Genomic DNA, 57,671 nt, shown 5'->3' with positions numbered 1-57,671 from the left:
GCGAGGGGCGCATGATCAACTCGGGCTCGCTGAACGGCCTGAGCAAGCGCAACGCGATCGCGCGCGCGATCGAGCAGCTCGAGGCGGGCGGCGCGGGGCGCGCGGCGAAGAACTACCGCCTGCGCGACTGGCTGATCTCGCGCCAGCGGTTCTGGGGCACGCCCATCCCCATGGTGCACACGTCCGACGGACGCATCGTGCCCGTGCCCGACGACCGGCTGCCGGTCGAGCTGCCCTCGATCACGGGCCTCGACCTCACGCCGAAGGGCACGTCGCCCCTCGGCGGCGCGTCGGAGTGGGTCGCGACGACAGACCCCGAGACCGGCGAGCCCGCGCTGCGCGACCCCGACACGATGGACACCTTCGTGGACAGCTCGTGGTACTTCCTGCGCTTCCTGTCGCCGGGCAGCGCCGCGGAGGCGTTCTCGCCCGCGGAGGCCGACAAGTGGGGTCCCGTGGACTTCTACATCGGCGGCGTGGAGCACGCGATCCTGCACCTGCTGTACGCGCGCTTCATCACGAAGGCGCTGTTCGACATGGGCCTCGTCGAGTTCACCGAGCCGTTCTCCAGCCTCATCAACCAGGGCATGGTCATCCTCAACGGCGCGAAGATGTCGAAGAGCAAGGGCAACCTGGTGCTGTTCCAGGAGGAGCTCGAGCAGCACGGCGCCGACGCGCTGCGCGTCGCGCTCGCCTTCGCGGGGCCCGTCGAGGACGACAAGGACTGGGCCGACGTGTCGACGACCGGCGCCGCCAAGTTCCTCGCCCGCGCGCTGCGCGTCGCCTCCGAGGTCACGAGCGCCCCCGACGCCGTGTGGGCCGAGGGCGACGTCGCGCTGCGGCGCGTGACGCACCGGCTGTGGGCCGACGTGCACGGGCTCGTCGAGCAGACGAAGTTCAACGTCGTCGTCGCCCGCCTGATGGAGCTCGTCAACGCGATCCGCAAGACGATCGACACGGGCCCCGGCGCCGGCGACCCCGCCGTGCGCGAGGCCGCCGAGGCCGTCGCGATGGTGCTCGACCTGTTCGCCCCGCACACGGCGGAGGAGATGTGGGCGAAGCTCGGGTACGCGCCGTTCGTCGGCCTCGTCTCGTGGCGTCAGCCCGACGCGACGCTGCTCGTGGAGGAGAGCGTGACCGCGGTCGTGCAGGTCAACGGCAAGGTGCGCGGCACGCTGCAGGTGCCCGCGAAGATCTCCAGCGAGGAGCTCGAGGCCGTCGCCCGCGCCGACGAGAAGGTGCGCCGTTCGCTCGGCGACCGCGAGATCACCCGCGTCGTCGTCCGCGCCCCCAAGGTCGTCAGCTTCACCGTCGCCTAGCGGCCCCGTGCTCGCGGCATCCCCTCGTCTTTTTCTCGCGAGGGTGCCAGTTGTTCTCGCGAGGGTGCCAGTTGTTCCCGCGAGGGTGCTCTCGAAAGCACCCTCGGCGAGATAATTAGCACCCTTGCGCCGGTGTTCGGGTGTGTTCGCCGCCTCGTCCCCAGTGTGTGACCCGGCGGATCTGTCCACCGATCGCTCGGTTCGCGCTCCGCGGCACGGGCGCGGGTGCGAGGCTGCCCGTGTGGACCCCGTCGACCCGCCGCCCGCGCCGCGACCGCGCCGCACCGTCGGCCTGGGCGCGGCGATCGTGCTCGTGCTCGCCGCCGCTGCCGCCACGGTCGCGATCGGCGTCGTGCGCACGGCATCCGCGCCGGCCGAGGAGGTCGTCGCGGTCGAGATCCGCGCCACGGCGGCGCCCGTGTACGTGCACGTGCACGGGCAGGTCGTGAGTCCCGGCCTCTACCGGCTCGACGAGGGTGCGCGCGTGGTCGACGTCGTCGCGGCGGCGGGCGGCATGACGGATGCCGCGGACGCGGCCGCCGTGAACCTGGCGCGGGCACTGAGCGACGGCGAGCAGCTGTACGTGCCGGCCGTCGGCGAGGTGCCACCGCCATCGGCCGCGGCTGCGGGGGAGGCCGACGGTCGCGTGAACCTCAACACGGCCGACGCGGCGGCGCTCGACACGCTTCCACGCGTCGGCCCCGCGATCGCGGCCCGGATCATCCAGTGGCGTGACGAGAACGGGCCGTTCACGAGCGTGGAGGATCTGCTCGCGGTCTCGGGCATCGGCGAGAAGATGCTCGAGGGCCTGCGCGACCTGGTGGTGCTGTGAGAGCGGGTATGAAGTCTGTGGCGATGAGTGCGACGCTCTTGACCATGAGGAGGAAGATGAGCGCGACCGGGTTCGACCAGGACCCGCTGGACCGGCTGATTCGTGCGGGTCTCGCGACTCCTCCCCGTCGAGCAACGCGCCGCACGGACTTCTTTCCGAGCATCGATGTGGACGTGGAGCTCGGCGCCATGCTGGAGGCTGACCGGCGTCGTCTCGACGGCTGACGGCACTACCCGGTACATCGCCTCATCCGCCGAGCTGGCGTATGCGGTCTTGAGCGGCGTGGAACCCAGCCGCTTCTGATCTCTGCGGGCGCTGCCAGTGGAGGCGATCACGGAGTTGACACGCCTCCGCGCGTCCTGCAATATGGATGTGGCATCCAAGTGATGTGTGCCGACAGGACGATACTGATGCTGGGGGGCATGGTGTTCGGGAAGTTCGCGGTCGGTATCTTCGTCTCGCCGCCGACATCGGTCGTGGCGACAGAACTCGATGCCGGAGTGGTGACGCTTTCTTGCGCGCCCGGTGGCGGGCGTAACTGTGGCCATATCGATTTCACGCACGAAGGACGCGTCTCCCACGGCGACGGAATTCTCTGCTCCTGATGGCGGGCGAGGTTCTTGTGCGTTCGCAGAGTCTTTGCATCGGACGGTTCCCCGCGCTCTGCGCCGCGGTGGTCATCCTTGTGTTCGGGCTCGTGGGTTGTTCTGCGACAGAGAGGGCATCCGTCGATGGGACGATTGCCGACTCGCTGCAGGACCTCTTCGAGCAGTCGCTGAGGGATGATTCGCTCACGGACTTTGAACGGGATGTGCTCACGGGAGCAACCGAGTCGGGGCGCATAAAGCAGAGCGAGTATCTCATGGGAATCGACTTGTATCTTGATTGCATGTCTGATCAGGGATATACAATTTCGACTGCGCAGTTTGTCAGTGGTGCCGTTGAGCTGAAACCTCCGTTGGTTGACGATGTCGATGCGTTGATGCGCGCCGACATGGATTGCATGGCGGCAACGGCCGGGAACGTGATCATGCTGTTCGAGATACAGCAGGGAAATCCGCACCTTTATGCGGACCCTGCGCGCGTCGCGTACGCGTGTCTGGAATCAGCAGGGCTCGCCGGCGGTGATGTCACCGTCGATGCGACGCGAGGCTTCTTGGAACGCGGAATGCGAAGCAACCCGCCCTTCGACGTGCAGGATCCGCAGGTGAAATCCTGCTTCTACGGGGCGGGCATGAACTACGACATCATCGAGGATGAGTGAGGGGCGCGGGGCGACAGCGCGGGCCTGGACGCTCCGGGGCCTCGCCGCTCTCGCCGTGACCGCGGTCTCGTGCGGTGCGTTGCTGGCCCTCAGCCTGTCGCCGGCCGAGCCGTCGAACCTCGCGAAGCCGCCGAGGGCCGAGGCGTACCCCGTGGCATCCACCTCGTATCGCGACCAGAGGACCGTGGCGCTCCAGCCCGTGACCGGCCCGGCGACGACGCTCACGGTGGCGGGCGGCGGTACCGTGACGGAGCTCACGTGTGCCGTGGGTCAGCCGCTGGCGAACGGCAGCGTCGTGATGCGGCTGGACAATGCGCCGGTGGTGGCACTGGCCGCGGTGCAGCCCCTGTTCCGCGACCTGAGCCTCGGCGACGAGGGCGACGACGTCGAGGCGCTCAGGGGTGCGCTCGCGGCGCTGGGGTACCCGTCCGGTTCGGAGGGGCGATTCGATTCGGAGCTGGCCGACGCGGTGCAGCAGTTCCAGACCGACCATGATCTCGACCCGGCGGACGGCAGGTTCCGCGTGTCGACCGTCCTGCGCGTTCCCGGGGAGACGACGGTGCGCGCACGCTGCGACCTGACCATCGGACAGACGGTCGGGCCTGGGGCACCGTTCGGGAGCACGGCGGGCGCCCTGCAGGCGCTGCAGATCGTGGACCCCGGCACCTCGGCGCCGATGCCCGGCGACAGGACCGTGCGCGTCGCTGGCATCGACGCGACGATCTCGGAAGGGGCGGTCCTCGATCCGGAGCAGCTCGCGAAGATCGCCGCGTCGCCGGGGTTCTCGCTCACGTCGCAAGCGGGCCAGGCCTCGGGGCTGACGGGCCTCACGTCGCTCCTGGAGCCGGTCGACGTCGTGGCGGTGCCGCCCGGGGCATTGTTCGACGTGCAGGACGCTGCCGCATGCGTGCCGCGCCGATGCCGAGCGCGAAGCACGCGTCGTGCTGCGGCGCTTCGGCATCGAGAGGCTCGGCGCACGGCCGTTCCGCTCCCTCTCCGGAGGCGAGGCGCAACGGCTCATGCTCGCCAGGGCGCTCGCGACGCGCGCCGACCTGCTCCTCGTGGACGAGCCGACCGCGCAGCTCGACCGCGCCTCCGCGCAGACCGTCAACGCCGTCCTGGCAGGCCTGGCATCCGAGGGCGCCATCGTCGTCATCGCCACGCACGACCACGACACGATGGCCGCGTGCTCTCACACCCTTGATCTTTCGCGCGCATCGAGCGCGGTCGCCGCGGTGAGCCGATGAGGGCCTCCTTCCTCATCCAGGAGGCGGTGCGGAACGCCCTCACCGGCACAGCGCGCGCCGGAGCGATGTTCGCGGTCGCGATCGTCGCGACCGGCGCCGTTCTCGCCGCCGACATCGCGACGATCGGGGGCATCGACGCCCGCGCCCGCGAGTACCGTGCGTCAGCCGCCGCGATCCGCATCCTCGTCGCCGACAGCGCCGTCTCCCCGGCCGCGTGCGATCGCCTCGGCGAGCTCCCGGGCTTCACGGGCGCCGGCGCGGTGACACCGCTCGATCCGGTTCAGCTGCCCGCGCTCGGTGCGCTCAGCATTCCGCACTACGAGGTCACCGACGGCGTGGCCGATCTTCTCGGGATCCCGGTGACGGGGGAGGCCGGAGTGTACCTATCAGATGCCCTCGCGGAGACCTGGGGCGTGGATGCCGGAGCGACGCTCGCCCTCTCGCAGGCCGAGGTCGCGGTTCTGGACACGTTCGCCTACCCCGAGGAAGACGGGCGCGACCCGCGACTGGCGAGCGCCATCGTGACGATCGGCACGCCGGAGACGGCGTCGGAGTGCTGGGCGGAGGTGTGGCCGACCGACCCCTCGCGCGACGCGGTGCTGCGCTCCGCGCTCATCCCGGGCGCCGCCGCGGCGAAGGACGCACGCACGACCTCGGCGAACCCCGCGCGAGGGCCGGGCTTCGACGGACAGAGGGAGTTCGCCGACCGTCCGACCCGGTTCGCCGTCGCCTCCCTCGGGCTCGTGTTCGCCGTCGTCGCCGCCGCGGGCACGCGGAGACGCCGGCTCGAGCTCGCGAGCAACCTCCACGCCGGAGCACGGCATCGTGATCTGGTCGCGATCACGGTCGCCGAGACGGTGTTCTGGGCAGTGCCCGCAGGCCTCCTCGCCATGGCTGCGAGCGGCTGGGCGACGCACCTGCTGCTCGGCCGGGACGAGGGGATCGGGTCCTCGCCCTATGCCGCCACGATCGCGATCGCCGTCGTGAGCGCGATCCTCGGCGCGCTCGTCCCCGTCGTCCCGCTGAGGGAGTCGACGCTCTTTCAGCGGTTCAAGGAGCGCGCGTAGCCCTCGCCGCACTGCTCTCGCCGCACGGGGCTTCTCGCAACGGGGCTTCTCACAACTGGGCTTTTCGCATGGCGCGATCGCTCACGGAGACGGCATCGGGATCGCGGGCGCTCGTCGTCGCCTCCGCACCGCGGCATCCGGCAACGAGCGACCGCCTTCTCGGGCGGCCCGAGGTCGTGGGCCGTCGTGGTCGCGTCATGCAGGAGGAGGCGGCCATGACTGCCCATGACCTCATCGCCTCGTCCACAATGACGTCGACGAGCGATCTGTCCACCGATCGCGGCTGACGGTGACGGCGTGCGCGGTGGCGGTGAGAGCCTGCCAGCGTGACCCGACAGGACGATGCGCCGGCGGCCCGGCAGACCGCCCCGCCGCCCCGCAGGCGCGCACGGCGTCGTGATCTGCGCCTCGCGCCGGTCGTCGGCGTCGCGTGGACGACGGCGTCGGTCGTCACGCTGCATCCCTCCGTCACGGTGCCGATCGCGATCTCGCTCTGGAGCCTCGCGCTCGCGGCGGTGCTCGCCGGCGTGCGATGCCGCGGAGGCTGGCGCACATTCCTCGCGGTCGCCGCGATCTGCGCCGCGGGAGGCGCGGCGGTAGCGACGCACGTGGCGGCGATGCTGCCGGCACGGGCGGTGTTGACCGAGCTGCCGACCGACGGCGGGCGTGCGCTGCAGGTGCGGGCCACGGTGGTCGGCAAGGTCGAGCGGTCGGCGACGGGCTGGCGCACCGATGCCGTTGCGCACGAGGTGCGGATCGGCGACGAGCGCAGGGCCGTCGACGCGCCCGTGCTCCTGCGCCTGGCCGACGCGCCGGAGGGCCTCGACCTGGGCGCCCTCGTCGAGGTGCGGGGAACGACGTCGCCGCCGCGCGCCGGTGAGCGCGCCGTGCTCGTGGTGCACGCGAGCGAGGCGACGGTGCTCGATCCTCCCCGCGGCGTGCTCGCGTCGGCGGCGGCGCTGCGCGACGGGCTGCAGGCGGTCGCGGCGGGATTGCCGGAGCCGGGTGCGGGCCTCATCGCGGGACTGTCCGTGGGCGACACGAGCGGGGTCGGCGAGGGGCTGGATGCCGCGATGAAGGCGTCGTCGCTCTCACACCTCACCGCGGTATCCGGCGCGAACTGCGCTCTCGTCGTGGGCATCGCGTTCGCCGTGGCGGCCTGGTGCGGCGTGCCGCGGGCGGGTCGCGTGATCGCGGGTCTCGCGGCCCTCGGCGGGTTCGTCGTGCTCGTCTCGCCCGAGCCGAGCGTCGTGCGCGCGGGTGCGATGGCGGTCATCGCGATGCTGGGCGTGCTGCTCGGGCGGATCGGCGCCGGCGTCTCGATCCTCGCGACGGCGATCGTCGTGCTGCTCGTGATCGATCCCTGGCTCGCGTCGTCGCTCGGCTTCGCGCTCTCGGCCGCGGCAACGGGGTCGCTGCTGCTCGCGGCCGGCCCGCTCGCCGACGGTCTCGCCCGATGGATGCCGTCGCCCCTCGCCCTGGCCGTCTCCGTGCCGCTCGCGGCACAGCTCGCCTGCGGCCCCCTGCTCGTGCTCATCACGCCGACCATCCCGGTCTACGGCGTCGTCGCGAACCTGCTCGCGGCCCCCGCCGCGCCGGCCGGCACGGTCGTCGGGCTCGCGGCGTGCCTGGCCGCCGGCATCCCCGTCGTCGGCAGCGGCCTGGCCGCGCTCGCGTGGGTGCCCGCCGCGTGGATCGCCGGCACGGCGGAGACGTTCGCCGGCCTTCCCGCGAACGCCCTCCCATGGCTGGAGGGATGGCCCGGGCTCCTCGCCCTGTCCGCGGTCGGCGCCGCGATCGGAGTGCTCGCCGCCGGGCAGCCGGCCTGGGCGCACGTGCCCGCACGGGTCGTCGCCGCTCTCTCGATCGGATGCCTCGTGGGCCTCGGACCGATCGCCGCGCTCGTCGAGCGGGGCCACGTGCCCGCCGGCTGGTCGATCGCGGCGTGCGACGTGGGCCAGGGCGACGCTCTGCTCGTGCGCTCGGGCGGACGCACGGCGCTCATCGACACGGGACCCGACCCCGAGGCGCTGCGGCGCTGCCTGGCGCTCTTCGGCATCCGTGAGGTCGACCTGCTCGTGCTCACGCACTTCGACCTCGACCATCGCGGCGGGCTGGAGGCGGTCGAGGGACGTGTCGACGTCGTGCTGCACGGGCCGCCGGGCTCGGGCGACGACCACGCGACGCTGCGCGCCCTCGCGGCGGGCGGCGCCGAGGTGGTGCCCGCCGCGACGGGCATGAGCGGGCGGCTCGGCGAGGCGCGGTGGCGCGTGCTGTGGCCACGCGCGAACGGGCGGGAGACAGGAAACACCGCGAGCGTCGTGACCGCCTGGGAGGGCGGCGGCCTGCCTGCCGCGATCCTCCTCGGCGACCTCGACGCCGAGGCCCAGCGGGGCGTGCGGCGCGAGCTGCGCGGCGCGTCGTTCGCGGTCGTCAAGGTCGCGCACCACGGCAGCGCCGATCAGGACCACGGCCTCTATGCACAGCTGCACGCCGCCCTGGCGCTCGTCACGGTCGGCGAGAACACCTACGGGCATCCGCGTGCCGAGATCCTCGACGCGCTGCGCGCGGCCGGAACGACGATCGCCCGCACCGACGCCGACGGCGCGGTCGCGGTCAGCGTCGACGACGACGGCGCGCTGCGGGTGTGGAGGCAGCGCGGGGGAGACGCGGAGCCGTCCGTCGGTGCCCCTCGGTAGGCTGGGGGCATGGCCGCACCGCGTCGATCGACTCCCAAGAGCGCGATCCCGCAGGTGTCGTGGCGCGCCCCGCAGCCGGCGCCGATCGTGCTCGTCTCGGGACCGGAGGAGGTCTGCGCGGAGCGCGCGATCGCCGGCGTCCGCGACTTCCTGCGCGCCGAGGACCCGAGCCTGGAGATCTCCGATCTGCGCGCCGACGACTACACGTCGGGCAGCCTGCTCACGATGACCTCGCCGTCGCTGTTCGGCGAGCCGCGCCTCGTGCGCGTCGCGGGCGCCGAGAAGTGCAGCGACGCGTTCCTCGCCGAGGCGCTCGCCTACATCGAGGCGCCGCAGGACGGCGCGACGGTCGTGCTGCGGCACACCGGCGCGAGCGTGCGCGGAAAGAAGCTGCTCGACGCGATCCGCGCAGGCACCGGCGGCGGCGTCGAGATCGCGTGCGCCGCGATCAAGCGCGACTCCGACCGGTTCGACTTCGCCGCGGGGGAGTTCCAGGCGGCGGGCCGGCGCATCGCGCCGGCTGCGCTGCGGGCGCTCGTGGGCGCGTTCGCCGACGACGTCACCGAGCTGGCCGCCGCCTGCCAGCAGCTGATCTCCGACATCCCCGGCGACATCGGTGAGCAGATCGTGGAGCGCTACTACGGCGGGCGCATCGAGACGACCGCGTTCGCCGTGGCCGACACCGCGATCGCGGGACGCTACGGCGAGGCGCTCATCACGCTGCGGCACGCCTTGGCGAGCGGCGCCGACCCGGTTCCGCTCGTCGCCGCGATCGCCTCGAAGCTGCGCACGATGGCGCGCGTCGCGGGCTCCCGCGAGTCCGCGCGCGAGCTGGCCGCCCGTCTCGGCCTGAAGGACTGGCAGGTCGACCGCGCCCGCCGCGACCTCAGCGGATGGAACGAGGCATCCCTCGGTCTCGCGATCCAGGCCGCTGCGCGGGCGGATGCCGAGGTCAAGGGCGGCTCTCGCGACCCCGTCTTCGCCGTCGAACGCCTCGTCACCGTCATCGCCACCCGCGCCCCCTTCGGCGCCTGACCCCCGCGGGCCTCCATCCCCGCGAGGGTGCCGGTTGTCTCACCGAGGGTGCCATCTGTCTCACCGAGGGTGCTCTCGCCGCGAACGCCAAAGCACCCTCGCGAGAACAACTGGCACCCTCGCGAGAACAACTGGCACCCCCGCGGATGGCGGGAAACGGTGATGGCCCGCCCCGAAGGGGCGGGCCATCACCGAAGGTCAGCGGGTGCTCAGAGAGCGGCGACCTGCTTCGCGATCGCCGACTTGCGGTTCGCGGCCTGGTTCTTGTGGATGACGCCCTTGCTCACGGCCTTGTCGAGCTTGCGGGTCGCCTTCTGCAGGCTCTTCTCGGCGGTGGCCTTGTCGCCGGCCGAGATGGCCTCGCGGGTCTGGCGGACGAGCGTCTTGAGCTCGCTCTTCACGGCCTTGTTGCGCTCATGCGCCTTCTCGTTGGTCTTGTTGCGCTTGATCTGCGACTTGATGTTCGCCACGTTCGACGTATCTTTCGTTCGGAGTGTTCGATGGAGGTGCCGGGTGACAAGAGAGGGCTGTCGCACGGCGGTCGTGTGAGGGGAAAGCCCACACGCAAGCCAAAAGTCAATGTTAGCAGGTCTGTTCCGGCATCCGTTCGATCGTCGCGATCGCGAGGGACAGCACGGCGTTGAACACGTCGGGCCGCATCGCCGTGACGAGATGGCTCGTGCGCGGCACGACGATGAGCTCCGCCTGCGGCGCCGTCGCCGTGAACAGCCGCTCATTGACGCGCAGCTGGTCGAACTGCCCGTTCACGAACCACATCGGCACGTCGATGCGCCGCAGCGCGGTGAGCAGGTCGAGCACCGAGAGGCTCCGCAGCGCGACGTCCTGCGCGTCGTAGGCGTAGCCGCCCGCCCCGAAGTCGGCGCGCGTGTGCGGCGGGAGCGTCGCGTCGAGCACGCGATCGGCGATCCACTGGCCGCGGCCGGGCAGCCGGTCGAAGCCGCGCGCGAGGGCGCGATAGGTCGCGAGGCCCGTGCCGCGGGGGACCGCGGTGCACGAGGCCGCGACGAAGCCGTCGATCGGCGGCCCGTCCTCGCCGCCCGCGTAGGCGATCGACAGCAGCCCGCCCATCGAGTGCCCGACCAGCAGCACGCGCCCGTCGGCGGTGGCCGACCGCACGGCCCGGTCGATCGTGGCGAAGGCCTCGTCGAGCGTGAACTCCTCGCCCCGCCGCGTGCCGTGGCCGGGCAGGTCGACCGCGGTCGACGGCACACCCCGCTCGGCGAGGTGCTCGCGTTGCGCGCGCCACATGGTGGCAGAGGTGCGGATGCCGTGAACCATCACCACGTGCACCGTCATGCCGTCAGCCTACGTCGCGACCTCGCGCGCATCGCCCCGAAGAAACCCGCGAAAAGGCTGAGCGCGGCCACACGCCGGCGGCCGCGCTCAGCGCGTGACGGGAAGGGCTCGCTACTCGCCCTCCTCCGGAGCGGGGGAGCGGCGCAGGGCGCCGGCGGATGCCGGACGCTCCTCGTGAGCCGGCGCCGGTGCGGCGCTCGCGGCGCCCGCCCCGAAGCCGCGTCCGACGGCCTGGCCCTGGATGATCGCGGCGAGGTCGAGGCCTGTCGCCGCGCTCACGCTGTCGAACACCGACCGCATCGCCTTGGCGCTGTCACCGCCGACGACGCTGGAGGCGCCGTCCTCGCCGGAGCCGCCGATGATCGAGACGCTGCCGATCGTCGCGTACCCCTTGGCGAACTCGCCCATGATCGACGGCAGCACCTCGAGCACGCGCTGCGACAGGAAGGCCTCCTGGTTCGACGCGATGGCCTTCGCCTCCGCCTCGACGGCGGCGGCACGCGCCTCGCCCTCGGCCCTGATCGCCTCGGCCTCCGCGCTCGCACGCAGGCGGCGCGCCTCTGCCTCCGCCTCGGCCTGGGCGCGCAGGGCGTTGGCCTCACCGGCGGCCTTCGCCTCGGTGGCGGCAGCCTCACCCGCGGCGCGGGCGCGGTCGGCCTGCGCCTGCTGCTCGGCGATGCGGGTGCGTGCCTCGGCCTGCTTGACCTGCTCGATTGCGGCGGCCTCGGCGGCGCGCTCGCGCGTGTAGAGGTCGGCCTGCGCACGCGTCTCGGCCTCGTAGCGCTGGGCGTCGGCGACGCGCTTGACGTCGGCATCCAGCTGGGCCTGCCGGTTCTCGGCCTGCTGCTGCAGAACGGCCTGCTCGGCCTGCGCGCGGGCGAGCTGCTCGGCCTGCTCCGCCTCGGCGCGGGCGCGGCCGACGCCGGCCGCGGCGTTGGCGGTGTTGGTGTCGAGGGCGGTCTGCTCGACGAGGTTCGCCTCGTTGTTGGCGATCATGCGCTGGTTGATCGCGCGGTCGGCGTTGGTCTGCGAGATCTCGGCGGCCTGACGCTTGGCCTGGATCTCGGGCGCGCCGAGCGACTGGATGTAGCCGACGCGGTCGGTGATGCCCTTGATCTGGAAGGAGTCGAGGATGAGGCCCTGCTCGGCCAGCTCCTGCGAGACCTCGGCGGCGATCTGGTCGGAGAACTTCTTGCGCTCGCGCATCAGCTCGACGACCGAGAGCGTTGCGACGATGCCGCGCAGGGCGCCCTCGAGCTGTTCCGTCGTGAACTGCTCGATCGCCTTGTCCTGCGATGCGAAGCGCTCCGCGGCGCGACGCACGAACAGCGGGTCGGAGCCGATCTTGACGATCGCGACGCCGTCGACGTTGAGCGTCACGTTGTCGAGCGACTGCGCCTCGGCGTTGAGGGAGACCTGGCGCGAGCGCAGCGAGATGATCTCGTGACGCTGCGTGATGGGGTTGACGAGCGCCTTGCCGTTGACGATGACCGTGACGGGCGACTCCTCGACCGATGGGTTCACCGAACCGTCGCTCGCGCGGGTGCTGACCTGCACCTTCTGCTTGCGGCCCGAGATGACCAGCGCCTCGTCGGCGCGTGCCACCTTGACCCAGCTGCGGGCGAACAGCAGGCCCACGAGCAGGATGATGATGGCGGCGACGGCCACGATCCCGACGATGACCAGGATGCCGATGGCACCGGCGATCTCCATGAAGGTCCTCCTTCTCTCGGCGTTCTTCCTTTCCACCCTGCCAGATCATTCCGGTGGTGGCACGGACACGGCAGGAATACGACGGCCCCGCCTCCGGAGAGGCGAGGCCGTCGTCCGCCGCGGCTCAGAAGAGCACGCGCACCGGTGCCGGGTCGCTGACCGACCCCGCGTAGAGGGCGGGGTCGCTCGGGACGAACGTCGCCGTGTAGCGGTGCGTGCCGCGCGAGAGGGTGCCCAGCCGGTGGGTGGCCAGCCCGTGGCGCACGGGAACCGTCGCGATCAGCGTGTCGCCCTCGCGGAACTCGACCGCGCCCGAGGGCGCCGTCCGGTCGGCGGTCGCGACCGTCGCGATGAGCGTCGTCGGCAGGATGCGGTTGACGTGCAGCGGCAGCAGGGCGCCGAGCCGCGTCGTCGTCGACACCTGCGCGACGGGCAGCTCGCCCGCCGTCAGCCCCACGACGACCGGGTCGTGGTCGCTCGAGCGGTAGACGTCGGGCGCGTAGAACTCGATGCCGTGCGACCGGAACCGGCTGTACTCCAGCGCCACCGACTCGCCCGAGTTGATGTTCCAGATGTCGGCGCCCGTCGCGCGCTCGAGCGCCGCGCCGTTCAGCAGCACGTGGTCGAGCGAGCCCGACAGGCCCTGGTAGCTGTACGACGGCGTGGCGACGCCGAAGACCTGCTCGGCGTTCGCGTAGCCCGCGTCGTAGAGCACCTGCAGCGGGTCCTCGTGGCCGTAGGAGTTGAAGTCGCCGGCCAGCGCGACCGCCGCGACGTCGCCCCGCACCGCGGCGACCCAGTCGCGCAGCGCCGTCGCCTGGCGCACGCGCGACTCGTTCGACGCGCCCTGGCCGTCGCCCGTGTCGGCGTCGCCGGGCCACGGGCCCGCCGAGCCCTTCGACTTGAAGTGGTTCACGACGAACAGGAACGGCTCGCCGCCCGCGGCGGGCGCGAACACCTGCGCGATGGGCTCGCGCGCGTTGCCGAACGCCTGGCCCGCGCCGCTCTGGTCGCCCAGCGCGCGCGACGCGCCCTGCGGCGTGACGACGGCGGGCTGGTAGATGATCGCGTTGGTGATGACGTCCTGCTCCGCCGGCGAGGGCAGCTCGGCCGACGACGGCACGAACGCCCACTTCTCGGCGCCCGCGGCGGCGTTCAGCGCCGCGACGAGCGTCGCCGTCGCCTCGTCGGTCTCCTCGCCGAGCGCCGCGGAGTTCTCGATCTCCATGAGGCCGACGACGTCGGCATCCAGCGCGCCGATGGCCTCGACGATCTTCGCCTGCTGGCGGGCGAGGTCGTCGGCGTCCCACGCCCCGCGCTGCGCGCAGCCCTCGCGCACCGTCACGCCGTCGCCGAAGCGGTCGGTGTAGGCCACGCACGCGGGATCCTCGTTGCCGAGCGTCGTGAAGTAGTTGAGCACGTTGAACGACGCGATCGACAGGTCGCCGCCGACCTCGTCGGGCGCTGCGGTGCGCGGGTTGCCGAAGACGACGTCGTCGGCGCCCGACCCGTCGGCGAGGAGGGGGCGGGTCGGGTTGAGCTTCCACGTGTCGTTGCGGTAGTCGACGATGAACGGCGCCGTGAACTCGACGCTCGCCCCGACGACGACGGGCTCGGCGAGCGACACGTACGCGGGCACCAGGCCGCTGTTCGCGGCGTTCAGGAAGTTGATCGACGTGCCGTCGTCGAGCGCGACGGCACGGGCCGCGTTGTCGGCGGCGATCGCGGCCGCCTCGGGGCTGCCGGGGCGCGCGAGGTCGGTGGGCTGGCGCAGCGGGGTCGTGCCGGCGGCGAGGCCCACCTCGCCGTACTGGTTCGTGCTGTACGTGTTCGAGACCGTGAAGGCGCCCTGCGGGGCGACGAGCATCGACTCGAAGCGCTCGCGCTCCTCGGCGGTCGCGGGCCAGCCGATGGATGCCGGGACCGGCGCCTCGGCCGCGTCGATCACGCGGGCGGAGCCCGCGGTCGCCGTGATCTGCGTCAGGCCGTAGTACTCGGACACGACGCCCGTGACCTCGACGGTGTCGCCGAGCGCGACGTCGCCCGTGAGCCCGCCCGGCGCGTACACGAAGATCGCGTGCGAGGCCGTGTGCGTCGCGAGGTCGATCTCGCCGCCGGTGCCCGGCGTCTGGACGACGTAGCCGTTCAGTCCGCCGGTGGGGTAGTGCGCCGTGACGACGCCGGTCGTCGTGACGGTCTGGCCGAGGCGCGGCGACGCGTCGCCCGTGCCCTGGATCTCGGCGATCGCGACGAGCTCCGGCTCCTGCGGCTCCTCGGGCTCCTCCGGCCCGCCGGGCTCCTCGGTGCCGGACTGCAGGCCCTGCGGGGTCGGCGCGCCCTTCGCGAAGTCGGCCGCGTTGTCGGCGGTGTTGGTCAGCGTCGCGTCGCGTGCGACGCTCTCGGCGTTGGTCGTCGCGGGCGCCGCGCCGGTGCCCGCGAAGTGCCCCGCGCCTCCCCAGCCGACGAAGTCGACCACCTGGTCGAGGCCGACGAGCCCCGTCGCGCCGCTCAGCGCCTGCTGCGTCGAGACGAGGGCGACCTTGCCCGCCGAGCCGCTCATCGGGATCGAGCCGTCGACGTCGGCGGTGAAGCCGGGCAGGCCCGTGTTGTTGCCGAACGCCTGGCCGACGAGCAGGAACCCGCCCGCCGGCAGCACCACGCCGGTGAGCGGCGTGACCTGCCACGTGCCGCCCGCGGCCGAGGCGTACTGCACGCTGTACGACGACAGGTCGACGTCGGCGTCGCCGACGTTGGCGAGCTCGACGAAGTCGCGGTTGAACGCGGCGCCGCTGTTGCCGCCGCCGCCGTAGACCTCGCTGATCACGACGGGTGCGTCGGGGGAGACGGCGGCGGTCGCCGCGGCCGGCGCGAGCACGGCGCCCGCGAGCGCGGTCGCCGCGGCGGCGATGGTCGCGAGCGTGCGCGCGAGGGGCGCTCGCGCGGTGGTGAGCCTTCGATCGTTCGTGGGGTGGGACACGGCATCTCCAGATCGGGTCGGTGCAGATCGGGTCGGGGGCAGATCGGGTCGGGGCGCGTCGCATCGTGCGCGACGGCATGAGACGGACGCGACGCTAGCGGCCGATTCCGGGCGGCAGGGGGCGCGGCCGTGAACGCCCGGCCACGGACCGGTGTCGGAGCGGTGACCGCGGCGAAGGAGATCGGGCGGCCCGCCGGATAGACTTCTCGGAACATGTCACCGCGCGCCCTGAAGCCGCTCGAGCCCGCTGCCACGCCGCCCGAGCTGATCCGCAACTTCTGCATCATCGCCCACATCGACCACGGCAAGTCGACCCTTGCCGACCGCATGCTGCAGATCACGGGCGTCGTCGCCGATCGCGACATGCGCGCGCAGTACCTCGACCGCATGGACATCGAGCGCGAGCGCGGCATCACGATCAAGAGCCAGGCGGTGCGGATGCCGTGGTCGGTCTCGACGGGCTCGACCAGCGAGGGTGCAGGCTCGACCAGCCAGGGTGCGGGCTCGACCGGCGGGGGTGCGCGCACCTTCGCGCTCAACATGATCGACACGCCCGGCCACGTGGACTTCACCTACGAGGTCAGCCGCTCGCTCGCCGCGTGCGAGGGCGCCGTGCTGCTCGTCGACGCCGCGCAGGGCATCGAGGCGCAGACGCTCGCCAACCTGTACCTCGCGCTGGAGAACGATCTGCAGATCATCCCGGTGCTCAACAAGATCGACCTGCCCGCCGCCGATCCCGACAAGTTCGCGGCGGAGCTCGCGAACCTCATCGGCGGCAGCCCCGACGACGTGCTGCGCGTCAGCGGCAAGACCGGCCTCGGCGTCGAGGAGCTGCTCGACCGCATCGTCGAGCGCATCCCCGCTCCCGTCGGCGACGCCGACGCCCCCGCGCGCGCCATGATCTTCGACTCCGTGTACGACGCGTACCGCGGCGTCGTCACCTACGTGCGCATGGTCGACGGCAAGCTCGAGCCGCGCGAGCGCATCCAGATGATGTCGACGCGCGCGACGCACGAGCTGCTCGAGATCGGCGTGTCGAGCCCCGAGCCGATCCCCACGAAGGGCCTCGGCGTCGGCGAGGTCGGCTACCTCATCACGGGCGTCAAGGACGTGCGCCAGTCGAAGGTCGGCGACACGATCACGAATCAGCGCAAGCCGGCATCCGAGCCGCTCGCGGGCTACACCGACCCGAAGCCCATGGTCTTCAGCGGCATCTACCCGATCGACGGCAGCGACTACGCCGACCTGCGCGAGGCCCTCGACAAGCTCAAGCTCTCCGACGCCTCGCTGCAGTACGAGCCCGAGACCTCCGTGGCGCTCGGCTTCGGCTTCCGCTGCGGATTCCTCGGACTGCTGCACCTGGAGATCATCACCGAGCGCTTGTCGCGCGAGTTCGACCTCGACCTCATCACGACGGCGCCGTCGGTGACCTACGAGGTGACCACCGACACGGGCGAGACGGTGACCGTCACCAACCCGAGCGAGTACCCCGACGGCCGCGTCGCGGAGGTCGCCGAGCCGGTGGTGAAGGTCGGCATCCTGCTGCCCAAGGACTACGTCGGCACGGTCATGGAGCTGTGCCAGTCGCGCCGCGGCACGCTGCTCGGCATGGACTACCTCAGCGAGGACCGCGTCGAGCTGCGCTACAACATGCCGCTCGGCGAGATCGTGTTCGACTTCTTCGATCAGCTGAAGTCGAAGACGCAGGGGTACGCGAGCCTCGACTACGAGCCCGCCGGCTCGCAGACCGCCGACCTCGTGAAGGTCGACATCCTGCTGCAGGGCGAGAAGGTCGACGCCTTCAGCTCGATCGTGCACCGCGACAAGGCCTACTCGTACGGCACCATGATGACCGAGCGGCTGCGCAAGCTCATCCCGCGTCAGCAGTTCGAGGTGCCGATCCAGGCGGCCATCGGCGCGCGCATCATCGCCCGCGAGAACATCCGCGCGATCCGCAAGGACGTGCTCGCCAAGTGCTACGGCGGCGACATCTCCCGCAAGCGCAAGCTGCTCGAGAAGCAGAAGGAGGGCAAGAAGCGCATGAAGATGGTCGGCCGCGTCGAGGTGCCGCAGGAGGCCTTCATCGCAGCGCTGTCGGGCGACGTCGAGGGCAAGGACAAGAAGTAGCGTGCGGCTCCCGCCGTACCCGCGCGGCATCACGCGCGGTCCGCTCACGGCGGTGCCCGCGGGCCTTCGCGCCGCCGAGTGCTCCGTGCGGGTCGCGCCGTCGGCGGCCCCCGCCGTCGCGGCGCTCATCTCCTCGTGGGAGTTCAAGCGTCGTGCGGGGTTCGAGACCCCGGCGGGGGCGCCCGAGCCCGGGGCAGAGGGGGTTCTCGCGACCCGGCTCGGCGGCATCCGCTTCGCCGAGCCCGTGCGCGTCGTCTGGGCGGGGGAGCACGGATTCGGCTACGAGACCCGGCCCGGGCATCCGCTCTACGGCGAGGAGTCCTTCGCGATCGACGAGGACGGCGTCTTCACCGCGCGCTCCGTGTCGGTGCCCTCGACGCCGTTCTGGCGGCTCGGCACGCCGGCCATCCGCCTGCTGCAGCGCGACGTGTTCCGCCGGTACCAGCGCATCGTGCGCGAGACCGCCGCGTGCGCGCGCTGAGCGCGTTGCGCCGCGAGGGTCGTCACGTAGGCTGGGGGCCATGCGCCGCGGGAACTTCCAACAGGGAACCGTCGACTACGCGGCGGTCGGCGCGAGCCAGGCCGCCGATCTGATGATGTATCCGCCCGAGCGGAGCGTGCCCGCCGAGGCCGCGTGGAAGCTCGGCAGCGGCGCCGAGAGGTTCGCCTCGTCGTCCGAGTCGCTGCTGGCCTGGACGCCGCTGCGCGGCGCCGGCCTGACGCTCGCCGACGTGCGTCCCGCCGCCGGTCCCGCCTATGCGGGCGTGAGCTTCGACGCCGACGGCGCGCCCATCGCCCCGTCGCGGCTCGAGACCGAGCAGCGCTTCGACGCCGACGGCACGCCGTACGTCGCCGCGGGCACGTCGCTGCGCCTCGCCGGCCGGCTCGGCGGGATGCGCGTCGACGCGCGGCTGCGGGTCATCTCGGTGTTCGAGGAGCCGCGGCGCGTGGGATTCGTGCTGGGCACGATCGGCGACTCCGTCGTGAGCGGCGAGGAGTCGTTCGTCGTCGAGTGGCACGACACCGACGAGGTGTGGTTCCGCGTGCGCGCCTTCGACCGGCCCGTGGCCGCGCTGTACCGCGCCCTGCCGCCCCTCGTGAAGCGCCGCCGCCAGCAGCTGTTCCGCGGATACCTGCGGGCGATGTCGCCCATGTACGCGACGCCGTCCTGATGGGCGCGGCCCTTCCCCTCGGCGACCCCGCGCCGCCCGACGGCGCGCTTCCCGCCGGGATCGCCGTCGATCCCGGCGTCGACTTCGGCGTGTACCTGCACGTGCCGTTCTGCCGCGTGCGCTGCGGCTACTGCGACTTCAACACCTACACCGCGACCGAGCTGCGCGGCGCGCGGCAGGACGCGTACGCCGACGAGGTGCGGCGCGAGATCGCGCTCTCGCGCCGGGTGCTCGCCGAGGCGGGGCCGCTCCGCGCGGCGCAGACCGTCTTCTTCGGCGGCGGCACGCCCACGCTGCTGCCCCCGGGCGACCTCGCGCGCATGCTCGACGGCGTGCGCGACGCGTTCGGGCTCGCCCCGCACGCCGAGGTGACCGTCGAGGCGAACCCCGACACCGTGACGGATGCCGTGATGGCCGAGCTCGCGGCATCCGGGGTCACGCGCGTGTCGATCGGCATGCAGTCGGCCGTGCCCCACGTGCTCGCGGCGCTCGACCGCACGCACGACCCCGCCGCGGTCGCGCGCGCGGTCGCGGCGGCGCGGGGAGCGGGTCTCGCCGTGAGCGTCGACCTGATCTACGGCGCGCCGGGGGAGACGCTCGACGACTGGCGGGCGTCGCTCGAGGCCGCCGTCGAGCTGCGCCCCGACCACGTCTCCGCCTACGCGCTGATCGTGGAGGAGGGCACGAAGCTCGAGCGCCAGATCCGCCGCGGCGAGGTGCCGGCGCCCGACGACGACCTGCAGGCCGATATGTACGAGCTGGCCGACGCGCTGCTCGGCGGCGCCGGCTTCGCGTGGTACGAGGTGTCGAACTGGGCGCGCACCCTGGAGCAGCGGTCGCGGCACAACCTCGCGTACTGGCGCGGCACCGACTGGTGGGGCTACGGCCCCGGCGCGCACAGCCACATCGCGGGGCTGCGCTGGTGGAACGTGCGGCACCCCGCCGCCTACGCGCAGCGGCTCGCGGCGGACGAGTCGCCCGCGGCGGGCCGGGAGACCCCGGACGCCGAGGCCCGGCGCCTGGAGACCGTGCTGCTGCGCTCGCGCATCGCCGAGGGGCTGCCGGTCTCGGAGCTGACCGCGACGGGGCGGCGCGGCGTGGCGTCGCTCATCGCCGACGGCCTCGTCGACGGCGCCGCCGCCGTGCGCGGCCGCATCGTGCTCACCCTGCGCGGCCGGCTGCTCGCCGACGCCGTCGTGCGCACGCTCACCGCCTGACCGCCGCGCCGCCTGACAGGAGACGGTGCGGCGCGCGCGGTAGAATTGGCAGTCATCACTCGAGAGTGCCAGGCACGGAGACGCCGGAGGAGGGTCATGGTCTCGGAACGCGGACTGCAGGTCCTTCGCGCCATCGTGCAGGACTTCGTCGACACGCGCGAGCCGGTCGGCAGCAAGTCGATCGTCGAGCGCCACGCCTTCGGCGTGTCGGCGGCGACGATCCGCAACGACATGGCGCAGCTCGAGGACGAGGATCTCATCACCGCCCCGCACACCTCGTCGGGGCGCATCCCCACTGACAAGGGCTACCGCGTCTTCGTCGACCATCTCGCCGAGGTGCGTCCGCTCAGCACGGCGCAGCGCTCGGCCATCCAGACCTTCCTCGCCGACCCGGTCGACCTCGACGACCTGCTCGTGCGCACCGTGCGCACGCTCAACCGCCTCACCGGCCAGGTGGCGATCGTGCAGTACCCCTCGTTCGAGCGCGCGCACGTCACGCACGTGGAGTTCGTGAGCCTCGGCGGTCCCCGCGTCGTCGTGATCGTCGTGACCGACACGGGGCAGGTCTCGCAGCGGATGATGCTGCTGCGCGACGAGCTCGATGACGACGAGACGGCCGCGGTCAAGCGCGCCATGGCGGCGCTCGTGACCGGCCGCAGCGTCGCCGACGCCGCGCACGCGATCGCCGAGCTGCTCGTCGCCGAGCCCGCGCCGGCCGGCCGCATCGACGACGCCGTGCGCGCCGTCGCCCGCACGGTGGGCGAGGAGCTCGCGGAGTTCCGGCAGGACCGGCTCGTGATGGCGGGCAGCGCCTCGCTCGCCCGCCTCGAGTCCGACTTCCGCGGCAGCATCTACCCGCTGCTGGAGGCCATCGAGGAGCAGGTGACCCTGCTGCGCCTCATGAGCGAGATGGTCGCCGACGAGCAGGGCCTCGCCGCGAGCATCGGGCGCGAGAACGAGCCGTTCGGCCTCTCCGAGGCCTCGGTCGTGGTGAGCGACTACGAGGCGACGGCGTCCCGCGCCCGCGTGGGCGTGCTCGGCCCCACGCGCATGGACTATCCGACGAACCTCGCGGCGGTGCGTGCCGTCGCGCACTACCTGGGACGGCTGCTCGACGACGACGAGCGCGCCCGCTAGACGACGTGACGTGCCCCGGGCCGGGGCACAGGGAAGGCGAACGTGGCAGATCATTACGAGGTGCTCGGCGTGTCGCGCGACGCGACGCCCGACGAGATCAAGAAGGCGTACCGGCGGCTCGCGCGCGAGCTGCACCCCGACGTGAACCCCGGGGAGGACGCCGCGGAGCGCTTCAAGCTCGTGACGCACGCCTACGACGTGCTCAGCGACCCCGAGCAGCGCCAGCGCTACGACCTCGGCGGCGACTCGAGCCCGTTCGGCGGCGGAGGCTTCGGCGGGTTCGGCGACGTCTTCGAGGCCTTCTTCGGCGCGGCGGCGGGCGGCCGCGGCGGCGCACGCCCCCGCTCGCGCCGGGAGCGCGGGCAGGACGCGCTCGTGCGCGTGACCCTCGACCTGTCCGAGGTCGTGTTCGGCACGCACCGCGACATCGAGGTCGACACGGCCGTCGTGTGCGAGACGTGCCAGGGCGAGTGCACGCAGCCCGGCACGCACCCCGCGACGTGCGACATCTGCCGCGGCGCGGGCCACGTGCAGCGCACCGTGCGGAGCCTCCTGGGCAACGTCGTCACGTCGCAGCCGTGCACGGCGTGCCAGGGCTACGGCACGACGCTGCCCTACCCGTGCACGTCGTGCGCCGGGCAGGGGCGCGTGCGCGCCCGCCGCACCGTCTCGGTCGACATCCCGGCCGGCGTCGAGACGGGGCTGCGCCTGCAGATGCCGGGATCGGGCGAGGTCGGCCCCGCCGGCGGCCCCAACGGCGACCTGTACCTGGAGATCTCCGTCGCCACGCACGAGGTCTTCAGCCGCGACGGCGACGACGTGCTCGCGACCCTCGAGGTGTCGATGCCCGACGCGATCCTCGGGACCACGACGACGATCGAGGCCCTCGACGGCCCCGTCGAGCTGGAGATCCGCGCCGGGGTGCAGAGCGGCGACGTGCTCACGATCAAGGGCCGCGGCATCACGCCGCTGCGGGGCACGCACCGCGGCGACCTGCGCGTCGGCGTCCAGGTGGTGACGCCCACGCGTCTCGACGGCCGGTCGCGCGCGCTCGTCGAGGAGCTGGCCGGCCGGATGAAGGCGCCCGAGCCGCGGGTCGCGCAGTTCCAGCAGGGGCTGTTCTCGAAGCTGCGCGATCGCTTCCGCGGCGCCTGATCCGCCGATGGCACTGCACTTCCTCGCCGAGGACGCGACGCTCGACCGCGCGGACGCCTCGCTCGCGGAGGACGCCGGGACCGCGCCGAGCGGCGCGCTCGCCGGCGCCGCTCCGGGCGACCGCGTCGTGCTGACCGGCGCCGAGGCGCACCACGCGGCGGTCGTGCGGCGCGTGCGCGCGGGCGAGACCGTGACGGTCGGCGACGGCGCCGGCGCCTGGCTGACGGGCGAGGTCGACGACGTCGCGCCGAAGCGGGTGTCCGTGCGGATCACGCACGCCGCGTCGGTGCCGCGTCCGGCGCCCCGGCTCGTGCTCGTGCAGGCGCTCGCGAAGGGCGACCGCGACGAGCTGGCGGTGCAGGCGGCGACCGAGCTCGGCGTCGACGAGGTCGTGCCGTGGCAGGCCGCGCGCAGCGTGTCGCGATGGGACGCCGCGAAGGCCGCCAAGGGCGTCGCGCGGTGGAGCACGATCGTGCGCGAGGCCGCGAAGCAGGCGCATCGCGCGTGGCTGCCCGTCGTGACCGCGCCCGCGTCGACGAGAGACCTCGCGGCGCGCGTCGCTGACGCGCGCGTGCTGCTGCTGGAGCCCACGGCATCCGCTCCGCTCTCGCGGGTCGAGCTCGCGGACGACCGCGACATCGTGCTGGTCGTCGGCCCCGAGGGCGGCATCGCGCCCGAGGAGCTCGCCCTGCTCGGGGCGGCGGGCGCCGAGCCCGTGCGCCTGGGCGACACGGTGCTCCGCACGTCGACGGCCGGCCCCGCCGCCCTCGCGCTCGTCAACGCCCGCCTGGGACGGTGGTGATCCCGCTCGACGCCGTGGCGTGCCCGCCGCATAGACTAGAGGCATGAGCGAACCCTCGATCTTCACGCGCATCCTGCAGGGCGAGATCCCCGGCGAGATCCTCATCGAGACCGAGAACGTGTTCGCGATCCGCGACATCAACCCGCAGGCCCCGCTGCACGTGCTGGTGATCCCGAAGACCGAGCAGTACCGCGACGTCACCGAGCTGGCCGCGGGCGATCCCGCGCTGCTCGCCGAGGTCGTCGCGGTCGCCAAGCGCATCGCCGTCGAGCACGCGAACGGCGAGTACCGCCTGATCTTCAACAACGGGCCGAGCGCCGGCCAGTCCGTCTTCCATGTGCACGGTCACGTGCTCGGCGACATCGAGGAGAACAAGCTCGTTGGCTTCTGACGATTCGAACGGTGACCGTGAGTCGGTGCGCATCTACGCCGACGGCGTCGCCATGGTCCAGCTGCTGGGACCGCAGGACCGCCTCCTCCGCGCCGTCGAGCGCGAGCACCCCGACGTCGAGGTGCACGTGCGCGGCAACGAGATCACGCTGACGGGAGCCCCCGGCGCCGTCGCGCGCGCCCGCGCGCTCGTCGACGAGCTCATCGCCCTGGCCCGCGCCGGCCAGGGGCTCGACGTGTCGGACGTCGCGGCATCCGGCCGCCTGCTCAGCGTCGACGGCGGACCGCGGCCGTCCGAGCTGCTCGGCGAGGCGATCCTCTCGTCGCGCGGCAAGACGATCCGTCCCAAGACGGCGGGCCAGAAGGCCTACGTGGATGCCATCGACGAGAACACGATCGTCTTCGGCATCGGCCCGGCGGGCACCGGCAAGACCTACCTCGCGATGGCGAAGGCCGTGCAGGCGCTGCAGCGCCGCGAGGTCGACCGCATCATCCTCAGCCGCCCCGCGATCGAGGCGGGGGAGCGGCTCGGCTTCCTGCCCGGCACGCTCACCGACAAGATCGACCCGTACCTCCGCCCGCTCTACGACGCGCTCAACGAGATGATGGACCCCGAGGTCGTGCCCCGGCTCATCGCCTCGGGCACGATCGAGGTCGCGCCCCTGGCGTACATGCGCGGGCGTACCCTGAACAACTCGTTCGTCGTGCTCGACGAGGCGCAGAACACGACGCCCGAGCAGATGAAGATGTTCCTGACCCGGCTCGGCTTCGGCACCCGCATGGTGGTCACGGGCGACATCACGCAGATCGACCTGCCCGAGGGCGCCTCGGGCCTGCGGCTCGTGACGCGCGTGCTGAAGGACATCGACGACATCCACTTCGCCTTCCTGACGAGCGACGACGTCGTGCGGCACACACTGGTGGGCCGCATCGTCGACGCCTACACGGAGTACGACGAGCGAAGGCTCGCCGCCCGCCGCGAGCGCGACGAGGCGTCGGAGTTCGCGAACCGGGTCGAGCGGCGCGCCGCCGACCGCGCGCGCGGACCGCGCGACCACCTGCGAGGACGGGGACGCTCATGACCATCGAGATCACCAACGAGTCGGGCGTCGCCGTCGACGAGACGGTGCTCCTGCGTCTCACGGAGCACAACCTCGCCGAGCTGCACGTGAGCGCCGACGCCGACGTCGCCATCCTGCTCGTCGACGAGGGCGCGATGGAGGCGCTGCACGTGCAGTGGATGGACGAGCCCGGCCCCACCGACGTGCTGAGCTTCCCGATGGACGAGCTGCGCCCCGGCACCGAGGAGCAGCCCACGCCGCCGGGGCTGCTCGGCGACATCGTGCTGTGCCCGCAGGTCGCGGAGACCCAGGCGCAGCAGGCGGGCCACACGACGCTCGACGAGCTCATCCTGCTCACGACCCACGGCCTCCTGCACCTGCTCGGCTTCGACCACGCCGAGCCCGCCGAGGAGCGCGAGATGTTCGGCCTGCAGCGCCACCTGATCGTCGGATTCCACGCCGCCGAGCGGCACCGTCGGCGATCATGACCCCCGTCCTGCTGCTCGTCGCGGCCGCGCTGCTCGTCGCCCTGGGCGGGCTGATGGCGGCGCTCGACGCCGCGCTGAGCGTCACCTCGCGACAGGATCTCACCGACCTCGCGCTCTCGGGCCGCAACCGCCGCGCGCTCGGACGCGTGGCCGCCGATCCCGACGCGCACGCGAACGCGGTCGTCTTCATCAGGATCCTCGCCGAGACGACGGCCGCCGTGCTCGTGACCGTCGCGTTCACGCTGCTGTTCCACAACATCTGGTGGGCCATGCTCGCCGCCGCCGTCATCATGACCGCCGTCACGTTCGTGCTCGTCGGCGCGAGCCCGCGCAGCGTCGGCCGCCAGCACGCCAAGGGCCTGCTGCGCGGCGCCGCGCCGATCGTGCGCGGCGCGCGCATCCTGCTCGGCCCCTTCGCGCACCTGCTCGTGATCCTCGGCAACCGGCTCACGCCCGGCATCGCCCGCGGCACCTCGTTCGCGTCGGAGGAGCAGCTGCTCAGCATGGTCGACGAGGCCGCCTCGCACGACCTCATCGAGGAGGACGACCGCGAGCTCATCCACTCGGTGTTCGAGTTCACCGACACCTACGTGCGCGCCGTCATGGTGCCGCGCACCGACATGGTGACGGTCGAGGCGGGCGCGACGACGCAGGAGACGCTCGCCCTGTTCCTCGACCGCGGCGTCTCGCGCATCCCGGTCGCCGACGCCGAGGCCGACGACATCGTCGGCGTCGTGTACCTCAAGGACCTCGTGCAGTTCGCGTTCCGCGACGAGACGCAGTGGCGCGACGTGCCGGTGAGCCGCGTCGCGCGCACGGCCGTGTTCGTGCCGGAGTCGATGAAGGCCGAGGCGCTGCTGCAGCAGATGAAGAAGGATGCCGTGCACGTGTGCCTCGTCGTCGACGAGTACGGCGGCGTGTCGGGGCTCGTGACGCTGGAGGACCTCATCGAGGAGCTCGTCGGCGACATCGCGGACGAGTACGACTCGCGTCCCCGCGAGATCGTCGACCTCGGCGACGGACGCTACCGCGTGAGCGCGCGCCTGGCTCTCGACGAGGTCGGCGAGCTGTTCAACATCGAGCTCGAGGACGAGGACGTCGACTCCATCGGCGGACTGCTCGGCAAGGTGCTCGGCCGCGTGCCCCTGCCCGGCGTGACCGCCGAGCACGGCGGGCTCCGCCTCACCGGCGGCACCGCGCGAGGCCGCGGGCGCGGCCTCGAGACGGTGTTCGTCGAGGCGACCGACGAGCTCAAGGACCTGCAGGCCGCGCTGGAGCACGCCGCGCCCCGCACGGGCGAGATCGGCATCCTGCCCTGACGGTGCGTCAGTAGACTCGACCGAGCTGTGACGCGGAGAGGGAGTGCGATGGCCGAGACGACACGGGCCGGGTTCGCGACGTTCGTGGGGCGACCCAACGTCGGCAAGTCGACGCTCACGAACGCGCTCGTCGGGCAGAAGGTGGCGATCACGAGCGACAAGCCGCAGACCACGCGCCGGGCGATCCGCGGCATCGTCAACCGTCCGGGCGGTCAGCTCGTGATCGTCGACACCCCCGGCATCCACCGGCCGCGCACGCTGCTCGGCCAGCGCCTCAACGACCTCGTCGAGCAGGTGCTGGGCGATGTCGACGTCATCGGCTTCTGCGTGCCGGCGACCGAGAAGGTGGGCCCGGGCGACCGGCGCATCGCGGCGTCGCTCGACGGGTATCCGCGGGCGCGGAAGGTCGCCATCGTCACGAAGGCCGACGCGGCGGGGCGCGACGAGATCGTCGAGCGGCTGATGGAGGTCGACAGCCTGCGCGACGACTGGGACGCCGTCATCCCGCTCTCGGCGGTGACCGATGACCAGCTCGACGTGCTCGCCGATGAGCTGCTGAGGCTCATGCCGGAGGGTCCCGCACTGTACCCCGACGACGTCGTCACCGACGAGTCGCTCGAGGACCGCATCGCCGAGATCATCCGCGAGGCGGCGCTCGACGGCGTGCGCGACGAGCTGCCGCACTCCATCGCCGTGACGGTGGACGACGTCGCGCCGCGCGAGGACTCCGACCTCACCGACGTCTACGCGAACATCGTCGTGGAGCGCGACAGCCAGAAGGCGATCATCATCGGGCGCAAGGGCTCGCGGCTGAAGGAGGTCGGGGCGCGCGCCCGCGCGGGCATCGAGCCCCTCGTCGGCACGCGCGTCTATCTCGCGCTGCACGTGCGCGTCGCCAAGGAGTGGCAGCGCGACCCCAAGCAGCTCGGCCGCCTGGGATTCTGACGCGGCCGCACCTCATGGAAGCCGGTCGCCGTGGCGCTACTCCACCGTGCGCAGGCCGGAGCGGACGATCACGACGCCGTCGCCGAACTCGTCGTCGGCCGCCCGCTGCAGCGTGCCGTCGTCCCACGGGACGTCGAGCCACACGTAGCCGTCCATGACCGTCACGCCGACGAGCGGGCCGGAGAGCCGCGCGCCGAGCTCGTCGGCGACGCGCGTGAGGGCGTCCTCGTCCGAGGCGCCGGGCGTGCCGCCCGTGGGGTCGGGGAGCGCCGGCGGATCGTAGAGGGCGAGCAGGATCGGCGGCCGCGTGACGGTGAGGCCCGTGCCGTCGTAGGCGCCCTGCACGGCGTACATGCCCCACGTCGCGTCGCCCGACGACTCGCTGCCGTCGACGCCGTCCCACGACCAGCCGTGCAGCGGGACGCCGTGGCACTGCGGGGGATAGGACTCCATGATCATCCCCTGACACAGCTGCGCGTCGCCCGCGACGTCCATGACCATGCCCGTGCCGACGACCTCCGACGACGGCGGCGCGGGCACCAGGGACTCCAGCGGCGTCGCGGCGGGCTCGGGACGGCCCTGACCCGTCGCGCACGAGCCGAGGACGATGGCGGAGGCCGCGACGATCGCCGCCGTGAGGAATCGATGACGCATACCCCTCGAGTGTCGCGCCGGCCGGCATCGTCTCGCGCGCGGCGCGCACCCGGTCAGAGGAAGGCGTAGAACGTCGACAGCAGCTCGTCGAGCGCGTCTGTCTGCTCGAAGTCGGTGAACAGCTGCGTGACGAGGAGGATGTTGTTGCTCGCGGCATCCAGCGACGAGATCACGACGCTGTACGTGCCCGAGCAGTCCCACGTCGAGAACACGCCCGCGTAGTAGCCGTCGTCGTAGGGCTGCGCCACGTCGATCGCGCTGCAGGCCCCGAACTGCCCGGTCATCTGGGTCAGCAGGTCGTCGGGGGTGCGGGCCGCGTCGGCGCTGGCCATGAGCTGCACGCCCGGCGCCGAGGCGCTCGCGAAGAACGCCTGCAGGTCGGGAGCGGCGCTGAGCGAGTACCACGTCGCGCCGTTGCTGTCGGTGAAGCCGGCGCCGTCGACCTGCGCCCAGTCGCGGGGCACCGAGACCTCGAGGACGTTCGCGTCGTCGGCGACGAGGACGAAGCCGCCCGTCGCCACGTCTTCGCCGCCCCCGAAGACACCGGTCTGCACGACCTCGATCGCCTCCCCGTTGACCTGCCCCTCCAGCAGCTCGTCGGTCGACGGCCGGTAGACCTCGACCGTCATCGTCGTCTCGGGGCCCTGCGTCTCGAGCACCTGGCAGTAGTCGCTGAGCGTGGCGTCGGATGCCAGGCTGACGCCCGCGAGCTTGAGCACGAGGTCGCCCGGCTTGATGCCCGCCTTGTCGGCCGGCCCTCCGGCGCGCACCGACTGCGCCCACACGCCGTAGAGCGAGCCGTCGCCGCTCGACCACGCGTGCGCGTTGATGCCGAGCGTGAGCACCGCCTCGCCGCCGGCCATCTTGTCGACGACCTCGAGCGCGACGTCGCGGTGGATCGCGTAGTTGTAGTCGAGCGTGTTCTCGCCCGCGAAGTTGATGCCGACGACCGCCCCCGACGCGTCGATGAGCGGGCCGCCCGAGTTGCCGCCGCGCACGCGGGCGTCGTGCTCGATGACGTGCTGCAGCGACGCCCACTCGGTGTCGAGGGGGAAGTCGGCCTTCGAGACGATGCCGCGGGTGAGCGTGAACTGCTCGGCGGCGCCCGCGGGGAAGCCCGCGGAGTAGACGTCGAGGGCGGTCTTGATCTCGCCCTCGTGCCACGACAGGTACGGGTACGTCCCCTCGTCGAGCTGGATCACCGCCAGGTCGAGGCACTCCGACGAGCCGAGCACCTTGGCGTTGACGTCGTCCTCGCCGCCGACCGCGACGTCGAGCGTGCCGGCGCCCGAGACGACGTGGTTGTTGGTGACCGCGATACCCGACTCCGAGATGATGAACCCCGATCCGATCCACCGGTTCTCGGCGGGCGCGACCGAGCCCGGGTCGATGAACGTGCCCTTGCCCTTGATGTACACGGTCGCGGTCTGCACGTCGTCGAAGCCCACGCTCGACGCGGCGGGCGGCGCCGACTGCGACGGGTCGACGACGGGGATCGCGGCCCCGCATCCGCTCAGGGCGACCGCGAGCGACGCGACGAGCGCCCCTCGGGCGAAAGAGAGTACACGGCGGGTCTGGGGCTCTCGGTGCATGTCGGCTTCCTCGGGGATCATGCCTGTCAGGGAGGCGGCGCCACCGCATGCGGGCGCTGTCATTCCGCATGATCCCACGGCGGCGTGCTCTCCGCTAGGTCTTCGTGGACCCCGATGGTGCATGGCGGCGTCCGGCGGGGTGTAGCATGGCGTTATGCGCTTCGGTGGCCTCCTTCTTCTTAGCCGCCGCGACGAGACCTCGTAGATTCAGGGCCTCCCTCGTCGCGGAGCTTGGTGTTGGCCCGAATTCATCTGACGAGACAGAAGCGACAGCATCATGGAGAACAACCAGAAGCCCTCAGCCATGCCGGTGCACCGGTATCGCCCGTTCCACGAGATCGTGCGCGTGGACCTGCCCGATCGCACGTGGCCCGACAAGCGCATCACGAAGGCGCCGCGCTGGTGCGCCGTCGACCTGCGTGACGGCAACCAGGCGCTCATCGACCCGATGAGCCCCGAGCGCAAGCGCATCATGTTCGACCTGCTCGTGCGGATGGGCTACAAGGAGATCGAGGTCGGCTTCCCGGCCGCGAGCCAGACCGACTTCGACTTCGTGCGGCAGATCATCGAAGAGGGCCTGATCCCCGACGACGTCACGATCCAGGTGCTGGTGCAGGCGCGCGAAGAGCTGATCGCCCGCACGTACGAGGCGATCCGCGGCGCCAAGCAGGCGATCGTGCACCTGTACAACTCGACGAGCACGCTGCAGCGCGAGGTCGTCTTCCGCACCGATCAGCAGGGCATCATCGACATCGCCCTGAACGGCGCGCGGTGGTGCAAGCAGTACGAGGCGACGATCCCCGAGACGACCGTGTACTACGAGTACTCGCCGGAGAGCTACACGGGCACCGAGCTGGAGTTCGCGGCGGAGATCTGCAACAGGGTCATGGAGATCTTCGTGCCGACGCCCGAGCGCAAGGTCATCCTGAACCTGCCGGCCACGGTCGAGATGGCGACGCCGAACGTCTACGCCGACTCGATCGAGTGGATGAACCGTCACCTGAACCACCGCGAGAACGTCATCCTGTCGCTGCACCCGCACAACGACCGCGGCACCGCGATCGCGGCGGCCGAGCTGGGCTATCTGGCCGGCGCCGACCGCATCGAGGGATGCCTGTTCGGCAACGGCGAGCGCACCGGCAACGTCGACATCGCGGCGCTGGGCATCAACATGTTCACGCAGGGCATCGACCCGCAGATCGACTTCAGCGACATCGACCAGATCAAGCGCACGGTCGAGTACTGCAACCAGCTGCCGGTCCCCGAGCGTCACCCGTGGGTCGGCGACCTCGTCTTCACGGCCTTCAGCGGCTCGCACCAGGACGCCATCAAGAAGGGCTTCGAGTCGATGGACGCCCGCGCGGCCGCCGAGGGCAGGCCCGTCGACGAGATCGAGTGGGCCGTGCCGTACCTGCCGATCGACCCGAAGGACCTGGGCCGCTCGTACGAGGCCGTCATCCGCGTCAACTCGCAGTCGGGCAAGGGCGGCGTCGCGTACCTGCTGAAGGCCGACCACGCGCTCGACCTGCCCCGCAAGCTGCAGATCGAGTTCTCCGGCGTCGTGCAGGCCAAGACCGACAGCGAGGGCGGCGAGGTCTCGAGCGACCAGATCTGGGCGATCTTCACCGACGAGTACCTGCCGGCTCCCGCCGACGACGACAAGTGGGGCCGTTTCGAACTGCTGTCGACGCGCACGCAGAGCGACATGACGGGCGACGTGACGCTCGAGGTCACGCTGCGCGACGGCGACGAGACCGTGTCGGCGTCGGGGGTCGGCAACGGTCCCGTGGCGGCCTTCCTCGAGGTGCTGCGCAGCCAGGGCTTCGACGTCGCGGTGTACGACTACGTCGAGCACGCCCTGAGCTCGGGCGGCGACGCGAACGCCGCCGCCTACGTCGAGCTGCAGGTCGACGGCGACCGTCTGTGGGGCGTCGGCATCGACGGCGACATCTCGACGGCGTCGCTCAAGGCGATCGTCTCGGGCGTCAACCGCGCGATCCGCACGCGCAGCCGGGCGGGTGAGCTCGCCGCCGTCTGAGGCTGAACAGGTCTGCGGGGCGCATTCCGCTCCCGCACGGCGATACCGAGGGCCGCGGGCCACGAGCTGGAACGCCCTCGTCGCCAGGACGCACGCGATGGATGCCGCGACAAGCGGCGCTCCCATCGCGTGCGTCGGCGTTCACGGGACGCGCCGGCCGTGTACGGCAGGATGAGAGCATGACCGAGCCCACGACCGACGACGGCGCCGCGGCGAGCGCACGCCTCGACCTCCTCTCCGCGGTCGACGTCGTGCGCGGCCGGCTCACGGCGACGACGCTGCCGCTGGAGGGCGCCGGCGTCGACGCCGCGCGCGAGCGCCGGCGCCGTCTGCTCGATCAGATCGACGACTATCTGCTGCCCCGCCTGCGGGCCGCCGGCGCGCCGCTCCTCGTCGTCGTGGGCGGGTCGACGGGGGCGGGCAAGTCTACGCTCGTCAACTCGCTGCTGGGCGAGCCGCTCACGACGCCCGGCGTGCTGCGGCCGACGACGCGCTCGCCCGTGCTCGTGTTCCATCCCGCCGATGCGCCCTGGTTCGCCCCCGAGCGCGTGCTCCCGAACCTCGTGCGCGTGCACACGACGCGCGGGGCGGCGGAGCCGGACGACCGGCGCGACGGCACGGCGGCGACGGGCGTGCGGGCGCTGCGGCTCGCGCCGTTCGCGGGCATGCCGCCGGGCCTGGCGCTGCTCGACGCGCCCGACATCGACTCCGTCGAGGACGCCAATCGTGCGCTGGCCGCGCAGCTGCTCGCCGCCGCCGACCTCTGGCTGTTCGTCACGACCGCCGCGCGCTACGCCGACGCCGTGCCGTGGGACCTGCTGCGCGACGCCGCGGCCCGGCACGCGCAGATCGCCCTCGTGCTCGACCGCGTCGACCCCGGCAGCGAGCCCGTCGTCGCCGACCTCGAGCGGATGATGGCGGAGAACGGGCTCGCCGATGCGCCGCTGTTCGTCGTCCCCGAGAGCGCGCTCGACGATCAGGGCATGCTTCCGGCGCACGCCGTCGCCGAGGTCGCGGGCTGGCTGACCGACCTGGGCGGCGATCCCGACGCCCGCGCCGACGTCGCCGTCGCGACCCGCGACGGCGTGCTCGCCGATCTCGTCGCGTCGGTGCGGGAGGTCGCCACCGCCGCCGATGCGCAGGCGGAGTCGGCCGAACGTCTCACGGGGGTCGTCGCCGCGGCGTACGCCGACGCGCTCGCGACGCTGCAGAAAGCGACGACGGATGGCGCGATGCTGCGCGGCGAGGTGCTGACGCGCTGGCAGGACATCGTCGGGACGAGCGACCTGATGCGGACGATCGAGCGCGGCGCGAGCCGCCTGAGAGACCGGGTGACCGGCTTCTTCCGCGGCGGCGAGCCCGACGTGCAGCCCGTGGAGCGTGCGCTCGCGAGCGGCGTCGAGGCCGTCACGATCGACGCGATCGAGACGGCGCGGGAACGCGTGCGAGCGCTGTGGCGAGGCGACCCGGCCGGCGCCGGCATCCTCGTCGACGCGCACGCGACGGCGGGCGTCACCGGCGTGGGAACGGCCGAGATGCGGGCCGCGGTCGCCGAGCAGGTGCGGCTGTGGCAGGGCGACGTCCTCGAGATCGTCTCGGAGCAGGGCGCGGGCAAACGCGGCCTCGCGCGCGGCCTGAGCCTCGGCGTGAACGGCCTCGGCGTCGCCCTGATGCTCGTGGTCTTCGGCAGCACCGGGGGTCTGACGGGCCTCGAGGTCGGCGTCGCCGGCGGCACGGCCCTCGTCGCGCAGAAGCTGCTCGAGGCCGTCTTCGGCGACGACGCGGTGCGCCGGCTCGCCGCCGAGGCGTCCCAGCGCCTCACCGACCGGCTGTCGGCGCTGCTCGACGCCGACGCCGGCATCGCCCTGACCGCCGTCGCAGCGCTGGGCGTGTCGCCACGGGCGGGCGACGAGCTGCGGACCGCCGCCGACCTGCTCGCGCGCGCGGATGCCGCGGAGCACGCCGCGCGCGTCGCGCGTCCCGAGCGGGGTGCGCGTGTGCCGGCGCCCGCGCTGCGGGGCGCCGAGCTGAGGGGCACGGAAGGCCGTGGCGTCGCGGCGCGCGGTGGCGTCGCGGCCGAGTCCGAGCGGTCGTCCGACGCCGCGGACGCGGCATCCGGATCCCGTACGCGCGGGTTCTGGAAGCGCCTGTTCGGCGGGGGCGACTGATGGCGCGGCTCACGCTCGCCGACCGCGTCGTCGCGCTGCGCTCGGCGATCGACGCGACGCGGGGGCGCATCGCCCCGGAGGTCGTGGAAGCCGCCTCCGCCGTGCTCGCGCGGGCGGAGGAACGCGCGCAGCTCTCCGCCGAGCACACGGTCGTGGCGCTCGCGGGTGCGACGGGCGCGGGGAAGTCCACGATCTTCAACCTGCTGGCGGGCGCCGACGTCGCCCGCACCGGCCGGCAGCGGCCGACGACGGCGTTCCCGCTCGCGGCGGTCGCCGAGACCGCCGAGCTGCGGCCCGGCTCGGCGGCCCTGCTGGACTGGCTGGGCGTGAGCGAGCGCCACGAGCTCCCGGTGTCGGCGCGGCACCCGCGCGGCCTCCTGCTGCTCGACCTGCCCGATCACGACTCCGTGGTCACCGAGCACCGGCTGCGCGCCGACCACGTGACCGAGCGCGCCGACCTGCTGATCTGGGTCACGAACCCGCAGAAGTACGCCGACGGCGTGCTGCACGATCGCTATCTCGCCCCGCTGACCGGTCGCGACGACGCGGTCGCGGTGGTGCTCAACCAGCTCGACCGTCTCGATGCCGCGGCGGGGCGCCAGGTCGTCGACGACCTGACCCGGCTCGTCCGGGCGGACGGCTTGTCGGCACGCGTCATCGGCGCCTCCGCGTCGACCGGGCAGGGCATCGACGAGCTGCGTGAGCTCATCGTGCGCGCCGTGGCACGCCGCGAGAGCGCGACGGCGCGGATGACGGCCGATGTCCGCGCCGCCGCCGCGACCCTGCTCGACGCGCTGCCGGCCGCGCACGACGCCCGCGGAGAGCAGGCGCAGGCGCGCCGCCGGCTGCTGGCTGCGCTCGACGACGCCGCCGGCATCCCGCTCGTCGTGGACGCCGTGCAGCGCTCGAGCGTGCGCGACGCGATCGTGCGCACCGGATGGCCGCCGTCGCGCTGGGTGCGCCGCCTGCGCGCCGACCCGCTGCGGGTGCTGGGCCTGCGCGGCGATGCGAAGCGAGGGCAGGACCCCTCGGCGGGCGAGGTCGTGCGCACCTCGCTGCCTCCCGCATCGCCGGCGGTGAGGGCGCAGCTGTCGACCGCGGCGCGCGACTACGTCGCCGGGGTGTCGCCATCGCTGCCCGCCCGGGCCGGCGAGGAGCTCAGCGCGCGAGCCGTCGCCGCGACCGCCGACGTCGGCGATGCGCTCGACGTCGCGGTGGCCCGCACCGTGCGGCTGCGACCCGCGCGCTGGTGGTGCGTCGTCGACGCGCTGCAGTGGCTGCTGCTCGTCGCCGCGGTCGCCGGCGGTGTGTGGCTGGGCGGGCTCGCGGTGCTCGACTACCTGCGCGTGCCCACCGAGGGACTCGTCCCGGCGATCGACGTCGGCGTGCTGGAGCTGCCGTGGCCGACCGTGCTGCTCGGCGGGGGCGTGCTCGCGGGCCTCGTGCTCGCGGGCCTCGGCCGGGTGTTCGGCGGCGTCGGCGCGCGCAGGCGCGCCGCGCGGGTCGGCCGCGAGCTGCGCGCGAGCGTGCAGCAGGTCGCCGACGACCGCATCCTCGGCGCCGTGGACGCCGAGCTCGCCACGATCTCCGCGGCCCGTGCCGCCGCCGAGCGCGCCGCCCAGCCGAGATGAGCACGGGCCATGGGATGGGTTTCGATACGCCGCCTCCGGCGGCTACTCAACCAGCGGGGTGAGCGGCGCGGGTTGCGGGGGCATCCCGCCCCGCTGGTCGAGTGCTCGCGGCGAAGCCGCGAGTGTATCGAGACCCTCGCCACGGTCCGTTACATGGGTTTCGATACGCCGCCTGTGGCGGCTACTCAACCAGCGGGGGTGTGGGCCGAGCAGGTGGGTGCGTCCCGTCCCGCTGGTCGAGTGCTCGCGGCGGAGCCGCGAGTGTATCGAGACCCTTCCCATGGTCCGTTACATGGGTTTCGATACGCCGCCTTCGGCGGCTACTCAACCAGCGGGGTGGGGGTCCGGTGTGTGGGGGGCGTCTGGTCCCGCTGGTCGAGTGCTCGCGGCGAAGCCGCGAGTGTATCGAGACCCTTCCCACGGACCGTTACGCGGGTTTCGATACGCCGCCTGCGGCGGCTACTCAACCAGCGGGGGGCGGCTACTTCACGGTGCGGATCGTGGCGGTCTCCATCGCGACCTTGCGGCGGTGCAGCGCGCGCTGCTCGGGCAGTGAGATGTCGAAGACGACCGCGAGCAGGCGGATGATCGTGGTCACGGCGATGCACACGATCGCGGCGGCCACGAGCGGCACCCCGAGCGCGTGCAGCACGGCCAGCACGCCGCAGCCCGCGGCGGCGGCCACGGCGTAGAGCGAGCCGACGTGCATGATCGCCACGGGCAGGCCCATGAGCATGTCGCGCAGCACGCCGCCGCCGACGGCCGCGCACACGCCGATGAACATCGCGGGGACCGGCGGGAGGCCCAGACCGAGCGCCTTGCTCGTGCCGAAGGCGCCGAACATGCCGACGACGACGGCATCCAGCGCCACGATCACGCCGTTGAGCCGGCGGAACAGGCCCGACAGCAGCATGCCGACGAGCGCCGCCGAGATCGCGGTGATCAGGTACCAGTCGCTCTGCATCGTCGCGAGCTCCACGTCGAGCAGCAGGTCGCGGATGAGGCCGCCGCCCATGCCGATCATGACGCCGATGATCGCGACGCCGAGCAGGTCGAGGCGCCGCTCGCCGCGGAAGCCCGAGGCGAACAGGGCGCCCTGCACACCGCCGAGGCCGACGGCGGTGAGGTCTGCCCAGAGCGGAATCGTGAAGAGCGGCTCGGTCACGCCTCCATTCTCTCGTGCGGCGGGATAATCGAGGAGTGCCCACCTACCGTGACGAGGCCGTCGTCCTGCGCACCCACAAGCTGGGCGAGGCCGACCGCATCGTGACGATGCTCAGCCGCCGTCACGGCAAGATCCGCGCCGTCGCGAAGGGCGTGCGCCGCACGTCGTCGAAGTTCGGCGCACGGCTCGAGCCGTTCATGGTCGCCGATCTGCAACTGCACCAGGGACGCTCGCTCGACGTCGTGCAGCAGGCGGAGTCGCTGGGGTCGTACGGCACCGACATCGCGGCGCACTACGACCGCTACACGGCCGCGCACGCGATGGCCGAGGCGGCCGACCGGCTGAGCGACGCGGACGCCACGCCGCAGCAGTACCTGCTGCTCGTCGGCGGGCTGCGCGCCCTCGCCCGCGGCGACCATGCCGCACGCTCGGTGCTCGACTCGTATCTCCTGCGCGCCATGGCGCTCTCGGGGTGGGCGCCCGGGCTCGACGACTGCACGCGCTGCGGGCGCCCCGGCCCGCACGAGTGGTTCATCGCGCAGCTGGGCGGCGTCGTGTGCGGCGCCTGCGCGCCCGCGGGCGCCGCACGGCTGCGGCCCGAGACCGGCGCGTTGCTGCGCGCCCTCCTGGCCGGCGAGTGGGACGCGGTCGAGGCGACGGATGCCGGTGCCCACCAGGCGGCCTCGGGACTCGTCGCCGCCTACGCGCAGTGGCATCTCGAACGCGGCATCCGCTCGCTCTCGCATCTGGAGGTCGCCCCATGAGCCCCAAGCCGTACACGCACCGCGACGCCGTGCCGTACCGGCCGCTCGACTGGACCGGCATCCACCCGCCCGCCTTTCCGCGCGGAGCGGTGCCGCGGCACGTCGCGATCGTGATGGACGGCAACGGCCGCTGGGCGAACCGCCGCGGCCTGCCGCGCATCGAGGGGCACAAGGCCGGTGAGGAGGTGCTGCTCGACGTGGTCGCGGGGGCGATCCAAGCCGGTGTGACCCACCTGAGCGTCTACGCGTTCTCGACGGAGAACTGGGCGCGCTCGCCCGACGAGGTGCGCTTCCTCATGGGGTACAACCGCGACGTGCTGCACCGTCGGCGCGACCAGCTCAACGAGTGGGGCGTGCGCGTGCGCTGGGCGGGCCGTACCCCCCGCCTGTGGGGCTCGGTCATCAAGGAGCTGCAGTACGCCGAGCGGCTCACCGCCGGCAACGACGTCATGACGCTCACGATGTGCGTCAACTACGGCGGGCGGCACGAGATCATCGACGCGATGCGATCGATCGGCGCCGACGTCGCGGCGGGGCGCATCAAGCCGTCGGCGATCACCGAGAAGACGCTGCGGCGCCACCTCTACGTCCCCGACATGCCCGACGTCGACCTCTTCGTCCGCTCCAGCGGCGAGCAGCGCACCTCGAACTTCCTGCTCTGGCAGTCGGCCTACGCCGAGATGGTCTTCCTCGACACGCTCTGGCCAGACTTCTCCCGCCGCGACCTGTGGCGGGCGATCCAGCTCTACCTCAACCGGGACCGCCGCTTTGGCGGCGCCGTCGACGCGCCCACGGCGTAGCCGACGCCGGCCCGAATCACATGGTCGAGGCGGCCACAGGCAGTTCGATGTACGACGCCTCGAGGCGGAGGGTGTGCCGGTTCGGGATCCGACGTGTCGCGAGCATCGGGTTCTCGCCCGTCCCGGGACTCGCAGGGAAGTGCGGGTGCGCGCCTCCGGCGATGGCGACGCGGATGCGGTGCCCGGAACGGAAACGGTGGGCGATCGGGGTGAGATCGATGCGGATCGTCCCGTCGGCACGGACCCGTCGATCTCCCTGGGCGACGTTCCGTGAGCGGCCGCGTTCGTCGATGTCGGACACCCGGACGAAGATGTTGGAGTCGGGCTGCTCGGCCGAATGATCCAGGACGACGACGATTCGTCCGTGCACCTCGAGATCGGTCTCGAGGGACTCTGAGACGACGGCGAACACGTCATCGCGTTCCGCGACGGCCTTGTCGTCGGCGTAGCCGCCTCCGAACAGGAGGGGGCCGCCCGGAAAGACCGGCGGATCCGCCGGATCGAAGGAGAACGACACGTCGCTCGACGTCGCGGTCTCGGCCAGTGCGCGGGGCGTGAGATGAAGGCGACGCGGCGCCGTCGCCGGCGGCCACGTCTCCAGATCGCGCCATTCGTCCGCTCCGGTGACGTGAAGGTGCACGCGTGACCTCCGTGTCGGTCCGGCGCCGGCGAGATGGGTGCCCAGCCATTCGAGGGCCTCCTTCACCAGCATCGGCCCTCCGCTCGCCCTCGTGTGCTCCCAAGGCCCGACGGTGAGGGCGACATCCGTGCCGCGGGCGCTGAGCCTCTCGAACTGCTCGAGGGACTGCGTGGCGAAGATGTCCTGCCAGCCGGTGGAGATCAACACGGGGACGTCCACGCGCTCGAGCGTCTCGCTGAGATCGAACGGAGCCCAGTAGGGGTCGTCGACATCATGGGTGATCCGATCCTCCAGCCAGGACCGTTGTGCGGGCATGATCTCGAAGAGCTCCTGCGCGATCGCGGGCCGCCGCAGCAGCCGGTGGATCGGCTCGCCCTTCGTCAAGGCATGCCGCACGGATCGCAGCGGGCTCGTCTCCTGGACGTCGAGCAGGGCCGCCCAGACCGGCAGGGCGGACGTGAAGGTGCCCGAGCCCCAATGGAACCTCGTGACGTCGTGAGGTCCCACGACGATGACGGCCGCTTTGTGATCCGGCTGCGGCTCGGAAAGCAGCGCCCACTGCGTCCACCCCAGGTAGGAGGCGCCGAACGATGCGAAAGCCCCCGTGTACCAGGACTGCTCGCGCATCCAGGCGACGACGTCGCGGAAATCGCTCCCGTCGTGGAACATCGGGTTGAACGCGCCGCCGGATCCGAACGACCCGCGAACGCTGGTCGCCAGCACGTGATAGCCCTGGGATGCGTAGATCCCGAAGACCAGGCGCGCAGCGATGCCGGCGCGACCGTACGGAGTCATCGCCACGAGGGTCCCGCGAGCGTGGCCGACGGGGGCGTAGTGCGCGGCTTTCAGGACGGTGCCGTCCCCGACCGCGACCTCGTGCTCCGTCGTCGAGTAGGCCCGACCGCGCGGCAGCCCGTTCGCCCGGGTCAGATAGCGGTCAAGCAGCCCGTAGCGGGGCTTCGTCATGCAGACTCCTCGGTCGTGGGTGTGCCGGGCCGCATGCCGCTGCCGGCGCCTCCCATGCTGACAGCGGCGTCCGTCCGTCAGAACCGCCAGGCGCTCCAGGAACCCGAGGGCGACCCCCGCCATTCGAGCGCATGGCCGTCGTGCATCCGGATCGGCGACGCGCATGCCGGCGCGTCTGCGCGGATGGCGGAGGCCGGGAGGCGATATCCGGGCTGTCTGGCGGTAGCGCGGCCATCGGGCCACGACCGAAGCTCGAGGGGTGATCACCTTGGCACGCCCGTCGGGTGAAGCTCTTCAAAGGAGAAACGTGTCTGAATCGCCGGCGAACACCCTTCCGTACCGGGAGCTCTGGAATCGCAGTCGGACCGATCGCGAGGGATTCTGGCTCGATGCGGCGCACGCCGTCGACTGGGAGACCGAACCGCTCGCTGCGCTCGAGGAGCGCGGCGATTCCGAGTGGCAATGGTTCCCGGGAGGAGAGCTCAACGTCTCGTACAACGCCCTCGACCGCCACATCGAGGCCGGGCGCGGCGACCAGACAGCGCTCGTCTACGACTCCGCAATGACCGGCACGAAGCTCCGCCTGAGCTACTCGGAGCTGCGCGACCAGGTCGCCCGATTCGCAGGAGCGTTGCGCGAGCAGGGCGTGCGGAAGGGCGATCGCGTACTCGTCTACATGCCGATGACGCCGCAGGCGGCCGTCGCGATGCTCGCCTGCGCGCGTATCGGCGCGATCCACTCCGTGGTGTTCGGCGGCTTCGCCGCCAGCGAGCTGGCCGTGCGCATCGCGGACGCGACCCCGAAGGCCATCGTGACCTGTTCGGGCGGAATGGAGCCCGGCCGCCCGGTCGAGTACCTGCCCATCATCGACCGCGCCCTCGATCTCTGCGGCGGCGCCGATGCGGGCGTCTCCTGCGTGATCGTGCGTGACCGGGACACGGTGCCCGGTGCCGCCGCCGACCATGCCGACGACGGCCGCACGACGTGGCTCGACTGGGAGCGGATCGCGGACGCGGCTGCCCCCGCCGATCCGGTCCCCATGCGAGCCGAGGACCCGCTCTACATCCTCTACACCTCGGGCACCACCGGCAGCCCGAAGGGAATCGTGCGCGATACCGGCGGCTATGCCGTGGCCCTCGCCTGGACGATGAAGCACATCTACGACATCGGTGCGGGCGACACCATGTTCACGGCCTCCGACGTGGGCTGGGTGGTCGGTCACTCGTACATCGTCTACGGCCCGCTGCTCGCAGGCGCCACGACCGTGGTCTTCGAGGGAAAGCCCGTCGGCACCCCCGATGCGGGCGTGTTCTGGCGGATCATCGAGGAGCACGGTGTGAAGACGATGTTCACCGCGCCCACCGCCTTGCGCGCGATCCGGCGCGAGGATCCCGGACTGACCGAGCTCGCGAAGCACGACGTGTCGTTGCTGCGGGCGCTGTTCCTCGCGGGGGAGCGCACGGATCCCGAGACCTGGCACTGGATCAAGGACGGCGTCGCGGTTCCCGTCGTGGATCACTGGTGGCAGACCGAGACCGGATGGGCGATCTGTGCGATCCCGCTCGGCGTCGAGCGGCTCGAGGAGAAGGCCGGATCGACGGCCGTGCCGATGCCCGGCTACGACGTGCATATCCTCGACTCGAGCGGCCGGCGGGTCGTCCAACCCGGCGCAGAGGGCAACATCGCGATCAAGCTGCCCCTCCCACCCGGCAATCTGCTCGAGATCTGGGGCTCGAGGCAGCGCTTCGTGGACTCCTATCTCTCGGCGTTCCCGGGCTACTACGCCACCGGCGACGCCGGCCACGTCGATGAGGACGGCTACCTCTTCGTCATGGGTCGCACCGACGACGTCATCAACGTCGCCGGGCACCGACTCTCCACGGGGTCGCTCGAGGAGATCCTCACCGAGCATCCCGCGGTCGCCGAGGCCGCGGTGATCGGCGTCGCGGATCCGCTCAAGGGCCAGCGAGCCGCCGGCTTCGTCACCCTCAAGCACGGCTCCGGCATCGACCACGACCAGCTGGCGATCGAGCTCATCGCGCTGGTGCGCGAACATCTGGGCCCGGTCGCGTCGTTCCGCGACGTCACCGTCGTGGAACGGCTGCCCAAGACCCGCTCCGGCAAGATCCTGCGCAAGACCATGCGGCAGATCGTCGACGGCGAGGAGTATCGCATGCCGGCCACGATCGAGGACCCGACCGTGATGGACGATCTTGTCGCGGCGCTGTCCGACACCTACCACGCACCGGCGACCACGACCGTCACGACGGTGCGGCGAGATGCGCCCGCCAACGGCTGAGCGCCGCCCCGAGACCACCAACCAGAAGGAGATCATCATGACCTGGCCATCCGGCGAGACCGCATTCGTCACCGGCGCAGCCTCGGGAATCGGACTCGGCATCAGCAGAGCGCTGGTCGCCGCGGGAGCCAGAGTGGCACTCGTGGACATCGACGGCGATCGCCTCGCAGCGGTGGCCGAGGAGCTCACGGCCGCAGGCGGCATCGTCGTGCCCATCGTGCTCGACATCAGCGACGCGAGCCAATGGCTGGATGCCGCGGATCGCGCCGAGAGCGCGCTGGGCCCGGTCTCGATCCTGTGCGGCAATGCCGGCGTGAGCGGTTCCGCCCCGATCGACGACCTCACCTTCACGGTGTGGAAGTGGGTGCAGAGCATCAACATCGATGCGCAGTACCTGGGCGTCGAGACGTTCCTGCCTCGTTTCAGGGCGCGTGGCGGCCGCGCACACATCATGAGCACCGCATCGATGGCGGGGATCGTGCCGATGGTCAACGTCGCCGCCTACGCCTCGTCCAAGTTCGCGAGCGTCGGGTTCCACATGGTGCTGCGCGATGAGCTCAAGGACACCGAGATCGGCGTGTCACTCCTGACCCCCGGAACGGTGGCCACCCGGCTCGCCCACACGGACGAGGCGCTGCAGGCCCAGCTCGTCGGGCGGCAGGCCGATGCTGCCGCGGTCGAGCACAACAACGCCCAGCTCTCGCTCGGCGCGGATCCCGACCGTGTCGGAGAACAGGTCGTGCAGGCCATGCGGGACCGGCGGTTCCTCATCGTCACGCACCGCGAGTGGGCGCCCCTCGTCCGGCGCGTCCACGATGAGATCGAGCAGGCGTTCGCCGACTTCGACGGCCGGCACGGCGCAGATCCCACACCCGCCGCGCTGCTCGAGGGCGGCTACGCCGCTGCCGGCTGAGCAGCCTCGAACGGGCGGTGCCGTCAGGACCGGGACCGGTGCCGACGGCATCGCCCGTCGCCGTATCGGCGGCCGTCAACGATCGGGTTCCAGCCGTCGCAGGATCTCGGCGATCACATAGCGCGCCCGACCGCCCGTCGTCCGCGGGTCGTATCCGAGGGTGTGCGTCAGATGCCTGTGCTTGGCCTGCAGGGTCGAATGGTGGAGACGGAGCTCGACGGCGGCGGAACGCACGCTCTCGGCCTCGACCAGGACGCGCAGCGCTTCCGCCTCCGCACGGTCGAGGCGCGAGAGCACGACGACATCGTGGTGCGGCGTGTCGTGATCGTATCCTCGGACCAGGGGGAGCAGCGATCCGAGATCGACGGCGTCGAGCATCGGAAGGTCCTCGGTACTCAGTCGGTAGGCGATGACCGCGTCGTCCCACGACTCCGGGGCATGATCGGCACGGGTCCAGAGGCCGAAGCCCGCACGCGTGGCCTGCACGGGCTCGCCCGTCGTGTCCAGCGACGCCTGCAGCAGGCCGTAGCGGGTGGGCACGATGGATGAGAGCGCTCCCGTCTTCGGGGCATCCGGCGCGGTGGCGATGAGCCTGATGCGCGCGCTCTGAGCGATCCTCAGCCGTGTCAGCATGGTCGAACGCTCCTCGATCGAGCGTGTCGCGTCGATGACGACGGCGAATCCGCCGGAATGATCGTGGCGGCTCTCGAGCAGGGCGAGGGCGTGCGCAAGGCGCTCGACGATCATCTCGTCGTTGGCGTGCAGCGGCCCGCTCCGTTCGAGCCAGACGCGGCCCGCGCCGACCGCGGTGCCGGGTCTTCTCTCATCGGCGTCGCCGCTGCCGCTCACCCTGCGGCCGGCGGAGTCGAACCGGACGACGCGGCCCTGTCGCTCGGAGCCCGCCACCGTCCCGGAGAGCACCGCCGCGGCGCGCAGCAGCGCGTCGTGCCCGGCACCGTTCACCGAGAGCGCATCGAAGTACGCGACGACTTTGAGGCTTTCGCCTACTCCCGGATCGAGAGCGGGCAGTCGGCCTGCGAGTTCCTCCATTGCGGCTCCATCACCCTGTGCGCGCCAGTCTATCGAGAGGGATCCTGCGGCGCGGGCGCGTCGCCGCTCCGCGCCAGACGGCGGGAGCACGGGGCGGGAACTGCGTCGGTCCGGCGGTGTTCGGCAGGGCGTCTCGATTCGTAGCGTGGGAGCGCGTCGAAGGACCGACGTGCTCGAGGGACGAGCCGCATCGAACGAAGGAGTTCTCCATGACCGAGACCATTCCCCGCCCGCCATTCGATCCGGAACTGGAGGCGGTGCTCAACGCGAGCCCGGACGCCTACCCGACGACGGTCACGGCGGACATGATCCCGTTGCTGAAGGTGCCGACGCTTCCCGAGTTCACCGAGGCGCTGCTCGAACAGTTCGACGTCGAGGTCAGGGACGTGGAGATCGAGGGATACCGAGGAGATCCGATCGTCGTCTCGATCTTCACCGCCAAGGGGAGGACCGGCACCGGACCGGGCTTCTATCACACTCACGGCGGAGGCATGTTCGCCGGCGACAGGTTCGGCGGCATCAATCAGTTCGTGGAGTGGGCCGCACGGTACAACGGGGTCGTGGTCTCCGTGGAGTACCGCCTGGCTCCCGAGTACGAGGACCCCTATCCGGTGGAGGACTGCTACGCCGGGCTGGTGTGGACCGCGGAGCACGCCGACGAGCTCGGCATCGATCCGAGCCGTCTCATCATCGGAGGGGCCAGCGCCGGAGGCGGGCTCGCCGCCGGCACGACGCTGCTCGCCCGCGATCGAGGAGGCCCCGAGCTCGCGGGATCGCTCGTCATCTATCCCATGCTCGACGACCGCAACGACACCGTCTCGGCCCGCCAGATCGACGGTGTCGGCGTCTGGGACCGCACCAGCATGGAGACCACCTGGAACGCCTATCTCGGCGACCGCAGAGGCACCGACGAGGTCTCGGCCTACGCAGCTCCCGCGCGCGCGACGGACCTCTCCGGGCTTCCGCCGACCTACCTCGATGTCGGTTCGGCCGAGGTCTTCCGCGATGAGGTGGTCGCCTACGCGAGCAGGATCTGGGCCGCCGGCGGCGATCTCGCCCTGCACGTCTGGCAGGGCGCGTTCCACGGCGCCGACATGATGGCGTGGGACACCCGGATCGCTCACGAGATGCGTGACTCGCGCGACAAGTGGATCAGGCACCTCCTCGACTGAACATCGGTCCTCTCGTCGGACGAAGGACGGAGGCACCGCCGTGGAGCTGACGGCTCGGCGGTGCCTCCGTCGTTCGTCGCGGACGAGGAGGCGATCGGGAATACGAGGGCGAGGTGCGAGCGTTGCACCGACCATGACGGATGCCATCAGAATCGACGTGTGGAGCGACATCGCGTGCCCGTGGTGCTACATCGGCAAGCGCAATCTCGAGAAGGGCATCGCGACGGCCGAGGCCGGTCCCGTCGAGGTCGTGCTGCGCTCCTATCAGCTGGCACCCGATGGCCCCGTCGACTTCGAGGGCGACGAGCTGGAGTTCCTCGCCACGCACGAGGGCGTGCCGCGAGAGCAGGCGCAGGCGATGCTCGATCGCGTCACGAAGGCCGCCGAGGCCGCCGGCCTGGAGTACCACTTCGAGCTGCTGCAGCACACGAACACGCACGCCGCCCACCAGCTGCTGCAGTTCGCGAAGGAGAAGGGCCGTCAGCTCGAGCTCGGCGAGCGCCTGATGGCGGCGTACTTCACCGAGGGCCGTCACCTCGGTCGTGAGGACGAGCTCGTCGCCCTCGCCGTCGAAGCCGGCCTCGACGGCGACGAGGCGCGCGCCGCGCTGCGCGAGGGCGCCTACGCCCGTCGCGTGCAGGCCGACATCATGCGGGCCGCGGGCCTGGGCATCCAGGGCGTGCCGTTCTTCGTCTTCGACAACAAGTACGGCGTCAGCGGCGCGCAGGCGCCCGATGCGTTCGCGCAGGTCATCGCGCGGGTGCGCGCCGAGCGCGACGCCGCGTCTCCCCAGGCCGCGACCGACGCGATCTCCGGGTCGTCAGGATCTGCACGGTGAGAACGGAGATCAGCACGATCCCGAGGCCGATCCAGCCGATGGGCTTCAGGCGATCGCCCGCCAGGGTGACGCCGATGAGCGCCGCGTAGACCGGCTCGGTCCCGAGCAGCAGGCTCACACGGCTGGCCGAGGTGCGGCGCACCGCCCACATCTGGACGAAGAACGGGAAGACCGTGCAGACGACGACGAGGTAGACCATGCGCAGGGAGTCGGCGCCGTCCATGGCCGACAGATACCGCAACGGGGAGCCGCCGGTCAGCACCGCGAGGCCCGTGAAGACCCCGGCGCACGTCAGCATCTGCCAGAACGTGAGGCTCAGGTCATCGACCGCGTGCTGAGCGGAGCTCCGCTTGACGACGGTCACGTGGACGGCGCGCGCGACGGCGGCGCCGAGGATCAGCCAGTCGCCGAGCGCCGGCGCCGTGAGTCTCCCGTTCATGCTCAGCAGCACGATGCCGAGCAGCGCGGCGACGCTCCCGAGCACGAACGTGCGCGACGGCCTGGTCCTGGTGACGAGGGCTTCGAGCAGCGGAGTGAACACGATCGTCAGGCTGATGATGAGTCCGGCGTTCGTCGCGCTCGTGTGCGCGATCCCGAAGGTCTCGAGGACGAACACGGTGCTCAGCATCAGCCCGTAGATCATCCCCAGCCGCATCGAGGGGCGTGAAGGAGCCCGCCTGCCGATGACCAGGAGCATGCCGAGCAGGGCCGCGGTGGACAGCATCCGCACGCTGAGCATGCCGAGCACGTCGCCGCCCTCGAGGAGCTCCTTGGCGACCCAGTAGGTCGACCCCCAGCTCGCGGCGACGGCCATCAGAAGGAGATCCGCACCCACGGAGGATCGGCCGGATGCCGCCCTGCTCCGGTTCATGACGCAGCGGTCCCGCCCGCGGCTTCTGCGAGTGTGATCGTGTCCATGCGGGGTGCGCGTCCTGTCCGTTCGGGAGTCGTCTCCGAGCCGCACGCGGCCGGCCGAGCTCTCGGCTGCGCGCGTGGCGAGCAACAGGATGATGGACATCACTCGGGAGCGTCAATTCGCTGACGTCCGAGCTACATCGACCTTTCAGGACGGCTGCACGGTGGGGTCGTCCCGCAGTTCCGCTGCGACCTGTCTCAGCAGGCCGAGCACCCGCCTGACGGATGAGCGCTCCGCGTTCTCGGGCCGGGACAGGACGTCGATGTGCCGCACCAGCGGGAGGCCGTGCAGGGGGCGCAGTGCGAGCCGGTCCGGGAGCAGCGTCGACGCGGCGAGACGCGGCATGATCGCGATGGTCTCGCTGGATGCGATCACCTCCGCGGCGACGGAGAACTCGTTGATCTCGTGCACGACGTGCGCGGGCTCGCCGACAGCGGCGGAGATGTGCTCGAGCACGCCTCTGAGGGGGAACCCGGCGTGGACGGCCACCCACTTCTGGCCGCGCAGATCCGTGGGCCGGAGCCGTCTCCGCTTCGCCAGCGGATGGGCGGCCGACATCGCGATGTCCATCGGCTCGCGAAGGAGCGACAGCATGGCGATGCGATCCGTCGGCCAGTGCGGCTGCTGCGGCAGACGGTGGGCGATCACGAGATCGTGATCCGCGGTCAGGCGCACGAACTCCGACTGCGCGACGTCTTCGTCGGAGAAGACCAGCTCGGGATCCTCCGGACCGCGTGCCGTGAGAAGCCTCCCGAAGAGGGCGACCCCGGCGCTGTGGAACGCCGAGATCCGGATCGGCCTGGCGTCCTCCGTCAGGAACCGCTCGACGGCGTCATCGGCACGAGCCATCGCGCGGGCCACGATCACCCCGGCCTCGGCGAGCGCCTTCCCGACGGTGGTCAGGGAGAGCCGTCGGCCGTCCTTCACGGTGAGTGGCACGCGAGCCTGAGCCTGCAGCGCGGCGAGCTGCTGGGACACCGCCGAGGGCGTGACCTGCAGTGCCTCGGCGACGGCGCTCACGCTGCCGCGGTCGCCGAGCTCACGCAGGATCCTCAGCCGGTGGGAGTCCATGCATGCGATGTTAGCCTCGGGACGATCGCGTCCTCGTCCGACCGACCTGTCAGCGCAGAGCGCCCTCGATCGCCGCGATCACCTCGGGCGCGTCGGGCTTCACCGTCGGCCCGAAGCGGTGCAGCTCGCCCGACGGCGTCAGCACGAACTTCTCGAAGTTCCACTTGACGACGCCCTTTGCGCGCTCGAGGTTCTTCGTCGCCTTCAGCGCCTTGTACAGCGGCGCCGCATAGCGGCCGTTGACCTTGATCTTGTCCATGATCGGGAAGCTCACGCCGTAGGTCACGGAGCAGAACTCGAGGATCTCCTCCATCGACCCCGGCTCCTGACCCATGAACTGATTGCAGGGGAAGCCGATCACGCGCAGGCCACGGTCGCCGTACGTGCGCTGCAGCTGCTCGAGCTGCTCGTACTGCGGCGTCAGCCCGCATCTGGAGGCGACGTTGACGATGAGCAGGGGGCCGTCGCCGAACGCGCGCAGCGTCGTCTCCTCGCCGGCGGCATCGCGAAAGGGCACATCTCGGACATCCACAGGGGCGGTTTCGGTCACGCTCTCCACAGTACGCCTCATGAGCGGGGCGAGGGCGGCGCGGCTCTGGGAGAATGGAGGGTGATGTCCACCGTCCTCACCGCTCCGCCCGCCCGCCTGCGCATCGGCCCGCTGCTCCTCGACGCACCGGTCGTGCTCGCGCCGATGGCGGGCATCACCAACACCGCCTTCCGGCGGCTCTGCCGAGAGTACGGCGCCGGCCTCTACGTGTCGGAGATGATCACGACCCGCGCCCTGGTCGAGCGCAACGCCACGACGATGCGGCTCATCAGGCACCACGAGTCGGAGACGCCGCGGTCGATCCAGCTGTACGGCGTCGATCCGGCGACGACCGAGGCGGCCGTGCGGCTGCTGGTCGAGGAGGACCACGCCGACCACATCGACCTGAACTTCGGCTGTCCCGTGCCGAAGGTCACACGCAAGGGCGGGGGAGCGGCGCTGCCCTGGAAGCTCGGGCTGTTCCGCGACATCGTCACGCGCGCCGCGCGCGCCGCCGGCCCCGTGCCGCTCACGGTGAAGATGCGCAAGGGCATCGACGCCGACCATCTCACGTACCTCGACGCCGGCCGCATCGCCGAGGATGCCGGTGTCGCCGCCGTCGCGCTGCACGCCCGCACGGCCGCCGAGTTCTACTCGGGCACGGCCGACTGGAGCGCGATCGCGGCGCTCAAGCAGGCCGTCACGAGCATCCCCGTGCTCGGCAACGGCGACATCTGGAGCGCCGCCGACGCCGTGCGCATGATGGACGAGACCGGCTGCGACGGTGTCGTCGTGGGACGCGGCTGTCTCGGCCGGCCCTGGCTGTTCGGCGATCTCGCGGCGGCGCTGGGATCTCGATACGCCGCTCCTTCGGAGCGGCACTCGATCTGCGCGGGGGACGCCGCTCTTTCGGAGCCGGACCCGATCGGCGCGGGGGGTGCGGCGCCGGGGCCCGATGCCACGCTCGGCTTCGTCGCGCGCGCGTTCCGGCGTCATGCGGAGCTGCTCGTCGAGTTCTTCGACGACGAGGGCCGCGGATGCCGCGACATCCGCAAGCACGTCGCCTGGTACTTCAAGGGCTACCCCGTCGGGGGCGAGACGCGGGCGAGTCTCGCCACGGTGTCCACGCTCGCCGAGATCGACGACCTGCTGGCCACGCTCGACCTCGACGCGCCCTATCCCGGCGCGGCCGCGGAGGGACAGCGCGGTCGTGCGGGCAGCCCGAAGCGGCCCGCGCTGCCCGACCGCTGGCTCGACACGCGCGACCTCGACGCGGCCGAGACGTGCGCCATCGCCGACGCCGAGCTGGACCACAGCGGTGGGTAGGGGATCGCTGGGGGTCTCGCCCGGGCGCCCGCACGGCTACGGCGATCGCGACGCCGAACGGTTCCACGCCGAGACGCACCGGTCGCAGCGCGACAGCTTCGCCCGCGACCGGGCGCGCGTGCTGCACTCGGCGGCCCTGCGCCGGCTCGCCGCGAAGACGCAGGTGCTCAGCCCCGCGAGCCCCGCCGACTTCGCGCGCAATCGCCTGACGCACTCGCTCGAGGTGGCCCAGGTGGGCAGGGAGCTCGCGATCGAGCTGGAGCTGTCGCCCGACGTGGTCGACACGGCCTGCCTGTGCCACGACCTGGGACATCCGCCGTTCGGGCACAACGGCGAGCGTGCGCTCAACGACTGGGCGGAGCCTATCGGCGGGTTCGAGGGCAACGCGCAGTCGCTGCGCATCCTGACCCGGCTCGAGTCCAAGGTGCTCGGCGCCGACGGGGAGAGCTACGGGCTGAACCTCACGCGCGCGAGCCTGGACGCCACGTGCAAGTATCCGTGGACGGCGGCGCACGCCGTGCCCGACCCGGGCGGCCGGCAGAAGTTCGGCGTCTACCGCGAGGACGAGGCCGTCTTCGCGTGGATGCGCGAGGGCGCGCCCGGGCGCGTGCGGTGCATCGAGGCGGAGGTCATGGACCTCTCCGACGACATCGCCTACTCCGTGCACGACTTCGAGGACGCCGTGCTGAACGGCTACCTCGACCCGCGGCGGCTCGTCGACACACGCGAGCGGGAGGCGCTGCTCACGGCGATCCGGTCGTGGGTCGGCTACGACTTCGCACGCGACGAGCTCGCCGACGCGCTGTACCGGCTGACGCTCATGCCGGAATGGCTCGTGTCGTTCGACGGGTCGCGCGCCGACGTCGCACGCCTCAAGAACCTCACGAGCGACCTCATCGGCCGCTTCGCGCGCGCCGCGACGGCGGCGACGCGCGAGCACTACTCGACGCCGACGCTCGCCCGATTCGGCGGACGGGTCATCGTCCCGCGCGTCGTGGAGGTCGAGATGGCGGTGCTCAAGGGCATCATCGGGGCCTACGTCGTCACGATCGACGGCCGCAAGGGGCTCTACAAGGAGCAGCGCAACGTGCTGAAGCGGCTCGCACAGGCCCTCGCCGACCGGCCGGAGCAGCTCGACCGCGTGCACGGCGGCGACTTCGCGGCATCCGCGACCGACGCGGAGCGCATGCGCGTCGTCGTCGACCAGGTCGCGAGCCTCACCGATCGCACGGCGCTCGAATGGCACGCCCGGCTCGTCGGCCCCGTCGACCTGCGCGAGCTCGGCATGTGGTCGTTCGGAGACCGGGCCGTCGTGCCGCGCGAGTTCGTGCTGCCCGAGCCGCTCGAGGGCCTCTGACATGCCGCGCATCCGCCAGTCGGACGTCGACGAGGTCAAGGCGCGCACCAACATCGCCGACATCATCGGCGAGCGCGTCGCGCTCAAGTCGGCCGGGGTCGGCTCCCTCAAGGGGCTGTGCCCCTTCCACGACGAGCGCAGCCCCAGCTTCAACGTGCGCCCGCAGGTCGGCTACTACCACTGCTTCGGCTGCGGCGAGTCGGGCGACGTGTACTCGTTCCTGCGGGCGATGGACCATCTGACGTTCACGGAGGCGGTCGAGCGGCTCGCGGCGCGCATCGGCTTCCCCCTCACCTACGAGGAGGGCGGTCCGGCGCCCGACACGAGCGGCCGCACGCGGCTCTATCAGGCCAGCACGGCGGCCGCGGAGTTCTATCGTGCCCAGCTCGCGTCGCCCGAGGCCGACATCGCCCGCCGGTTCCTCGGCGAGCGCGGGTTCGACGCGGGCGCGGCGGCGCACTTCGGCATCGGCTACGCGCCCCGCGGCTGGAACGGCCTGCGCGACGCGCTGCGGTCGCGGGGGTTCTCCGACGACGAGCTGACGGCCGCGGGCCTCGTCTCGCCGGGTCAGCGCGGTGCCTACGACCGGTTCCGGGGGCGCCTCGTGTGGCCGATCCGCGACCTCACCGGCCAGACGATCGGCTTCGGGGCGCGCCGGCTGCACGACGACGACAACGGCCCGAAGTACCTCAACACGCCCGAGACGACGATCTACAAGAAGGCGCAGGTGCTCTACGGCCTCGACCTCGCCAAGAAGGCGATCTCGCGCGAGCACCGCGTCGTCGTGGTCGAGGGGTACACCGACGTCATGGCGTGCCACCTCGCGGGCGTCACGAGCGCGATCGCGACGTGCGGCACGGCGTTCGGCGCCGATCACATCACGGTGCTGCGCCGCGTCATGGGCGACGACTCGGCGGCCGGCGAGGTCGTGTTCACCTTCGATCCCGACGCCGCGGGCCAGAAGGCGGCGCTGCGGGCGTTCGCCGACGCGAAGCGGTTCAACGCGCAGACCTACGTCGCGACGGGCCCCGAGGGGCTCGACCCGTGCGACCTGCGGCTGCAGCGGGGGGATGCGGCGGTGCGATCGCTCGTGGAGGGCAAGACGCCCATGGTCGAGTTCGTGATCGATCAGCGCATCGGCGAGTTCGATCTCGCGAGCGTCGAGGGGCGCGTCGGCGCCCTGCGCGCCGCGGCGCCCGTCGTCGCACAGCTGCGCGACCGGCTCATGCAGCCCGAGTACGTGCGCGTGCTCGCTCGGCGGCTCGGCATGGACACGGAGGACGTGCGCCGAGAGGTCGCCCGAGCCGGCCGCGCCGAGGCGGAGCCGCGCCGTCCGCAGCGCGCCGACGAGGCACCCGCGGCGCCCGACGCGCCGATCGCGCGCACGACGCTGGCGACCCTGCCCGTCGACCCCGCCACCGTGCTCGAGCGGGGGGCGCTCATGGGGGTGCTGCAGTACGGCCATCTCGTGGAGGCCGACGAGGTGGACCCCGCGATCGCCCTGCCGATGCGGCATCCGGCCCTCGACGCGGTGCGTCAGGCGATCGGCGCGCAGCCCGACCGCGCGCGCGTGGGCTGGGCGGTCGCCGCCGCGGAGTCGACGCGCGAGCCGTACCGCACGCTCGCGGTCGAGCTGCTCACCGCCGACTTCCCGGCGCTGACCGAGGCCGAGGCGATCGCGTCGACGCGATCGCTGTGCCGTCGCCTGCGCACGCGCGCGCTCGATCGCCGCAAGGCCGAGCTGCTGGGGGCGGTGCAGCGCGTCGCCCCTGACTCAGAGGAGGGGCGCGCCGTGCGGCTCGCGCTGCGCGACATCGACCTGCAGCGCAGCGCCCTCGTGGAGGAGTGAGGCGCGCGGGAACACGCGACCCGCACGGCGCTCGTGGCATCGCGCCGCCGCCCAGGGCAGGATGAAGGGCATGGCGTCCGATTCCCCCCTCGGCGACGACCTCGCGATCGTCTGCCGTGATCTCTCCGTCGCCCGCAGACGCGAGCGCGTCGTCGACGGCGTCACCTTCGAGCTGCGGGCCGGGTGCGCCCTGGCGGTCATGGGCGCGACGGGCGCGGGCAAGTCCAGCCTCGCGCAGCTGCTCGCGGGCGCGTCCGACGACGTGCGCGTCGACGGCGGGGATGCCGAGGTCGTCGGCATCCCCGTGCGTCGAGCAGGGCGGGCCCGCCGCCTGCGGCTCGTGCTGACCGGGTACGTCGCCCAGAACGCGGGATCGACGCTGCCGCCCGATCTCACCGTCGCCGAGATCGTCGCCCATCCGGTCACGAGCCGCGACCGCAAGGTGAACCGCCGCGCGCTGTCGGAGCGGGTCGTCGCGCTGCTCGACGAGCTGGGGCTGTCGCTGGGCACGGCCTCGAAGTATCCGTACGAGCTGAGCGCGGGCATGCGCCAGCGCGTCGCGATCGCGCGGGCGCTCGTGCTCGACCCGCGCGTGCTCATCGCCGACGAGCCGTACGCCGGGATCGACCTGTCGATGCGTCAGCTCGTGCGCGAGGCGCTGCTGCGCCGTCGCGACGACGCGGCCCTGTCGCTGCTCGTCGTCACGAACGAGGCCCAGGCGGCTCGCGAGCTCGACGCCGACGTGCTCGTGATGCACCGAGGACGCACCGTGGCCGTCGGCCCGGACGCCGACTCCCTGATCTGGACGCCCGGGTACCCGCGCGTCTCCGCATGAGCGTCGTCGCGCCCATGAGAAACGGCCCCGAGGTGGAGCTCGGAGCCGTATCGCTCCCCGGCTTGGACTCGAACCAAGAACCTATCGGTTAACAGCCGATTGCTCTGCCAATTGAGCTACCGAGGATCATCACCCGCGAGCGGGCAACTCGAATATCGTAGCAAACTCCCGGGCGTGCGCGTGACACCCGGCGGGCGTCACGCGTCGAGGTCGTCGACGCCTGGCGTCCAGCTCGCGCCCGGGCGGCCCCAACCGCGCTTGCGGGCGATCTTCTGCGTCGTCTTCCAGTCGCCGTCGTCGAGGCGGTCGATGTAGAGGATGCCGTCGAGGTGGTCGAACTCGTGCTGCATGATGCGCGCACGCCATCCGTCGACGCGGATCTCGACGGGCGCGCCGTCGAGGTCGACGCCGGTCACGCGCACCTCGTCGGAGCGGCGCAGCGCGAACCGCTCGCCGGGGAACGACAGGCATCCCTCGGCCTCGTCGTCGGGATCCGGCGTGCCCGGCTCCAGCGGGCGCATCCACAGCTCGGGATTGATGACGACGCCTCGCCAGGGCTCGCCCTCGTCGTCCTGGTACGAGTACGTGTAGATGCGCAGCCCCACTCCGACCTGCGGCGCCGCCAGGCCGACACCGGGGGCGGCGTCCATCGTCTCGAACATGTCCGCGACGAGCGTGCGGATCTCGTCGGTGATCTCGCCGACGGGGGAAGCGGGAGCGTGCAGCACGGGATCGCCCATGATGCGGATCGGAAGAACAGCCACGTTTCGAGCCTAATCGAGCCGGGTCGCCGACTAGGCTCGTGGCGTGGTCCTCACGGAAGTCGGCATCGGCGAGATCACCGATCAGCTGGTCGGTGTCTTCCGTGACCCCAAGATCCTGGCCGGCATCCCCCTGGCGCTGCTCGGCGCCGTCTTCATGTCGTTCGGCGCCCAGTACCAGCACCGCGGCGTGCAGAAGGTCGAGCGGCTGACGAACTCCGACGGCGGCACGGGCCTGAGCGTCAACCAGCTGTGGAACCTGCTGCGCCGCCCCTCGTGGGTCGTCGGCACCCTCATGCTCGGTCTCGCGATCGTCTGCCAGCTCGCCGCGCTCTCGTTCGCGCCGCTCATCCTCGTGCAGCCGATCGGCGCGGTCTCGCTCGTCATCACCACTCTGCTGAACGCCCGCATCAGCGGCCACAGGCCGACCCGGAGCTCGTGGTCCGCGATCGCGCTGTGCGTCGGCGGCATCCTCGTCTTCGTCACCATCGCGGCGCTATACGCGACCGAGGAGCCCGTCAGCGACCGCCAGCTCGTCACGATCCTGCTGATCCTGCTCGCGATCGTGATCGTCATGGGCGGGCTCTGGCTCTGGCAGCGTCAGCGCACCCGCGCCCTGTTCTACATCGTCGCGGCCGGCATCGTCTACGGCTTCGTCGCGACGCTCGCGAAGGTCGTGATCAGCCGCATCCAGACGGGCGACTTCGAGTGGCTCACCGTGCTGTGCGTCGTCGCCCTGCTGGCCGGCACCGGCATCGGCGCCTACTTCGTGCAGACCGCCTACTCCTCGGGCCCGCCCGACCTCGTGATCGCGGGGCTCACCGTCATCGACCCGATCGTCGCGATCATCATCGGCATCGCGGTACTCAACGAGGCCGCCAAGGCGCCGTTCGGCGCCTTCATCGGGTTCTTCATCGCGGGCGGCCTCGCGGTCACCGGCGTCTTCCTGCTCGCGCGGCATCACCCGCAGGTCATCAGCGAGAGCCAGGAGCTGCCGATCGCGCGCGGCAGCGGTGGCGGCGCGCTCGTCGAGCCCGCCGGCGGCCGGACGGGGTCGGTGCGCATCACGGAGGCCGTCGCCAAGGTGTGGCCCGACCCGCCCGTGCGCGACGACGACGAGCCGCGGCGCAGATGAGCCGATAGGCTCGTAGACCGAGGGGCGGTGGCCAAGCTGGTCAAGGCAGCGGGCTCATAACCCGACGATCGTGGGTTCAAGTCCCACCCGCCCTACGCGTCAGCGGTCGCCGCGACGAGCGCGGTGAGGAAGGCGCGTGCCGCCGGCCCCGCCGCACGCTCGTCGCGCACGACGGCATGCACCGTGCGGGTGGCCCAGGGGTCGTCGACCTCGAGCACGAGCACGTCCGCCCGCGTCTCCTCGGTCAGCAGTCCTCTCGGCGTCAGCGTCACGCCGAGGCCCGCGCGGACCATGCCGAGTGCGACCTCGCCGGTGCGCACGACCTGCAGGAACTCCACGCTCGAGCCGTGAACACGGGCGAGGTCCTCGAGCGCGAGCGCGAGCGTGCGCGTCACGATCAGGTCCTGCGTCATCAGCTCGGGCACCGTGATGGCCGCGCGTGCGCTGAAGGGATGCCCCGGCGGGAGCGTGGCCACGAGCTCCTCGCTCGTGAGCAGGTGCACCGCGGCATCGCCGAAGTCCACCGGCCCCACGGTCGCGAACACACCCACGTCGCACTTCCCTGAGACGGCCTGGTGCAGCACTTCGACGTTGTCGAGCTCGTGCAGGCGCACCTGCACGGCCGGCCACTCGAGCATGTACGCGCCGATCGCGGGGGCCAGGAGGTCGGCGATCACCGAGTGGGCGGCGGCCACCGTGAGCTCGCCCTCCACACGCCCGGCGATCTCGGCGATGTCCGCGCGCAGCGTCTCGAGCTCCTCGAAGAGCGCGTGCGCGTGCCGCGCGACGGCCTGGCCCGCCTCGGTGAGCAGGACCCCCGTGCGGCCCCGTTCCAGGAGCGGCACGCCCAGCACGTCCTCCAGGGCCTGGATGCGTCGCGTCGCGGTCGACGGCGCGATGTGCTCCCGCGCGGCCGCGAGGCCGATCTGCTCCTCCTCGACGACGGTGAGGAACAGGCGCAGGCTGAACAGGTCGAGCTGCCTGATCAGGCCCTCCCGGCTGACGCCCGTCACGGCTATCGCCGTGCAGAGGCCAGGAGCAGCGACTCGCGCTGCAGCGGGGCGATGAGCGCCGCGGCATCGTCCGCGTCGCTCCAGATGTCGGCGACGAGCCGGCCTCCCGCGCCGGCGAGCCCGTGTGCGGCGAGCCCGTCGCCCTTCGCGGCGATCTGCGCGACCGTGAGCGGCCTCTCCGCCGTGCCGATGCTGTCGACGACCAAGGCGGACCGCACGGATCCGTCCGTGAGCGTGAGCCGCACGGCCGAGGCGAAGTGCTCCGGATAGTGCGCCGCCTCCAGCTCGGCGTCCACGGCGAACCGCACCCGATCGGCGACGGCCCGGATGCGCGGATCCCGCAGGTGATCCTCGTCGTACGCCTCGTAGGCGTAGGGCCCGTAGGCCAGCGTCGCGCCCACGACGTAGGGGCAGCTGTACTGCGCGGTCATCGTCGACTCCGCCGCCGTCATGTGCTGTTCCGCCACGAGCGTCGGCCCGCTGACCAGGATGTCGGCGATGGCGTCGACGGGAAGCGCGAACCCGTCGGTCGCCTCGCGGAGCGCGTCGATCGTCGAGTGGAACAGGCGGCAGCACGCGTACGGCTTGAGGCTGAAGCGGTGGATCTGCAGCTCGCCGCCGAGATCGATCTCGGCGAGCGGGCCTGCCAGCACCGCCGCGAGACCGTACGCGCCCTCGACGACCAGCCGCGGCGCGGTCACCGACGGCAGCGCGGCGAAGTCGGCGGAGCGGATCCCGTTGTGCGCCCCGAGGCCCGCGTGCACGCGCTTGACCTCGCCGCCCGTCGGCTCCGCCGAGAACTGCATCAGTCCGCTGGGCTGCGACAGCGCGTGTCCCCAGGCGCGCGTCAGGGGCCCGGCATCCATCCGTTCGCCGCGGCGCAGCGCCCGCAGCGTCAGCGTCGTC

At 72.0% G+C, this 57,671-nt stretch carries 51 protein-coding genes, 2 tRNA genes and 1 pseudogene (2 of these 54 running past the window's edge); 38 read left to right on the top strand and 16 right to left on the bottom strand.

Annotation, left to right across the window (positions count from 1 at the left end):
- The 11 genes and pseudogenes from leuS to holA form a co-directional block, all read left to right on the top strand.
- On the top strand, positions 1-1,319 hold the 3' portion of the coding sequence (gene leuS, locus AOA12_RS11520) for a leucine--tRNA ligase (RefSeq protein WP_082406187.1). The gene continues 1,252 nt to the left of window position 1, outside the view; the window shows 1,319 of its 2,571 coding nt (coding positions 1,253-2,571); its start codon lies off the left edge, out of view; its stop codon occupies positions 1,317-1,319.
- A 241-nt stretch (positions 1,320-1,560) separates the two neighbouring features.
- Positions 1,561-2,151: a ComEA family DNA-binding protein gene (locus AOA12_RS11515; protein WP_054682873.1), complete on the top strand. Its 591-nt coding sequence runs from the start codon at positions 1,561-1,563 to the stop codon at positions 2,149-2,151.
- A gap of 56 nt (positions 2,152-2,207) precedes the next feature.
- On the top strand, positions 2,208-2,375 hold the full coding sequence (locus tag AOA12_RS11510) for a hypothetical protein (RefSeq protein ID WP_156366479.1): 168 nt from the start codon (positions 2,208-2,210) through the stop codon (positions 2,373-2,375).
- A gap of 186 nt (positions 2,376-2,561) precedes the next feature.
- Positions 2,562-2,756 (top strand): hypothetical protein, encoded by a 195-nt coding sequence (locus tag AOA12_RS11505; protein WP_156366478.1) that lies wholly within the window; start codon positions 2,562-2,564, stop codon positions 2,754-2,756.
- Entirely contained in the window at positions 2,756-3,415 is a 660-nt protein-coding gene (locus AOA12_RS11500) for a hypothetical protein (RefSeq protein WP_054682866.1), read from the top strand. The genes AOA12_RS11505 and AOA12_RS11500 overlap by 1 nt, the downstream gene beginning before the upstream one ends.
- Positions 3,408-3,920 (top strand): annotated as a pseudogene (locus AOA12_RS24165) (peptidoglycan-binding domain-containing protein); the annotation flags it as partial. The gene AOA12_RS11500 and the pseudogene AOA12_RS24165, both read left to right, overlap by 8 nt.
- A gap of 391 nt (positions 3,921-4,311) precedes the next feature.
- A complete protein-coding gene (locus AOA12_RS23615) occupies positions 4,312-4,662 on the top strand; it encodes an ATP-binding cassette domain-containing protein (RefSeq protein WP_197281164.1) in 351 nt (116 codons plus the stop codon).
- On the top strand, positions 4,659-5,729 hold the full coding sequence (locus AOA12_RS11485; RefSeq protein WP_054682860.1) for a hypothetical protein: 1,071 nt from the start codon (positions 4,659-4,661) through the stop codon (positions 5,727-5,729). The genes AOA12_RS23615 and AOA12_RS11485 overlap by 4 nt, the downstream gene beginning before the upstream one ends.
- Positions 5,730-5,797: 68 nt before the next feature.
- Positions 5,798-6,016 (top strand): hypothetical protein, encoded by a 219-nt coding sequence (locus AOA12_RS11480; RefSeq protein WP_054682857.1) that lies wholly within the window; start codon positions 5,798-5,800, stop codon positions 6,014-6,016.
- A gap of 39 nt (positions 6,017-6,055) precedes the next feature.
- Entirely contained in the window at positions 6,056-8,428 is a 2,373-nt protein-coding gene (locus AOA12_RS11475) for a ComEC/Rec2 family competence protein (RefSeq protein ID WP_231637069.1), read from the top strand.
- A gap of 9 nt (positions 8,429-8,437) precedes the next feature.
- Positions 8,438-9,463 (top strand): DNA polymerase III subunit delta, encoded by a 1,026-nt coding sequence (gene holA / locus AOA12_RS11470; protein WP_054682856.1) that lies wholly within the window; start codon positions 8,438-8,440, stop codon positions 9,461-9,463.
- Positions 9,464-9,672: 209 nt separating this feature from the next.
- On the opposite strand, the gene rpsT is transcribed toward holA, so the two are convergent.
- The 4 genes from rpsT to AOA12_RS11450 form a co-directional block, all read right to left on the bottom strand.
- A complete protein-coding gene (rpsT, locus tag AOA12_RS11465; RefSeq protein WP_054682855.1) occupies positions 9,673-9,933 on the bottom strand; it encodes a 30S ribosomal protein S20 in 261 nt (86 codons plus the stop codon).
- Positions 9,934-10,045: 112 nt separating this feature from the next.
- Positions 10,046-10,780 (bottom strand): alpha/beta fold hydrolase, encoded by a 735-nt coding sequence (locus AOA12_RS11460; protein WP_054682853.1) that lies wholly within the window; start codon positions 10,778-10,780, stop codon positions 10,046-10,048.
- Positions 10,781-10,891: 111 nt separating this feature from the next.
- Positions 10,892-12,493 (bottom strand): SPFH domain-containing protein, encoded by a 1,602-nt coding sequence (locus tag AOA12_RS11455; RefSeq protein ID WP_054682852.1) that lies wholly within the window; start codon positions 12,491-12,493, stop codon positions 10,892-10,894.
- Between the two features lie 124 nt (positions 12,494-12,617).
- Complete coding sequence (locus tag AOA12_RS11450; RefSeq protein ID WP_054682849.1) at positions 12,618-15,470, bottom strand: ExeM/NucH family extracellular endonuclease; 2,853 nt, start codon at positions 15,468-15,470, stop codon at positions 12,618-12,620.
- A gap of 213 nt (positions 15,471-15,683) precedes the next feature.
- On the opposite strand from AOA12_RS11450, the gene lepA reads away from it, so the two are divergent.
- From lepA to era, 12 genes are all read left to right on the top strand, one after another.
- The gene (lepA, locus tag AOA12_RS11445; RefSeq protein ID WP_054682847.1) at positions 15,684-17,597 is read left to right on the top strand and encodes a translation elongation factor 4; all 1,914 of its coding nucleotides are present in this window, start codon (positions 15,684-15,686) and stop codon (positions 17,595-17,597) included.
- A gap of 1 nt (position 17,598) precedes the next feature.
- Entirely contained in the window at positions 17,599-18,078 is a 480-nt protein-coding gene (locus AOA12_RS11440; protein ID WP_054682845.1) for a DUF1990 family protein, read from the top strand.
- A gap of 40 nt (positions 18,079-18,118) precedes the next feature.
- A complete protein-coding gene (locus AOA12_RS11435) occupies positions 18,119-18,769 on the top strand; it encodes a DUF1990 family protein (protein ID WP_054682844.1) in 651 nt (216 codons plus the stop codon).
- The gene (gene hemW, locus AOA12_RS11430) at positions 18,769-19,986 is read left to right on the top strand and encodes a radical SAM family heme chaperone HemW (RefSeq protein WP_054682842.1); all 1,218 of its coding nucleotides are present in this window, start codon (positions 18,769-18,771) and stop codon (positions 19,984-19,986) included. Before AOA12_RS11435 ends, hemW begins: the two co-directional genes overlap by 1 nt.
- Before the next feature lie 96 nt (positions 19,987-20,082).
- Entirely contained in the window at positions 20,083-21,123 is a 1,041-nt protein-coding gene (gene hrcA / locus AOA12_RS11425; protein ID WP_054682840.1) for a heat-inducible transcriptional repressor HrcA, read from the top strand.
- Between the two features lie 42 nt (positions 21,124-21,165).
- A complete protein-coding gene (dnaJ, locus tag AOA12_RS11420) occupies positions 21,166-22,278 on the top strand; it encodes a molecular chaperone DnaJ (protein WP_054682838.1) in 1,113 nt (370 codons plus the stop codon).
- A 7-nt stretch (positions 22,279-22,285) separates the two neighbouring features.
- Complete coding sequence (locus tag AOA12_RS11415; RefSeq protein WP_082406184.1) at positions 22,286-23,080, top strand: 16S rRNA (uracil(1498)-N(3))-methyltransferase; 795 nt, start codon at positions 22,286-22,288, stop codon at positions 23,078-23,080.
- Positions 23,081-23,123: 43 nt separating this feature from the next.
- Entirely contained in the window at positions 23,124-23,471 is a 348-nt protein-coding gene (locus AOA12_RS11410) for an HIT domain-containing protein (RefSeq protein WP_054682836.1), read from the top strand.
- Positions 23,472-23,523: 52 nt separating this feature from the next.
- On the top strand, positions 23,524-24,552 hold the full coding sequence (locus AOA12_RS11405; protein ID WP_231637245.1) for a PhoH family protein: 1,029 nt from the start codon (positions 23,524-23,526) through the stop codon (positions 24,550-24,552).
- A complete protein-coding gene (gene ybeY / locus AOA12_RS11400) occupies positions 24,549-25,019 on the top strand; it encodes an rRNA maturation RNase YbeY (RefSeq protein ID WP_054682831.1) in 471 nt (156 codons plus the stop codon). The genes AOA12_RS11405 and ybeY overlap by 4 nt, the downstream gene beginning before the upstream one ends.
- Positions 25,016-26,338: a hemolysin family protein gene (locus AOA12_RS11395; protein ID WP_054682829.1), complete on the top strand. Its 1,323-nt coding sequence runs from the start codon at positions 25,016-25,018 to the stop codon at positions 26,336-26,338. The genes ybeY and AOA12_RS11395 overlap by 4 nt, the downstream gene beginning before the upstream one ends.
- Positions 26,339-26,386: 48 nt before the next feature.
- Positions 26,387-27,283 (top strand): GTPase Era, encoded by an 897-nt coding sequence (gene era / locus AOA12_RS11390; RefSeq protein ID WP_054682827.1) that lies wholly within the window; start codon positions 26,387-26,389, stop codon positions 27,281-27,283.
- A gap of 36 nt (positions 27,284-27,319) precedes the next feature.
- On the opposite strand, the gene AOA12_RS11385 is transcribed toward era, so the two are convergent.
- Both AOA12_RS11385 and AOA12_RS11380 read right to left on the bottom strand, forming a co-directional pair.
- A complete protein-coding gene (locus AOA12_RS11385; protein ID WP_054682825.1) occupies positions 27,320-27,937 on the bottom strand; it encodes a hypothetical protein in 618 nt (205 codons plus the stop codon).
- Positions 27,938-27,990: 53 nt separating this feature from the next.
- On the bottom strand, positions 27,991-29,529 hold the full coding sequence (locus AOA12_RS11380; RefSeq protein ID WP_197280910.1) for a S1C family serine protease: 1,539 nt from the start codon (positions 29,527-29,529) through the stop codon (positions 27,991-27,993).
- A 277-nt stretch (positions 29,530-29,806) separates the two neighbouring features.
- On the opposite strand from AOA12_RS11380, the gene leuA reads away from it, so the two are divergent.
- From leuA to AOA12_RS11365, 3 genes are all read left to right on the top strand, one after another.
- The gene (gene leuA, locus AOA12_RS11375; protein ID WP_054682823.1) at positions 29,807-31,567 is read left to right on the top strand and encodes a 2-isopropylmalate synthase; all 1,761 of its coding nucleotides are present in this window, start codon (positions 29,807-29,809) and stop codon (positions 31,565-31,567) included.
- A gap of 179 nt (positions 31,568-31,746) precedes the next feature.
- Positions 31,747-33,735 carry a GTPase domain-containing protein gene (locus AOA12_RS11370; RefSeq protein WP_054682821.1) on the top strand — a complete coding sequence of 663 codons (1,989 nt, stop codon included), beginning with the start codon at positions 31,747-31,749 and terminating at the stop codon, positions 33,733-33,735.
- Positions 33,735-35,366 (top strand): GTPase, encoded by a 1,632-nt coding sequence (locus AOA12_RS11365; protein WP_054682818.1) that lies wholly within the window; start codon positions 33,735-33,737, stop codon positions 35,364-35,366. Before AOA12_RS11370 ends, AOA12_RS11365 begins: the two co-directional genes overlap by 1 nt.
- A gap of 481 nt (positions 35,367-35,847) precedes the next feature.
- On the opposite strand, the gene AOA12_RS11360 is transcribed toward AOA12_RS11365, so the two are convergent.
- Positions 35,848-36,531, bottom strand: a complete 684-nt coding sequence (locus tag AOA12_RS11360) for a trimeric intracellular cation channel family protein (protein WP_054682816.1) — start codon at positions 36,529-36,531, stop codon at positions 35,848-35,850.
- 35 nt (positions 36,532-36,566) lie between these two features.
- Here AOA12_RS11360 and recO point away from each other — a divergent pair, with 35 nt between their 5' ends.
- On the top strand, positions 36,567-37,295 hold the full coding sequence (gene recO / locus AOA12_RS11355) for a DNA repair protein RecO (protein WP_054682815.1): 729 nt from the start codon (positions 36,567-36,569) through the stop codon (positions 37,293-37,295).
- Positions 37,292-38,095 carry an isoprenyl transferase gene (locus AOA12_RS11350; RefSeq protein ID WP_054682813.1) on the top strand — a complete coding sequence of 268 codons (804 nt, stop codon included), beginning with the start codon at positions 37,292-37,294 and terminating at the stop codon, positions 38,093-38,095. The genes recO and AOA12_RS11350 overlap by 4 nt, the downstream gene beginning before the upstream one ends.
- A gap of 16 nt (positions 38,096-38,111) precedes the next feature.
- Here the strand turns inward: AOA12_RS11350 and AOA12_RS11345 are convergent, their stop codons facing one another.
- Positions 38,112-39,701 (bottom strand): CocE/NonD family hydrolase, encoded by a 1,590-nt coding sequence (locus AOA12_RS11345; protein WP_054682811.1) that lies wholly within the window; start codon positions 39,699-39,701, stop codon positions 38,112-38,114.
- Between the two features lie 307 nt (positions 39,702-40,008).
- Between AOA12_RS11345 and AOA12_RS11340 the strand changes: the two genes are divergently transcribed.
- Together AOA12_RS11340 and AOA12_RS11335 are read left to right on the top strand one after the other, a co-directional pair.
- On the top strand, positions 40,009-42,000 hold the full coding sequence (locus AOA12_RS11340) for an acetate--CoA ligase (RefSeq protein WP_082406180.1): 1,992 nt from the start codon (positions 40,009-40,011) through the stop codon (positions 41,998-42,000).
- Positions 42,001-42,037: 37 nt separating this feature from the next.
- Positions 42,038-42,913 (top strand): SDR family NAD(P)-dependent oxidoreductase, encoded by an 876-nt coding sequence (locus tag AOA12_RS11335; protein ID WP_054682808.1) that lies wholly within the window; start codon positions 42,038-42,040, stop codon positions 42,911-42,913.
- A 75-nt stretch (positions 42,914-42,988) separates the two neighbouring features.
- Here the strand turns inward: AOA12_RS11335 and AOA12_RS11330 are convergent, their stop codons facing one another.
- Positions 42,989-43,963, bottom strand: a complete 975-nt coding sequence (locus tag AOA12_RS11330) for a hypothetical protein (protein WP_054682806.1) — start codon at positions 43,961-43,963, stop codon at positions 42,989-42,991.
- A gap of 209 nt (positions 43,964-44,172) precedes the next feature.
- On the opposite strand from AOA12_RS11330, the gene AOA12_RS11325 reads away from it, so the two are divergent.
- A complete protein-coding gene (locus AOA12_RS11325) occupies positions 44,173-45,135 on the top strand; it encodes an alpha/beta hydrolase (RefSeq protein ID WP_054682803.1) in 963 nt (320 codons plus the stop codon).
- 133 nt (positions 45,136-45,268) lie between these two features.
- Positions 45,269-45,973: a DsbA family oxidoreductase gene (locus AOA12_RS11320; protein WP_054682801.1), complete on the top strand. Its 705-nt coding sequence runs from the start codon at positions 45,269-45,271 to the stop codon at positions 45,971-45,973.
- On the opposite strand, the gene AOA12_RS11315 is transcribed toward AOA12_RS11320, so the two are convergent.
- The 3 genes from AOA12_RS11315 to AOA12_RS11305 all read right to left on the bottom strand — a co-directional run bounded on the left by AOA12_RS11315 (position 45,885) and on the right by AOA12_RS11305 (position 48,510).
- Complete coding sequence (locus AOA12_RS11315) at positions 45,885-46,844, bottom strand: DMT family transporter (RefSeq protein ID WP_335337359.1); 960 nt, start codon at positions 46,842-46,844, stop codon at positions 45,885-45,887. The two genes, AOA12_RS11320 and AOA12_RS11315, sit on opposite strands and share 89 nt — an antisense overlap.
- A gap of 192 nt (positions 46,845-47,036) precedes the next feature.
- Positions 47,037-47,960 (bottom strand): LysR family transcriptional regulator, encoded by a 924-nt coding sequence (locus tag AOA12_RS11310; RefSeq protein ID WP_054682797.1) that lies wholly within the window; start codon positions 47,958-47,960, stop codon positions 47,037-47,039.
- Between the two features lie 49 nt (positions 47,961-48,009).
- Entirely contained in the window at positions 48,010-48,510 is a 501-nt protein-coding gene (locus AOA12_RS11305; RefSeq protein WP_054686981.1) for a glutathione peroxidase, read from the bottom strand.
- Positions 48,511-48,573: 63 nt separating this feature from the next.
- Between AOA12_RS11305 and dusB the strand changes: the two genes are divergently transcribed.
- The 4 genes from dusB to AOA12_RS11285 all read left to right on the top strand — a co-directional run bounded on the left by dusB (position 48,574) and on the right by AOA12_RS11285 (position 53,856).
- Positions 48,574-49,815 carry a tRNA dihydrouridine synthase DusB gene (gene dusB, locus AOA12_RS11300; protein ID WP_054682794.1) on the top strand — a complete coding sequence of 414 codons (1,242 nt, stop codon included), beginning with the start codon at positions 48,574-48,576 and terminating at the stop codon, positions 49,813-49,815.
- Positions 49,808-51,172, top strand: a complete 1,365-nt coding sequence (locus AOA12_RS11295; protein ID WP_054682792.1) for a deoxyguanosinetriphosphate triphosphohydrolase — start codon at positions 49,808-49,810, stop codon at positions 51,170-51,172. The genes dusB and AOA12_RS11295 overlap by 8 nt, the downstream gene beginning before the upstream one ends.
- Before the next feature lies 1 nt (position 51,173).
- Positions 51,174-53,021, top strand: a complete 1,848-nt coding sequence (gene dnaG / locus AOA12_RS11290; RefSeq protein ID WP_054682790.1) for a DNA primase — start codon at positions 51,174-51,176, stop codon at positions 53,019-53,021.
- Positions 53,022-53,091: 70 nt separating this feature from the next.
- Positions 53,092-53,856: an ATP-binding cassette domain-containing protein gene (locus AOA12_RS11285; RefSeq protein WP_054682788.1), complete on the top strand. Its 765-nt coding sequence runs from the start codon at positions 53,092-53,094 to the stop codon at positions 53,854-53,856.
- A gap of 53 nt (positions 53,857-53,909) precedes the next feature.
- On the opposite strand, the gene AOA12_RS11280 is transcribed toward AOA12_RS11285, so the two are convergent.
- Positions 53,910-53,982: transfer RNA gene (locus AOA12_RS11280), tRNA-Asn, on the bottom strand.
- 71 nt (positions 53,983-54,053) lie between these two features.
- A complete protein-coding gene (def, locus tag AOA12_RS11275) occupies positions 54,054-54,620 on the bottom strand; it encodes a peptide deformylase (RefSeq protein WP_082406176.1) in 567 nt (188 codons plus the stop codon).
- A 43-nt stretch (positions 54,621-54,663) separates the two neighbouring features.
- Here def and AOA12_RS11270 point away from each other — a divergent pair, with 43 nt between their 5' ends.
- Positions 54,664-55,752: a DMT family transporter gene (locus tag AOA12_RS11270; protein WP_082406175.1), complete on the top strand. Its 1,089-nt coding sequence runs from the start codon at positions 54,664-54,666 to the stop codon at positions 55,750-55,752.
- A gap of 21 nt (positions 55,753-55,773) precedes the next feature.
- Positions 55,774-55,847 (top strand) — tRNA-Ile (locus AOA12_RS11265).
- Here AOA12_RS11265 and AOA12_RS23610 read toward each other — a convergent pair.
- Positions 55,845-56,765 carry a LysR family transcriptional regulator gene (locus AOA12_RS23610; protein ID WP_054682785.1) on the bottom strand — a complete coding sequence of 307 codons (921 nt, stop codon included), beginning with the start codon at positions 56,763-56,765 and terminating at the stop codon, positions 55,845-55,847. The two genes, AOA12_RS11265 and AOA12_RS23610, sit on opposite strands and share 3 nt — an antisense overlap.
- Positions 56,766-56,767: 2 nt before the next feature.
- On the bottom strand, positions 56,768-57,671 hold the 3' portion of the coding sequence (locus tag AOA12_RS11255) for an MmgE/PrpD family protein (RefSeq protein ID WP_054682783.1). It continues 515 nt past the right edge of the window; 904 of the gene's 1,419 nt are visible here — the last part of the coding sequence; the start codon falls outside the window, past its right edge; it ends in the stop codon at positions 56,768-56,770.

The organism is Microbacterium sp. No. 7 (assembly GCF_001314225.1).
Lineage (GTDB): Bacteria > Actinomycetota > Actinomycetes > Actinomycetales > Microbacteriaceae > Microbacterium.
This window is presented reverse-complemented; position numbering and strand designations above follow the sequence as displayed.

Bases quoted from the DNA above. Each gene is read 5' to 3' on its own strand.
- AOA12_RS11510 (WP_156366479.1), top strand. From the start codon at position 2,208: ATGAGCGCGACCGGGTTCGACCAGGACCCGCTGGACCGGCTGATTCGT.
- AOA12_RS11505 (WP_156366478.1), top strand. From the start codon at position 2,562: ATGCTGGGGGGCATGGTGTTCGGGAAGTTCGCGGTCGGTATCTTCGTC.
- AOA12_RS11500 (WP_054682866.1), top strand. From the start codon at position 2,756: ATGGCGGGCGAGGTTCTTGTGCGTTCGCAGAGTCTTTGCATCGGACGG.
- AOA12_RS11485 (WP_054682860.1), top strand. From the start codon at position 4,659: ATGAGGGCCTCCTTCCTCATCCAGGAGGCGGTGCGGAACGCCCTCACC.
- AOA12_RS11480 (WP_054682857.1), top strand. From the start codon at position 5,798: ATGGCGCGATCGCTCACGGAGACGGCATCGGGATCGCGGGCGCTCGTC.
- holA (WP_054682856.1), top strand. From the start codon at position 8,438: ATGGCCGCACCGCGTCGATCGACTCCCAAGAGCGCGATCCCGCAGGTG.
- AOA12_RS11460 (WP_054682853.1), bottom strand. From the start codon at position 10,780: ATGACGGTGCACGTGGTGATGGTTCACGGCATCCGCACCTCTGCCACC.
- AOA12_RS11455 (WP_054682852.1), bottom strand. From the start codon at position 12,493: ATGGAGATCGCCGGTGCCATCGGCATCCTGGTCATCGTCGGGATCGTG.
- lepA (WP_054682847.1), top strand. From the start codon at position 15,684: ATGTCACCGCGCGCCCTGAAGCCGCTCGAGCCCGCTGCCACGCCGCCC.
- AOA12_RS11435 (WP_054682844.1), top strand. From the start codon at position 18,119: ATGCGCCGCGGGAACTTCCAACAGGGAACCGTCGACTACGCGGCGGTC.
- hemW (WP_054682842.1), top strand. From the start codon at position 18,769: ATGGGCGCGGCCCTTCCCCTCGGCGACCCCGCGCCGCCCGACGGCGCG.
- hrcA (WP_054682840.1), top strand. From the start codon at position 20,083: ATGGTCTCGGAACGCGGACTGCAGGTCCTTCGCGCCATCGTGCAGGAC.
- AOA12_RS11415 (WP_082406184.1), top strand. From the start codon at position 22,286: ATGGCACTGCACTTCCTCGCCGAGGACGCGACGCTCGACCGCGCGGAC.
- AOA12_RS11410 (WP_054682836.1), top strand. From the start codon at position 23,124: ATGAGCGAACCCTCGATCTTCACGCGCATCCTGCAGGGCGAGATCCCC.
- AOA12_RS11405 (WP_231637245.1), top strand. From the start codon at position 23,524: ATGGTCCAGCTGCTGGGACCGCAGGACCGCCTCCTCCGCGCCGTCGAG.
- ybeY (WP_054682831.1), top strand. From the start codon at position 24,549: ATGACCATCGAGATCACCAACGAGTCGGGCGTCGCCGTCGACGAGACG.
- AOA12_RS11395 (WP_054682829.1), top strand. From the start codon at position 25,016: ATGACCCCCGTCCTGCTGCTCGTCGCGGCCGCGCTGCTCGTCGCCCTG.
- era (WP_054682827.1), top strand. From the start codon at position 26,387: ATGGCCGAGACGACACGGGCCGGGTTCGCGACGTTCGTGGGGCGACCC.
- AOA12_RS11385 (WP_054682825.1), bottom strand. From the start codon at position 27,937: ATGCGTCATCGATTCCTCACGGCGGCGATCGTCGCGGCCTCCGCCATC.
- AOA12_RS11380 (WP_197280910.1), bottom strand. From the start codon at position 29,529: ATGCACCGAGAGCCCCAGACCCGCCGTGTACTCTCTTTCGCCCGAGGG.
- leuA (WP_054682823.1), top strand. From the start codon at position 29,807: ATGGAGAACAACCAGAAGCCCTCAGCCATGCCGGTGCACCGGTATCGC.
- AOA12_RS11370 (WP_054682821.1), top strand. From the start codon at position 31,747: ATGACCGAGCCCACGACCGACGACGGCGCCGCGGCGAGCGCACGCCTC.
- AOA12_RS11365 (WP_054682818.1), top strand. From the start codon at position 33,735: ATGGCGCGGCTCACGCTCGCCGACCGCGTCGTCGCGCTGCGCTCGGCG.
- AOA12_RS11350 (WP_054682813.1), top strand. From the start codon at position 37,292: ATGAGCCCCAAGCCGTACACGCACCGCGACGCCGTGCCGTACCGGCCG.
- AOA12_RS11345 (WP_054682811.1), bottom strand. From the start codon at position 39,701: ATGACGAAGCCCCGCTACGGGCTGCTTGACCGCTATCTGACCCGGGCG.
- AOA12_RS11335 (WP_054682808.1), top strand. From the start codon at position 42,038: ATGACCTGGCCATCCGGCGAGACCGCATTCGTCACCGGCGCAGCCTCG.
- AOA12_RS11330 (WP_054682806.1), bottom strand. From the start codon at position 43,963: ATGGAGGAACTCGCAGGCCGACTGCCCGCTCTCGATCCGGGAGTAGGC.
- AOA12_RS11325 (WP_054682803.1), top strand. From the start codon at position 44,173: ATGACCGAGACCATTCCCCGCCCGCCATTCGATCCGGAACTGGAGGCG.
- AOA12_RS11320 (WP_054682801.1), top strand. From the start codon at position 45,269: ATGACGGATGCCATCAGAATCGACGTGTGGAGCGACATCGCGTGCCCG.
- AOA12_RS11315 (WP_335337359.1), bottom strand. From the start codon at position 46,844: ATGAACCGGAGCAGGGCGGCATCCGGCCGATCCTCCGTGGGTGCGGAT.
- AOA12_RS11310 (WP_054682797.1), bottom strand. From the start codon at position 47,960: ATGGACTCCCACCGGCTGAGGATCCTGCGTGAGCTCGGCGACCGCGGC.
- dusB (WP_054682794.1), top strand. From the start codon at position 48,574: ATGTCCACCGTCCTCACCGCTCCGCCCGCCCGCCTGCGCATCGGCCCG.
- dnaG (WP_054682790.1), top strand. From the start codon at position 51,174: ATGCCGCGCATCCGCCAGTCGGACGTCGACGAGGTCAAGGCGCGCACC.
- AOA12_RS11285 (WP_054682788.1), top strand. From the start codon at position 53,092: ATGGCGTCCGATTCCCCCCTCGGCGACGACCTCGCGATCGTCTGCCGT.